This window comes from Acidobacteriota bacterium (genome assembly GCA_039028635.1).
Classification (GTDB): Bacteria; Acidobacteriota; Thermoanaerobaculia; order Multivoradales; family JBCCEF01; genus JBCCEF01.
This window is the reverse complement of record JBCCHV010000007.1, coordinates 54477-110846: the sequence shown is the minus strand read 5'-3', so window position 1 is coordinate 110846 and position 56370 is coordinate 54477. Positions and strand designations below refer to the sequence as shown.

At 68.0% G+C, this 56370-nt stretch carries 53 protein-coding genes and 2 tRNA genes (2 of these 55 running past the window's edge); 16 read left to right on the top strand and 39 right to left on the bottom strand.

What is annotated here, in order from left to right:
* On the bottom strand, window positions 1–1256 hold the 5' portion of the coding sequence (locus AAF604_05050; GenBank protein MEM7049001.1) for a DUF255 domain-containing protein. It extends 910 nt beyond the left edge of the window; only the first 1256 of its 2166 coding nucleotides appear in the window; the start codon lies at window positions 1254–1256; the stop codon falls past the left edge of the window.
* 140 nt (window positions 1257–1396) lie between these two features.
* Between AAF604_05050 and AAF604_05045 the strand changes: the two genes are divergently transcribed.
* The 3 genes from AAF604_05045 to AAF604_05035 are packed head-to-tail and all read left to right on the top strand — an operon-like array spanning window position 1397 to window position 3523.
* Window positions 1397–2158, top strand: a complete 762-nt coding sequence (locus AAF604_05045) for a hypothetical protein (GenBank protein ID MEM7049000.1) — start codon at window positions 1397–1399, stop codon at window positions 2156–2158.
* Between the two features lie 5 nt (window positions 2159–2163).
* Entirely contained in the window at window positions 2164–2604 is a 441-nt protein-coding gene (locus AAF604_05040) for an MOSC domain-containing protein (GenBank protein MEM7048999.1), read from the top strand.
* Between the two features lie 7 nt (window positions 2605–2611).
* Window positions 2612–3523 (top strand): cobalamin-binding protein, encoded by a 912-nt coding sequence (locus AAF604_05035; protein ID MEM7048998.1) that lies wholly within the window; start codon window positions 2612–2614, stop codon window positions 3521–3523.
* A 19-nt stretch (window positions 3524–3542) separates the two neighbouring features.
* Here the strand turns inward: AAF604_05035 and AAF604_05030 are convergent, their stop codons facing one another.
* The 4 genes from AAF604_05030 to AAF604_05015 all read right to left on the bottom strand — a co-directional run bounded on the left by AAF604_05030 (window position 3543) and on the right by AAF604_05015 (window position 9287).
* On the bottom strand, window positions 3543–3956 hold the full coding sequence (locus tag AAF604_05030) for a DoxX family protein (GenBank protein MEM7048997.1): 414 nt from the start codon (window positions 3954–3956) through the stop codon (window positions 3543–3545).
* Window positions 3953–4936: an alpha/beta fold hydrolase gene (locus tag AAF604_05025; GenBank protein MEM7048996.1), complete on the bottom strand. Its 984-nt coding sequence runs from the start codon at window positions 4934–4936 to the stop codon at window positions 3953–3955. Before AAF604_05025 ends, AAF604_05030 begins: the two co-directional genes overlap by 4 nt.
* Before the next feature lie 24 nt (window positions 4937–4960).
* Window positions 4961–7687 (bottom strand): M20/M25/M40 family metallo-hydrolase, encoded by a 2727-nt coding sequence (locus tag AAF604_05020; GenBank protein ID MEM7048995.1) that lies wholly within the window; start codon window positions 7685–7687, stop codon window positions 4961–4963.
* Window positions 7688–7793: 106 nt separating this feature from the next.
* Window positions 7794–9287 carry a peptide MFS transporter gene (locus AAF604_05015; GenBank protein ID MEM7048994.1) on the bottom strand — a complete coding sequence of 498 codons (1494 nt, stop codon included), beginning with the start codon at window positions 9285–9287 and terminating at the stop codon, window positions 7794–7796.
* Window positions 9288–9572: 285 nt separating this feature from the next.
* On the opposite strand from AAF604_05015, the gene AAF604_05010 reads away from it, so the two are divergent.
* From AAF604_05010 to AAF604_04995, 4 genes are all read left to right on the top strand, one after another.
* A tRNA-Pro gene (locus AAF604_05010) sits at window positions 9573–9649 on the top strand.
* Window positions 9650–9846: 197 nt separating this feature from the next.
* Window positions 9847–11559 (top strand): long-chain fatty acid--CoA ligase, encoded by a 1713-nt coding sequence (locus AAF604_05005; protein ID MEM7048993.1) that lies wholly within the window; start codon window positions 9847–9849, stop codon window positions 11557–11559.
* Window positions 11560–11564: 5 nt separating this feature from the next.
* Window positions 11565–13619 (top strand): enoyl-CoA hydratase-related protein, encoded by a 2055-nt coding sequence (locus AAF604_05000; protein MEM7048992.1) that lies wholly within the window; start codon window positions 11565–11567, stop codon window positions 13617–13619.
* Window positions 13616–14689 (top strand): VWA domain-containing protein, encoded by a 1074-nt coding sequence (locus AAF604_04995; protein ID MEM7048991.1) that lies wholly within the window; start codon window positions 13616–13618, stop codon window positions 14687–14689. Before AAF604_05000 ends, AAF604_04995 begins: the two co-directional genes overlap by 4 nt.
* A gap of 3 nt (window positions 14690–14692) precedes the next feature.
* Here the strand turns inward: AAF604_04995 and AAF604_04990 are convergent, their stop codons facing one another.
* The 5 genes from AAF604_04990 to AAF604_04970 form a co-directional block, all read right to left on the bottom strand.
* Window positions 14693–15451 carry a Stp1/IreP family PP2C-type Ser/Thr phosphatase gene (locus AAF604_04990; protein MEM7048990.1) on the bottom strand — a complete coding sequence of 253 codons (759 nt, stop codon included), beginning with the start codon at window positions 15449–15451 and terminating at the stop codon, window positions 14693–14695.
* Window positions 15451–16095, bottom strand: coding sequence for a DnaJ domain-containing protein (locus AAF604_04985; GenBank protein MEM7048989.1), 645 nt, complete (start codon window positions 16093–16095; stop codon window positions 15451–15453). The genes AAF604_04990 and AAF604_04985 overlap by 1 nt, the downstream gene beginning before the upstream one ends.
* Before the next feature lie 69 nt (window positions 16096–16164).
* Window positions 16165–17193, bottom strand: coding sequence for a hypothetical protein (locus tag AAF604_04980; protein ID MEM7048988.1), 1029 nt, complete (start codon window positions 17191–17193; stop codon window positions 16165–16167).
* Entirely contained in the window at window positions 17190–18119 is a 930-nt protein-coding gene (locus AAF604_04975; GenBank protein ID MEM7048987.1) for a helix-turn-helix domain-containing protein, read from the bottom strand. Before AAF604_04975 ends, AAF604_04980 begins: the two co-directional genes overlap by 4 nt.
* 96 nt (window positions 18120–18215) lie before the next feature.
* Complete coding sequence (locus AAF604_04970; GenBank protein ID MEM7048986.1) at window positions 18216–18950, bottom strand: hypothetical protein; 735 nt, start codon at window positions 18948–18950, stop codon at window positions 18216–18218.
* 56 nt (window positions 18951–19006) lie between these two features.
* Between AAF604_04970 and AAF604_04965 the strand changes: the two genes are divergently transcribed.
* From AAF604_04965 to AAF604_04945, 5 genes are all read left to right on the top strand, one after another.
* Complete coding sequence (locus AAF604_04965; protein MEM7048985.1) at window positions 19007–21076, top strand: GreA/GreB family elongation factor; 2070 nt, start codon at window positions 19007–19009, stop codon at window positions 21074–21076.
* Between the two features lie 100 nt (window positions 21077–21176).
* A complete protein-coding gene (locus tag AAF604_04960) occupies window positions 21177–21731 on the top strand; it encodes a sigma-70 family RNA polymerase sigma factor (GenBank protein MEM7048984.1) in 555 nt (184 codons plus the stop codon).
* Complete coding sequence (locus tag AAF604_04955; protein MEM7048983.1) at window positions 21731–22360, top strand: anti-sigma factor; 630 nt, start codon at window positions 21731–21733, stop codon at window positions 22358–22360. The genes AAF604_04960 and AAF604_04955 overlap by 1 nt, the downstream gene beginning before the upstream one ends.
* Window positions 22361–22461: 101 nt before the next feature.
* Window positions 22462–23835: a mannose-1-phosphate guanylyltransferase/mannose-6-phosphate isomerase gene (locus AAF604_04950; protein ID MEM7048982.1), complete on the top strand. Its 1374-nt coding sequence runs from the start codon at window positions 22462–22464 to the stop codon at window positions 23833–23835.
* 492 nt (window positions 23836–24327) lie between these two features.
* Window positions 24328–26022: a proprotein convertase P-domain-containing protein gene (locus AAF604_04945; GenBank protein MEM7048981.1), complete on the top strand. Its 1695-nt coding sequence runs from the start codon at window positions 24328–24330 to the stop codon at window positions 26020–26022.
* A gap of 117 nt (window positions 26023–26139) precedes the next feature.
* Here the strand turns inward: AAF604_04945 and AAF604_04940 are convergent, their stop codons facing one another.
* From AAF604_04940 to AAF604_04930, 3 genes are read right to left on the bottom strand one after another with little or no spacing between them, the layout of a single operon-like run.
* Window positions 26140–28563: a DUF87 domain-containing protein gene (locus AAF604_04940; GenBank protein MEM7048980.1), complete on the bottom strand. Its 2424-nt coding sequence runs from the start codon at window positions 28561–28563 to the stop codon at window positions 26140–26142.
* Window positions 28563–29759 carry an esterase-like activity of phytase family protein gene (locus AAF604_04935; GenBank protein MEM7048979.1) on the bottom strand — a complete coding sequence of 399 codons (1197 nt, stop codon included), beginning with the start codon at window positions 29757–29759 and terminating at the stop codon, window positions 28563–28565. Before AAF604_04935 ends, AAF604_04940 begins: the two co-directional genes overlap by 1 nt.
* Entirely contained in the window at window positions 29756–31171 is a 1416-nt protein-coding gene (locus AAF604_04930; GenBank protein ID MEM7048978.1) for a Glu/Leu/Phe/Val dehydrogenase, read from the bottom strand. Before AAF604_04930 ends, AAF604_04935 begins: the two co-directional genes overlap by 4 nt.
* Window positions 31172–31640: 469 nt before the next feature.
* Here AAF604_04930 and AAF604_04925 point away from each other — a divergent pair, with 469 nt between their 5' ends.
* Both AAF604_04925 and AAF604_04920 read left to right on the top strand, forming a co-directional pair.
* On the top strand, window positions 31641–32273 hold the full coding sequence (locus AAF604_04925; protein MEM7048977.1) for a hypothetical protein: 633 nt from the start codon (window positions 31641–31643) through the stop codon (window positions 32271–32273).
* A 115-nt stretch (window positions 32274–32388) separates the two neighbouring features.
* The gene (locus tag AAF604_04920; protein MEM7048976.1) at window positions 32389–33150 is read left to right on the top strand and encodes an RNA methyltransferase; all 762 of its coding nucleotides are present in this window, start codon (window positions 32389–32391) and stop codon (window positions 33148–33150) included.
* 294 nt (window positions 33151–33444) lie between these two features.
* Here the strand turns inward: AAF604_04920 and sucB are convergent, their stop codons facing one another.
* The 13 genes from sucB to AAF604_04855 all read right to left on the bottom strand — a co-directional run bounded on the left by sucB (window position 33445) and on the right by AAF604_04855 (window position 47553).
* On the bottom strand, window positions 33445–34839 hold the full coding sequence (sucB, locus tag AAF604_04915) for a 2-oxoglutarate dehydrogenase, E2 component, dihydrolipoamide succinyltransferase (protein MEM7048975.1): 1395 nt from the start codon (window positions 34837–34839) through the stop codon (window positions 33445–33447).
* A 28-nt stretch (window positions 34840–34867) separates the two neighbouring features.
* Window positions 34868–35842, bottom strand: coding sequence for an alpha-ketoacid dehydrogenase subunit beta (locus AAF604_04910; GenBank protein ID MEM7048974.1), 975 nt, complete (start codon window positions 35840–35842; stop codon window positions 34868–34870).
* The gene (locus tag AAF604_04905; protein ID MEM7048973.1) at window positions 35839–36864 is read right to left on the bottom strand and encodes a thiamine pyrophosphate-dependent dehydrogenase E1 component subunit alpha; all 1026 of its coding nucleotides are present in this window, start codon (window positions 36862–36864) and stop codon (window positions 35839–35841) included. Before AAF604_04905 ends, AAF604_04910 begins: the two co-directional genes overlap by 4 nt.
* 54 nt (window positions 36865–36918) lie before the next feature.
* Window positions 36919–38310: a dihydrolipoyl dehydrogenase gene (gene lpdA, locus AAF604_04900; GenBank protein ID MEM7048972.1), complete on the bottom strand. Its 1392-nt coding sequence runs from the start codon at window positions 38308–38310 to the stop codon at window positions 36919–36921.
* A 61-nt stretch (window positions 38311–38371) separates the two neighbouring features.
* Window positions 38372–39229 carry an MBL fold metallo-hydrolase gene (locus AAF604_04895; GenBank protein ID MEM7048971.1) on the bottom strand — a complete coding sequence of 286 codons (858 nt, stop codon included), beginning with the start codon at window positions 39227–39229 and terminating at the stop codon, window positions 38372–38374.
* A gap of 140 nt (window positions 39230–39369) precedes the next feature.
* Complete coding sequence (locus AAF604_04890; GenBank protein MEM7048970.1) at window positions 39370–40707, bottom strand: hypothetical protein; 1338 nt, start codon at window positions 40705–40707, stop codon at window positions 39370–39372.
* 188 nt (window positions 40708–40895) lie between these two features.
* Window positions 40896–42131 carry a pitrilysin family protein gene (locus AAF604_04885; GenBank protein MEM7048969.1) on the bottom strand — a complete coding sequence of 412 codons (1236 nt, stop codon included), beginning with the start codon at window positions 42129–42131 and terminating at the stop codon, window positions 40896–40898.
* A gap of 8 nt (window positions 42132–42139) precedes the next feature.
* Window positions 42140–43414 carry a pitrilysin family protein gene (locus AAF604_04880; GenBank protein MEM7048968.1) on the bottom strand — a complete coding sequence of 425 codons (1275 nt, stop codon included), beginning with the start codon at window positions 43412–43414 and terminating at the stop codon, window positions 42140–42142.
* The gene (locus tag AAF604_04875; GenBank protein ID MEM7048967.1) at window positions 43411–45732 is read right to left on the bottom strand and encodes a protein kinase; all 2322 of its coding nucleotides are present in this window, start codon (window positions 45730–45732) and stop codon (window positions 43411–43413) included. The genes AAF604_04880 and AAF604_04875 overlap by 4 nt, the downstream gene beginning before the upstream one ends.
* A complete protein-coding gene (locus AAF604_04870) occupies window positions 45729–46010 on the bottom strand; it encodes a hypothetical protein (protein ID MEM7048966.1) in 282 nt (93 codons plus the stop codon). Before AAF604_04870 ends, AAF604_04875 begins: the two co-directional genes overlap by 4 nt.
* 27 nt (window positions 46011–46037) lie before the next feature.
* Window positions 46038–46877, bottom strand: a complete 840-nt coding sequence (locus AAF604_04865) for a metallophosphoesterase family protein (protein MEM7048965.1) — start codon at window positions 46875–46877, stop codon at window positions 46038–46040.
* Window positions 46878–46972: 95 nt separating this feature from the next.
* Complete coding sequence (locus AAF604_04860) at window positions 46973–47185, bottom strand: hypothetical protein (protein ID MEM7048964.1); 213 nt, start codon at window positions 47183–47185, stop codon at window positions 46973–46975.
* 20 nt (window positions 47186–47205) lie between these two features.
* Window positions 47206–47553, bottom strand: coding sequence for a hypothetical protein (locus AAF604_04855; protein MEM7048963.1), 348 nt, complete (start codon window positions 47551–47553; stop codon window positions 47206–47208).
* A gap of 178 nt (window positions 47554–47731) precedes the next feature.
* On the opposite strand from AAF604_04855, the gene AAF604_04850 reads away from it, so the two are divergent.
* Window positions 47732–47807 (top strand) — tRNA-Ala (locus AAF604_04850).
* 517 nt (window positions 47808–48324) lie between these two features.
* A complete protein-coding gene (locus AAF604_04845; protein MEM7048962.1) occupies window positions 48325–49410 on the top strand; it encodes a hypothetical protein in 1086 nt (361 codons plus the stop codon).
* On the opposite strand, the gene AAF604_04840 is transcribed toward AAF604_04845, so the two are convergent.
* The 13 genes from AAF604_04840 to AAF604_04780 all read right to left on the bottom strand — a co-directional run.
* Window positions 49371–49514, bottom strand: a complete 144-nt coding sequence (locus tag AAF604_04840; protein MEM7048961.1) for a hypothetical protein — start codon at window positions 49512–49514, stop codon at window positions 49371–49373. The genes AAF604_04845 and AAF604_04840 overlap by 40 nt on opposite strands.
* On the bottom strand, window positions 49511–50194 hold the full coding sequence (locus AAF604_04835; protein ID MEM7048960.1) for a hypothetical protein: 684 nt from the start codon (window positions 50192–50194) through the stop codon (window positions 49511–49513). Before AAF604_04835 ends, AAF604_04840 begins: the two co-directional genes overlap by 4 nt.
* On the bottom strand, window positions 50191–50529 hold the full coding sequence (locus tag AAF604_04830; GenBank protein ID MEM7048959.1) for a hypothetical protein: 339 nt from the start codon (window positions 50527–50529) through the stop codon (window positions 50191–50193). Before AAF604_04830 ends, AAF604_04835 begins: the two co-directional genes overlap by 4 nt.
* The gene (locus AAF604_04825) at window positions 50526–51593 is read right to left on the bottom strand and encodes a DUF5131 family protein (GenBank protein MEM7048958.1); all 1068 of its coding nucleotides are present in this window, start codon (window positions 51591–51593) and stop codon (window positions 50526–50528) included. Before AAF604_04825 ends, AAF604_04830 begins: the two co-directional genes overlap by 4 nt.
* Window positions 51590–52042, bottom strand: coding sequence for a hypothetical protein (locus AAF604_04820; protein MEM7048957.1), 453 nt, complete (start codon window positions 52040–52042; stop codon window positions 51590–51592). The genes AAF604_04825 and AAF604_04820 overlap by 4 nt, the downstream gene beginning before the upstream one ends.
* A gap of 51 nt (window positions 52043–52093) precedes the next feature.
* Window positions 52094–53059: a DnaA N-terminal domain-containing protein gene (locus tag AAF604_04815; protein ID MEM7048956.1), complete on the bottom strand. Its 966-nt coding sequence runs from the start codon at window positions 53057–53059 to the stop codon at window positions 52094–52096.
* 167 nt (window positions 53060–53226) lie between these two features.
* On the bottom strand, window positions 53227–53454 hold the full coding sequence (locus AAF604_04810; protein MEM7048955.1) for a hypothetical protein: 228 nt from the start codon (window positions 53452–53454) through the stop codon (window positions 53227–53229).
* Window positions 53451–53708 carry a hypothetical protein gene (locus AAF604_04805; protein MEM7048954.1) on the bottom strand — a complete coding sequence of 86 codons (258 nt, stop codon included), beginning with the start codon at window positions 53706–53708 and terminating at the stop codon, window positions 53451–53453. Before AAF604_04805 ends, AAF604_04810 begins: the two co-directional genes overlap by 4 nt.
* Before the next feature lie 211 nt (window positions 53709–53919).
* Complete coding sequence (locus AAF604_04800) at window positions 53920–54294, bottom strand: hypothetical protein (GenBank protein MEM7048953.1); 375 nt, start codon at window positions 54292–54294, stop codon at window positions 53920–53922.
* Window positions 54291–54719, bottom strand: coding sequence for a hypothetical protein (locus AAF604_04795; protein MEM7048952.1), 429 nt, complete (start codon window positions 54717–54719; stop codon window positions 54291–54293). The genes AAF604_04800 and AAF604_04795 overlap by 4 nt, the downstream gene beginning before the upstream one ends.
* Entirely contained in the window at window positions 54716–55285 is a 570-nt protein-coding gene (locus tag AAF604_04790; protein ID MEM7048951.1) for a hypothetical protein, read from the bottom strand. Before AAF604_04790 ends, AAF604_04795 begins: the two co-directional genes overlap by 4 nt.
* On the bottom strand, window positions 55282–55689 hold the full coding sequence (locus AAF604_04785) for a hypothetical protein (protein ID MEM7048950.1): 408 nt from the start codon (window positions 55687–55689) through the stop codon (window positions 55282–55284). Before AAF604_04785 ends, AAF604_04790 begins: the two co-directional genes overlap by 4 nt.
* On the bottom strand, window positions 55686–56370 hold the 3' end of the coding sequence (locus tag AAF604_04780; GenBank protein MEM7048949.1) for an AAA family ATPase. 743 nt of this gene lie beyond the right edge of the window; the window shows 685 of its 1428 coding nt (coding positions 744–1428); its start codon lies off the right edge, out of view; its stop codon occupies window positions 55686–55688. Before AAF604_04780 ends, AAF604_04785 begins: the two co-directional genes overlap by 4 nt.

The window sequence follows — 56370 nt, the reverse complement described above, 5'->3', positions numbered from 1 at the left end:
TCGGTGAGCACCTTGTCGTCGGTCAGCGGTCGGGGTCGCTGCTCCCGCGCCTGCCACAGGCGCTCGACCAATGGCTCCATCTCGGCCCACAGCTCGGCGCGCTCCAGGCGCCGCTCGGCGGCGACCGCGTCGAGGGGCTCCGGCAGGTGCAGCACCCAATGCTCGTCCTCGAAGAAGGGTGATCCGGAAAAACCGAGGAGCGGGGCCAGGAAGTCGAACTCCTCACCGTCGAGTACCTCCCGGAGCTGGGCCTCGCTCCAGCCGTAGAAGGCCCCTTCGCGACCCTCCGTCTCGGCATCGAGGGCACTCCAGAAGCCGCCCTCCGGAGCGGTCATCTCGCGCCCCAGGAATGCCGCCGTCTGACGCATCAGAAAGGCCGCCTGAGGATCGTCCCGCTGCTCGCTCCAGCGGCCGTAGACCTCGAGCAGCAAGCCGTTGTCGTAGAGCATCTTCTCGAAGTGGGGAACTTTCCACTGGCGATCCGTCGCGTAGCGGTGGAAGCCACCGCCGAGGTGGTCGTAGATGCCGCCCCGCGCCATCCGGTCGAGGGTGGTGGCGAGGAGCGGTTCGGCGGCCGGCGAATGGGCCAGGCGATCGAGCAAGAAGAGTAGGTTCGACGGCGACGGGAACTTCGGGGCGTCGCCGAAGCCACCCCACTGCGGATCGAAGGACTCCTCGAGGGAGCGCTCGCACTGCTCCACCACCGCCAGGGCCGGCGGCGCGGCGCCGACACCGAAGCGGCCACCGAGAAACTTCGCCATCGCTTCGGCGACCTCTTCGGCCTGCATCTCGACATCCTTGCGCCGCTCTCGCCAGGCGCGCGCCAGGCCCTTCAGCAGGCTGCCGAAGCCGGGCCGCCCGTAGCGGTCCTCGGGCGGAAAGTAGGTGCCGGCATAGAAGGGCTTGAGGTCCGGCGTCAGAAAGACCGAGTTCGGCCACCCCCCTTGGCCGCTCAGGATCTGGGTCGCCGCCATGTAGACCTCGTCGAGATCGGGCCGCTCCTCGCGATCGAGCTTGATGTTGACGAAATCGCGATTCATCAGCGCCGCTAGCTGGGGGTTGGAGAACGACTCGCGCTCCATCACATGGCACCAATAGCAGGTCGAGTAGCCGACGGAGAGAAAGATCGGCTTCTCCTCGCGACGCGCCCGCGCCAGGGCTTCGTCGCCCCAGGGATACCAATCCACCGGATTGCTCTTGTGCAGCAGCAGATAGGGGCTGCTCTCGGCGGCCAGACGATTCTCACCAGGTGCCATCTCGCTCCTCCTCCTGGGCCCATCCCTCGCGGCCCCAATCGCTCCCAATGCGGCCCGCAAACTTTCACCACGGGCTGCTAGGATCCCAGGGTCTTGCCGCTCCGGCAACCGTCAATTCACGACCCGCAGGGAGACCCAACATGCGCCGGACCTTTCAGGCCACCCTCGGAGGCACCCTCGCCCTCCTGTTTTTGATCGTTCCCGCCTTCGTCGGCCCGGTCCACGCCGACGACGCCCGCGCCCACGAGATCGCCGATCGGGTGCTCGACGCCCTCGGCGGCGCCGAGGCCTGGGAGCAGACGCGCTACCTGACCTTCGACTTCGTCGGCCGCCGCAGCCACTCTTGGGACCGCTACGAGGGCCGCTACCGCCTCGAGGGCCAGAATCGCGAGGGCCAGCAGTACGTCGTCCTGATGGATCTCGACGACAAGCAGGGCCGCGCCTGGCAGGACGGCGAGGAGGTCCGCGGCGAGGCCCTCGACGAGATGCTCGAGAACGCCTGGGCCGCCTGGGTCAACGACACCTACTGGCTGCTCGCCCCCTACAAGCTGCGCGATCCCGGGGTCAATCTCTCCTGGGATGGTGAAGAGACCCTTGACGGCAAGACCTACGACAAGCTCCTGCTGACCTTTGGCGAAGTCGGTCTCACCCCCGGCGACCGCTATTGGATCTACGTCAATCGCGAGACTTCCATGGTGGACCGCTGGGCCTACGTTCTCGAGAGCCAGGATCCGGACACTGAGCCCACCGTCTGGCGCTGGGAGGGCTGGGACCAGTATGGCGCTATTCAGCTCGCCCCCGGACGCTTCCGGGTCGGCGACGACCGCGAGCTCAGCCTGGCGCCGATCGCCGCCCCGGCCACCCTCCCGGACGCGGTCTTCGAGACCGTCGAGGGCAAGTGACGGAGATGGCCGACGACGGCGTGCTGGCGAAGATCTGGATCAAGCGCGCCAAGCTCGGTCCGATGGACGAGCAGCCGACGGCGCGACTGGTCGCCGGCCGTGGCCTGGCCGACAATGCCGACCAGGGTGGCCGGCGCCAGGTCACCCTGCTCGACGACGCCGCCTGGCAGCGAGCGATCGACGAGCTCGGCGTCGAGGTCGACCCGCGGGCGCGCCGCGCCAACTTGCTGATCCGCGGCCTGACCCTCGCCGGACCGCGCTTTCGGGTGCTGCGCATTGGCGACTGTCGCCTACGGGTGCTCGGCGAGACCCGCCCGTGCGAGCGCATGGACGAGGCCTCTCCGGGGCTGCGGGCGGCGCTGTCGCCGGAGTGGCGCGGCGGCGTCTTCGCAGAGGTCCTCGACGACGGCGAGATTCGCCTCGGCGACGCGGTGCGCTGGGAGTAAGGGCACGGTGGCTGCCCGACGTATCGTGTCGCTGGTTCCGGGAGGCACCGAGATGGTCTTCGCCCTCGGTGCCCAGAGCGACCTCGTCGGGGTCAGCCACGAATGCGACCATCCGGCCGCGGCCCGCGACCTTCCGCAGCTCACCGGCGCCCTCCTCGAGGCCGGCCTGACGCCGGCGGAGATCGACCAGCGGGTCAAGGCGGCAGCCTCCGAAGGGGGCGAGCTGTCGCGCCTCGACACCGCCCTCTTGGCCCGCCTGCGTCCGGACCTGGTGATCACCCAGGATCTCTGCCCGGTGTGCGCCGTCGATTCGGCCCAGCTCGAGACGCAGATGCCATCGTGCCCGGAGCTGTTCTCCCTCCACGGACAGACCCTCGAAGGCGTCTTCGCCGACCTCGAACGGCTCGCCGCCGAGCTCGATCGGGTCGCAGCCGGCGCAAGCCTGGTGGCACACCTGCGCCGGCGCCTCGAAGCGGTGCGCCGGGGCGTCGCCGGCCGACGGAGGCCCCAGGTGGTGGCCCTCGAGTGGCTCGATCCGCCCTTCCTCGGCGGTCACTGGGTTCCCGAGATGATCGCCATCGCCGGCGGCTCCGATGCCCTCGCCGGACCTGGTGAGCCCTCCCGCGAAGCGGCATGGGAAGAGATCGTGCAAGCCGATCCGGACGTTCTTTTGTTGATGCCCTGCGGCTACGACGAGCTCGCGGCCCGGCGCCAGGCAGCGACCCTCAGCGACCGACCCGGCTGGACCGGCCTACGCGCCGTTCGCCAGCGCCAAGTCTTCGCCGTCGACGCTAACGGCCTCTTCTCTAGGCCGGGGCCGCGCCTGGTGGACGGCGCCGAGCGCCTCGCCGAGCTACTCCACGACTGGCGCCCGGAAAGCGACCGCCGAGACCAACCCCGGATCCGCCGGTCGAGCTGACTCGGCCAGCGGACGAGCGCTAACGTTGATCGACGCTGTGCTTGCCAGGGCCAACGAAGAGCAGCCCGAAGAACACCGCCCCCACCTCGATGGCGTGGGAAGCGGCCGCCAAGCCGTCACCGCTGCGCAGGTGCATGGTCGCCGCCACCGCCATCGTCAAGGTGAGCAGAAGGCAGGCGGGACGAAAGAACCAGCCGAGGATCAGGAGGGCTCCCCCGACGAGCTCGGCGAAGGCCGCCGCGAAGCCCCAGAACGCCGGCAGGAAGTCCACACCGACATACCCCATGGCCTTGCCGAGCCCCTGCCAGCTCTCGGGTCCACCGAGCATCTTGGGATAGCCGTGGAGGATGAACATCACCCCCAAGCCGAGGCGCGCCACCAGCAGACCGAAGTCCCGATGACGCTGCAGCTTCTCGAGCTTGAAGCGCTTCACGATCCGACCTCCGGTGGTGTTGCGACGACTTGCGGAGCGGCCTCGCTGGCGGAACGCTGGAGCCAACCCAGAAGCTGAGCGGCAAAGCCCTCCCCGGGCCAACCGAGGTCCGCCGAGCGAGGAAAGCCGAGGTGCCCTCCGGAGGCCAGACGCCGCACCTTCAAGGCCGCCGGCGCCGCCGCCAGCCGCTCGTCGAGGGCCGCGACCGGCACCATCGGGTCGTCCTCCGCCAGCACCAGCAGGGCTTGTCGCCGCAAGCCGCCGAGGCGTGGGCCGACGCTCGCCCGGGCGTAGTAGTCCGCCCCGTTCGCGAAGCCGTGGCGGGGCGCCACCACGCGGTCATCCCACTCGCGCAGGGAGCGGATGCGGCGCGCCTCGGCGAGCTCCAGGGGCACCGGCCGGCGGGTCGCCACGGCGCCGTAGATGTCCTTCAGTCCGTTGAGGAGATAGGTGCGGTAGACGATCGCCGAAGGCCGGTCGAGGAGGCGGGCGCAGGGTGCCAGATCGAGCGGCGCGCAGACCGCCGCCACCGAACGCCAGCGCTCGTCCGAGGCCTCGGTGGCGGCGCGCAGAGCGACGTGGCCGCCGAGAGAGAACCCCAGCACGTAGATCTGGTCATAGAACGCCAGCTCGCGAGAAGCCAGCACCTGGTGCAGATCGGTGGTCAAGCCGGCGTGGTAGAAATCCTCTCCCAGGCGATCCGAGCCGCGCAAATTGAGCCGCAGGCAGGCCACCCCGGAGGCCAGGATCTGCTGCGCCGCGCGGCGCGCGTAGTGACTCTCGGAGCATCCGCCGAGGCCATGGAGGATCACCACCAGAGACGACGAGTCGAGCTCGCTCAAGCGACCGGTCAACAGCACCGGCCCGAGGTCCGGATCCTCCACCGTCAGGCTCCAGGGCCGGGCCGGCGGTTCCGGCACCGGCGAGAAAAAGACCCGCAGACGCTCGCTGACGGTGTTCAGGTGCCCGGCGAGATTCATCGCGACAGCTCCAGCGCCGACGATTCAGCGCGAGCGCCGGCCAAAGGTCACCTCGAGCTCGACCCGTCGGCCGTCCCGAATCACCACCGCGGCGGCCTCCTGGCCGGGCTTCGAGTCGCGCAGAATGTAGACGAAGTCGTAGATGCTGGTGACGGCGCGACCGGCCAACGACACCAGCACGTCGCCGCGTTGAATGCCCGCCGTATCGGCCGGACTGCCGGGCCGTACACCGGCCAGCAGCACCCCGGGACCGCCGCCGGGCGGGCCGGCGTAGTCCGGAATCGTGCCGAGGGAAGCGCCGTAGCTTCTCGAATCACCGACCGGCAAGGGCTGCGGCCGCTGCTGATGGGTCAACGGCTGCTCGCGATTGGCCAGCGACTCCGCCAGAGTCGCCGCCAGCAGGGCGATCTGCGCGCCGCCGGCGGCGTTGAGGGTGGCGGTGTCGTCGCTCGGCTTGTGGTAGTCGTCGTGGGTCCCGGTGAAGAGATGGAGCACCGGAATGCCGGCGGCGTAGAAGGGCGTCTGATCGGAGGGGCCGTAGCCGTCGCCGCCCAAGCTGCAGCCGAGACCGACGCCGTCGCAGGCCGGTTCGACGACCTCGGCCCACTCCACCGCCGACTCCCCCCCGAGGACCGTCAGGCGGTTGTTGCGCAGCCGGCCCACCATGTCCATGTTGATCATCGCCACCAGCTCATCGAGGGCCAGGTCGCCGGGCGGCGAGCGGGTGAAGTGGGTCGATCCCAGGAGCCCCGCTTCCTCGGCCGAGAACGCCACCAGATAGACGTCCCGCGCCAGCTCATGGCGCCGTTCGCCCAGGATGCGAGCCGCCTCGATCAGCGCCGCCACCCCGGAGGCGTTGTCGTCGGCACCGTTGTGGGGCTCCTTCGCATCCGGGCTGAGGGAGCCACCGCCGCCCATCCCGAGATGGTCGTAGTGGGCTCCCAGCAGCACCGCACCGGCGTTGCCCTCGGCCGCTCCGGCGGAGATCTTGCCCACCACGTTGAAGGCCGTCTCGGAACGCCGAGCCAGCTCGATGTCGAGCTCCATGCGATGGCCCTCGCCTTCGAACAGGGCGGCACCCACGGAGCGTCGCAGGTGGATCACCGGCAGGCCGGCATCGCCCATCGAGTCCACCCGCAGGGTCGGGAAGGGCGCCTCCTCGGGCAGCTCGCCGTTCTCCCCCGGCGGCGGCAGATCGACGATCACCAGAGCGGCGGCACCGCGCTCGCGAGCCTGGAAGGCCTTGTAGCGCAGGTCGCTGTAGCGCCGCCGATCGTCGTCCTTGTCGAAACCCTCGTCGGGAACGAAGCGGCGCACCGCCACCACCTTGCCGGTGACGTCGAGACCGGCATAGTCGTCGATTGAGAGCTCTTCGGCGGTGATCCCGAAGCCTGCCGCCACCACCTCCCCGGCGATCTCTCCGGAGGTCGAGAAGGCGGCCGGACGAAACGCCTCCGCCGCCAGCGGCTCGCCGTTCAAGACCACCCCGGAGCCTTCCGCCAAGCGCACCTCGACCTCGACTTCGAAGGGCTGCCGCCAAAAGTCCGTTCCCGCCGGCTCGGCACCGTAGGCGAGCAAGCGCTCGGCGATCCACTCGCCGGAGGCAGCCAGCCCGGCGGTACCGATGCCGCGGCCTTCGCGGGCGTCGTCGGCGAGCCAGGCGACGCTCTCCAGGAAACGGTCCGGAGCCCGCTCGTCGAACTCGATCTCACCATCCCGCCAGGCGGCGACGAAGACGTTGGTCTCTCCCGGCTCACCCTGATTGCGGTTCGAGGCGAAGGCCAGGCGGCCACCGTCCGGCGAGAACATCGGGAAGCCATCGAAACCCGGCGAACGGGTGATGCGCTCGAGGCGCGTCCCCTGGACGTCGACGGCCCAGATCTCGAACTCGCGCGGGCTCTCGCTGCCGTAGTTGGTCGAGAACAGGATGCGCTCACCAGAGGGATGGAAGTAAGGGGCGAAGGTGCCCGAGCGCAGATAGGTGATCTGGCGCGCTTCACTGCCGTCGGCCTTGGCCACCCACAGCTCGAGCTCGCCGGGGCGGACCAGGCCGCGGGCCAGCAGCCCCTGGTAGTCCTCGAGCTCCTTCCCCGGCGCCGGCCGCGAGGCGCGCCAAACGATGTGCGAGCAGTCCGGTGAGAAGAAGGCGCCGCCGTCATAACCCGGCTCGTGGGTCAGGCGCTGGACGTTGCTGCCGTCGTAGTCCATGCGATAGAGGTCGAGATCGCCATCGCGGGTGGAGGTGAAGATGATCGAGCCATCGCGCGGACAGACGGTGGCCTCGGCATCGTAAGCCGGGCTGTCCGTCAGGCGCACGCGATCGCTGCCGTCGGGCCAGGCGACGAAGATGTCGTAGCTGTCGTAGATCGGCCAGACGTAGCCCTGCGATCGATCCGGCGGCGCCGGGCAGGCCGCATCGCCCAGGTCGGTGGCGGAGTAGATCACCCGTTCGCCGTCGGGATAGGTGAAGTAGCCACAGGTGGTGCGCCCCTTGCCGGTCGACACCAGGCGCGCCTCGGGAGCCTCCGCAGTCCCCAGCTCGGGAACCTCCATGGTGAAGATCTGATCGCAGCCGAAGGGCGGTCGAGTCGACTGGAAGATCAGCTCTTCACCATTCGGCGACCAGTAGGCCTCGGCATTCTCACCGCCGAAGGTGAGCTGTGTGATGTCGGCGAGATGGGGTTCGGCGGCCAAGCTCGGCAGCGCCATGAAGGCGATCGCCAGGCCGGCGGCAAGACGCGAAAGGAACATCGGGAATCCTCCACTCAACGGACGAAAAAGGCGGGATCCCCGAGGACCCCGCCTGACCAACTGCCCACGGCGGCGATCGCCGCCCGGCGACGAGAGAGCCGGCGCTCTACTTGATTCCGCCGGTGAGCTTTCGTATGACCGGCGTCAGCAGCAGGGCGACAGCGGCCGCGATGATGGTATTGCGACCGACCGCCGAAAACAACGGCTGAGGATCGAGATCCTCCAGGCGACCAGCGATCAAACCGGCGTAGACGTTGCCCAGCGCCGTACCGATGAACCAGACACCCATCATCTGGCCGACGCGATCCTTGGGCGCCAGCTTGGTGATCGCCGACAGACCGACGGGGCTGATACAGAGCTCGCCGACGGTATGGAAGAAGTAGGTCACCACCAACCAGTTCGGGCTCACCTTGCCACCCTCGACGGTGCCCGCCGCGCCCCAGGCGAGGACGAAGAAACCCACCGCCAGACCGACCAGACCGAGAAACGCCTTGAAGGGAATCGACGGGCTGCGGCTGCCGAGCTTGGTCCACAGGATGCCCATGATGGGGGCCAGGATGATGATGAAGAGGGGGTTGACGCTCTGCAGCCAGCTGGTCGGCATCTCCCAGGAGCCGATCATGCGATCGGTGTGGTCCTCGGCGAACAGATTCATCGACGACCCGGCCTGCTCGAAGCCGCTCCAGAAGACGGCCACCGCCAGGAACAGGAAGAAGATCACGCCGAGGCGCTTCTTCTCGATCCCCGACAGGCTCGGCTGCAGCAGGAGATAGGCGAAGAATGCCGCCACCAGGAGCAGGATGATGCCGGTCAAGCTCTCGGCGATCTGCGTCAGGGAGATGTTGAAAATGCCGCGCTCGACGGCATAGCCGAAGGCCACCAGCAAGATCAGCACTCCGCCCATCACGGCGAAGGCGACGTTGCGGCGCTGCGAGTACTCGGGAGTACCGAGGTCGCCGCCCGAGTAGTTACCGGCATCGCCCAGCCAGTTCTCGGAGATCTTGTACCAGATCAGCCCCAGCACCATGACGATGCCGGCGGCCGAAAACCCGAGGTGCCAGTTGACGTTCTCTCCCAAGTAGCCGCAGATCAGAGGTCCGGCGAAGGCACCGATGTTGATCCCCGAGTAGAAGACCGAGAACCCGGCGTCGCGCCGCCCGCCGCCTTCCGGGTAGAGCTCACCGACGATGGTCGACACGTTGGGCTTGAGGAGGCCGGTGCCGATGACGATCAGGATCAAGCCGAGGAAAAAGAAGAACTCCGAGTGGAAGGCCATCGAGAAATGGCCCAGGGCGATGATGCAGCCGCCCACGAAGACCGCCCGGCGCTGTCCCCAGAGCTTGTCCGCGATCCAGCCTCCAGGTAGCGCCAGCAGGTACACGAAGCCGGTGTAGAGACCGTAGATGGCGGCCGAGGTCTCGGTGCTGTAGCCCAAGCCTCCTTCCGACGCCGTCGCAACCATGAAGAGGATCAAGATGGCCCTCATGCCGTAGTAGCTGAGGCGCTCGCACATCTCCGTCCAGAAAACGCTCCACAGGCCGATCGGGTGGCCCAGGAACTGCCTTTGGCTCGGAGCGGTGGCAGTGGGGTGTTGACTCATGACGGACTCATCCTTTGCAAAGAAAGGTGGATACATTCCCGGAAGCAGGCTGCCCGCAAGGATAGGCGATCGTAGGAAGAAGCCGCAAGGGAAGGGCTGCCACGAGGCGACTCGCCGGGCCTTCGAGGGCGGTCCCGAAGGCGCCCCCGGAAGGGCCCGAATTGGCCCTTGACCGGCCGCCCCCTGCGGGGTTATCGTTCCCCGTCCGCGCGGGGCTCCCCGCGCGTGCTTCGCGGGTTGCCATCACCCGCTTCCCGTCTTCGCTGCCGCGGAGACGACCCGATTCGGGGCGTAGCTCAGCCTGGTAGAGCGCACGGTTCGGGACCGTGAGGCCGGAGGTTCAAATCCTCTCGCCCCGACCATCTTTCCCGCCTGCCGGCCACCGGTTTCCTACCGGAGGTTCCTCGGCCAGGAACGGCCGATTTTCCAATCGGTACTTCAAGCACTACAATTTTCGGGAGTCTTTTCATTCTCCCAAGGGGGCGCCGAACGCATGCCGATCCGGACCTTGTGCGACGTTTTTCGAGTCACATCCGGCTTCCACAAGAAGCAACACTTGATGCACAAGGTCGACGGCGAGTACCGGCCGGTGTCGACGGCCGAGCTCAGCGACCGGGTTTGTCGCCTCAGCAAGACGCTGATCGATCTCGGCATCGCGCCCGGAGACCGCGTCGCCCTGATGGCCGACAACGGCCCGCACTGGCCGATCATCGACTTCGCCACCCTGTGCAGCGGTGCCGCCACGGTGCCGGTCTACCCGACACTCTTGCCGGAGCAGGCGGCCTACGTGATCGCCGACAGCGGCGCCCGTATCGTCTTCGCCCACACCATGGCCCAGCTCTCGGAGCTGCTCGCACGGCGCGCCGATCTGCCCGCCGTCGAACGCTTCGTGCTGATCGAAGGCGAGGCCCCTCAGGAGGTCGCGACCTACGACGACCTGCTCGCCGCCGGCGGCGGCTACGACCGCAGCGCCTTCGACGAGCGCGCCGCGGCGGTAGCCCCGGACGATCTCGCCAGCCTGGTCTACACCAGCGGCACCACCGGTCTGCCGAAGGGGGTCATGCTCACCCACCACAACTTCGTCTCCAACGTCAGCGCCGGCCTCAGCCTGCAGGACATCCGCAGCGACCATGTCGCCCTGTCCTTCCTGCCCCTCTCCCACGTCTTCGAGCGCACCGTCGGCTACTGCTACTACTACCGCGGCGTGTCGATCGCTTTCGCCGAGTCGATTCACTCCGTCGGGCAGAATCTCCAGGAGATCAAGCCGCACGTCTTCGTCTCCGTGCCGCGGGTCTACGAGAAGGTGCTCGCCAAGGTGCGGGAGAGCGTCGCCGCCGGCTCCGGCATCAAGCAGAAGCTCTTCGCCTGGGCCGAGGATGTCGGTCGGCGCTCGCTGCCGTACCGTCTCACCGGGGACCATCCTTCGGGCTTCCTCGGCCTCCAGCTCGCCCTCGCCGATGGCCTGGTGTTCAGTGCCATCAAGGCGCGCCTCGGCGGCCGCTTCGAGTTCGCGGTCTCCGGCGGTGCCCCCCTGGCGCGCGACGTCGCTGAATTCTTCTGGAGCGCAGGGATCCCGATCTACGAGGGCTATGGCCTCACCGAAACCTCTCCGACCATCACCAGCAACTGTCCTGGCGCGGTCAAGCTCGGCACCGTCGGCAAGGTGATTCCGGAGGTCGAGATCAAGATCGCCGAAGACGGCGAGATCCTGGCCCGGGGCCCCAACATCATGAAGGGGTATTACAACAACCCCGAGGCCACCGCCGAGGTGATCGACGACGAGGGCTGGTTCCATACCGGCGACATCGGCGAGATCGACGACGAGGGTTTCCTGCGCATCACCGACCGCAAGAAGGAGCTGATCGTGAACGCCTATGGCAAGAACATCGCACCGGCGCCGATCGAAAACACCCTCAAGGCGAGCCGATTCGTCTCGCAGGCGATGGTGATCGGCGATCGGCAAAAGTTCCTCTCCGCGCTGCTGGTTCCCGATTTCGAGAACCTCGAGGTGTGGGCCCGCAACCAGGGACTGCCGAAGGACCCGCAGGACCTGGTCGCCGATCCCGCCGTCCGAGAGCTCTTCGAGAGCGAAGTCGCCGCCGCCAATCAGCAGCTCGCCCACTATGAGGAAATCGTCGCCTGGGATCTGCTCGACGCCGAGTGGACCGTCGAAGGCGGCGAGCTGACGCCGACCCAGAAACTCAAGCGGCGGGTCGTCAACGAGCGTTTCGCGGAACGCATCGCCGCCCTCTACGCCGGCACGGCCGCCTGAAGCTCATGCATCGCTTCCAGCTCGAAAGCTCTGCCGGCCCTCTCGCCACCCTCACCTTCGACACTCCGGGGCGATCTCAGAACGTCTTCGATCTCGCCACCTTCGAAGAGCTCCGGCACGTCATCGAACGACTCCACCGGCGGCGCGACATCGAATGCCTGGTGCTGCTGTCGGGCAAGCCGCGCGAGTTCATGGCCAGCGCCGATCCCGCGGCGCTGGCGGCGCTCGCCGATCCGGCCCTGGCGCGCGAGGGCGCACGCCTCGGCCAGCATCTCTTCGATCGCTGGGAGAGCCTGCCCTTCCCCACCATCGCCGCGATTCGGGGGCGCTGCCTAGGAGGCGGCTCGGAGCTCGCCATGGCCTCGACCTTCCGGGTGGTCTGCGATCACCCGTCGACCGAAATCTCCCTACCGGAAGTGGAGCAGGGCCTGCTCCCCGGGTGGGGCGGATGCACTCGACTACCGCGCTATCTGGGCCTCACCGATGCCCTCGAGATGATCCTCGAGGGACGCTGCCTCAGCGCCGCCGAAGCGGTGGAGCTGGGTTTCGCCGAAGCCCTCCTGCCGGCGGCCGGGTTCCTCGCCCAGGTGCGGAGCTTCGCCGAGCAGAAGCTGCAGCGGGCCCGCCGCCTGGGCGCCGAGCCGAGCCTCGGCGAGCGCCTCCTGGAGCACGACCCGGTGACCCGAAGGCGCCTGTTCGAAGAGGCGCGTCGGCGCATCCACGCCCGCAGCCGCGATCTGCTGCCGGCGCCCCTGCGGGCTCTCGAAGTGCTCAGGACAGCGGTCGAGCGCGGCGAGACCGCCGGCCTCGAAGCCGAGGCCGAGGCGATCGCCGATCTCGCCGTGACGCCCCAGGCCAAGAACCTGCTCTATGCCGAAGCTGTGATCCATCGCCTCGAAACCGCCGACGGCGAGACCACGGCTGACGACGGCGCCGCAACGAGCGAGCTCGGCGAGCCGAGCAGCGGCCAAGGCGTGATCCACTGCGAAGGCAACTCGCCTGCCCTCGAAGCCTTCGCCCAACGCAGTCTGCAGCGCCGGCAACGGCCGGTGCGCTTGATCGCGCCGGACGCCCAACAGCTCGGCGCGACGGTGGCGCGCCTCCATCAGGCGCTGCCATCGCTGGCCGAAGGCCACCACCAGCACCTGCATCCCAGCCTGACGCCGGTCGCCCCGCGACCGGAAGACCTGGTGATCGGAGACGGCTCCGTATCGTCCCTCCCGGCGGACGCCCCGCGCGCCCTTCTTCAACCGGCGAACGGCGACCCAGCGGCGATCGGCCTGCATTGGGCCGGCCCCTTCACCGCCTCCCGATTGGTCGAAATGGTGGTTCCTGAAGGCGCTCCGAAGCGCCACGTCGCCCGCCTCCGCCATTGGCTGCGCGAGCTCGACCTCGTGCCGCTGACGGTGGCGGCGCACTTGGTCGAGTCCATTCGCTGCGCCGCCCTCGCCTCGGCCTTCGCCGCCCTCGAAGCCGGCCATCGGCTCGAAGAGGTCGACGTGGCGAGCGTGTCCTGGGGCTTCGAGCTCGGGCCCTTCGCCCTCACCGATGCGGTCGGTCCGGCGCGTACCGCCGAGACTCTCGCCACCCTCGAGCTCGCGAACCTGCCGGCGGCGGCCGAGCGTTGGATCGCTCTGCAGCGCGCCTCGGCAGGCGCCTTCTTCCCGGCCCGCAAGCGCCGCGAGCCGGCGCCGGACTGGCTCCGCCAGCTCGGCATCGCGCCCTCTTCGGTGGCGGCGAATCCGCATCGTCTGGTGCAAGACCAACTGCGCGCCATGGCCAATGCCGCAGCCCGCTGCCTGGAGGCCGGCGTCGTCGCCCACGCCAGCGAAGTCGACGCTGCCCTGCTGCTCAGCCGAACCTTCCCAGCCCTCCATGGCGGCCTGTGCCGCTGGGCCGACGCCCAGGGAGACTCGTTGCTCGGCTCGCGCGAATCGCAGCCCTTCGCAGCGTCGGCCTTGCGTCGCACGGTGGCCGAAGGCGGTTTCATGGCACGCTTCCCCGATCCGCCGGAGGAGGCGCATCCTTCGACACCGGAGGTGCGTAGACTGAAGGCATGAAGAGACTCTTCCCCCTCCTCGTGCTCCTCACCTCCCCGCTGCTGGCGCAGAGCACCTTCGAAGAGCAGCTCGAGGTCCGAGAAGTGTTGCTCGACGTAGTGGTGACGGACAAGGCCGGCAATGCCGTCCTCGGCCTCGGTGTCGACGACTTCACCGTCCGTGAGGACGGCCGGCCGGTAGCCCTCACGGCCTCGACCTTTTACTCCAGCCGCGAGTTGCTCGAGGTTCCGGACGCGCTGCACGATCGCCTCGACACGGAACCGCGGGATCGATACTTCATTCTGCTGTTCGACGATCAGAAGAAGAATCAGACCAGCATCGACCTGGTCTCGCGGCAGTTGAGGGCCGCCCGCGACACGGTGCGCTGGGTGCATCAGGAGCTCGCCCCGGCGGACTGGGTGGCGGTGGTCGGCTACGACTTTCGCCTCAAGGTCTACGAGGACTTCACCCGCGATCGCCAGGCCCTGGCCCGTGCCCTGCGCAATGCCGCCACCGGCCGCGAGCCCAGCGGCAACTGGCCGTCCCGCCTCGGCGGTGAGCGCAGCGGCGAGGCCGGAGCGGTGCCGTCCCTGCGCCAGGGACTGCCCACCGGCCGCGACCTGAGCCGCGAGACGCCGCGCATCTACGATGCCTTCGAGCACCTGGCGCAGGCCGCCGGGGCGGTGCCCGGACGCAAGAACCTGATCTACTTCGGCCTCGGCTTCGGCGACGTCGACGACCGCGGCATCTACCGCCCCGACCAGCGCTACTACCCACCGATGGTCGAGACCCTCAACGATCACAACGTCGCCGTCTACAGCGTCGATATCAGCCCGAGCGATGTCCGCCACAGCCTGAGCGGCGCCCTCAGCCAGCTCGCCGAGGACACCGGCGGCCGCTACTTCGAGCGCTTTACCAACTTCGCCTCGCCGCTCAAGCAGATCAGCCGCGAAAACGGCGGCTACTACCTGCTGAGCTACCGCAGCGGCCATCCGCCGGGCGAGTCAGGCTTCCAGAAAGTCGAAGTGGAGTTGGCGGATCGCAGCCTGCGAGTGCGAGCCCGCGGCGGCTACCGCTACGGCAACGATTGAGGCCTACTCGATGCCGAGGGCGATGACGGTGACGTTGTCGTGGCCACCGCGGGAGTTGGCGGCATCGACCAGGTTGCGGCAGATCTCGGCAAGGCTGGCGGAGGATTCGGCCCCGGCCTGAATCTCGGCATCGCTCAACATGGTGGTGAGGCCGTCCGAGCACAGAATGTAGAGGTCGCCGCGCTGCACCTGCTCCTCGCGCACGTCGACGGCGATGTCCTTCTCGCCGCCGAGGGCGCGAGTGACGACGTTCTTGAGCGGATGCACCCGCGCCTGGTCGAGGGAGAGGAAACCCGCCACCACCTGCTCGTTGACCCAGGTGTGGTCCTGGGTCAGCAGCTCGAGCTGGCCGTCGCGCAGCCGGTAGGCGCGACTGTCGCCGACGTGGGCGATGGCCGCTTGATCGTCATCGAGCAGAAAGCCGACCACCGTCGTCCCCATGCCGAAGAGGCGCCGGTCCTCGCGAATGGCGTACATCACCCGATCGTGAGCCAGACGCACCGCCATCTTGAGCACGTTGGTCTGGCGCCGCAGGCGCGGCTCCGGCACGAAGGGCCAGGTCGCATCCTGGTGCGACGTCTTGTCGACGAAGTCCTTGATCGTGCGCACGGCGAGCTGCGAGGCGACTTCGCCGTGCCGGTGGCCGCCCATGCCATCGGCCACCAGGTAGAGGTTTTGACTCGAGTCGATCTCGAAATAGTCTTCGTTGTGAGACCGAGTGAGCCCTCGGTCGGTCAGACCGTAAGCCTTCACGGAGACCATCAGCTCCCCCTCCCGAAGAGACCGGAGCGCGGTCGTTTGGAGCTCCGCACCTCGTCGAGCTGACGGCGAATGGTCTCGTCCTCACCGCCCCAGGTGAGGGCCTGCTCGTAGTATTTCTCGGCTTGCGTCAGACGCCCCCCGCGGGCGTGCAATCGTCCCGCGGTCTTGAGGTAGGTGACGTTCATGGGGGCGAGCTCGCAGGCCTTGGCGATCGCCGTCAGAGAGCGCGACATCCAGCGCTGCTGATGACTGCAGGCGAGAGCCAAATTGTACCAGCCGAGGGCGTTCTCGGGCTCGGCCTTGGTGGCTCGATCGAAGTTGTCGGCCGCCTGGAGATAATTTTTTTCGCGGTAGGACTTGACGCCGCGCTGCAGGTAAACCCGCGCCAGCTGCGCCGAATCGACCCCCTGCTGGTCCGCCTCCGGATTGGCCAGCTCGAGATCGTGCTGGCGCCGGCGCTCGGCGTTGAGGAGGACGTTGAAGGCCTCCGTCAGATCTTGGAAAGCGACCTCGGCATCGGCCTTTTCGGCCCCCTGGAAGCGATCCGGATGGCGCTCACGGGCCATCGCCTTGAAGCGCTCCCGGATCTGGGCGTCGGTCGCATTCTGGCCGAGGCCCAGGATGTCGTAGTAATTCTTGGCCACTCTGATCGATCCCGAGGGTAAAGGCGAAATGCCTGGATCCTGATCTCCGCGGAGCGCACGCGGCCGGATCTATCGACGCTTTATTCTATACAAACGTCCTGCAGTCGCGCGAACCGGTTCCGCCACATTGCGGTCTCGACTCAAGCTCCGCAGATCCCTGACCGACAATCTCGGCACCATGCGCACCGCTGCGCCGACCGGAGTGCGGGGATTATGCACCAAGGCGGAGGCAATCTTGTATTTACTGACCCAACGACGCGATCGCAGGATGTGCTCGAGAACCTCCTCGACCACCAGCCGACTGTAGGAAATCTGCTCGATCTCCTGCTCGGTGACGGCATTGAACTTGAGTACCGCGACCGCGACATAAGGATTCGGATCCCGCACCAGGATGGCGCGCAGGCTGTGGCGAGCGCCGCGGGTCAAGCGCATGCGAGCCGGCACCGGAAGCATCCGGATCTGGGATTCCGTCAGCCCGGTGAGCTCGTCCGCCGGCTCCTCGCCCTCCTCCGGCGGTAGCTCGTCTTGCACTTGGGCGATGGCCGCCTCGAGCTCCTCGTCCGTCGCCTCGTACTCGGGATGATCCGGTTCCAGATCATCGCGCCGCGGCCGCGGCAAGAGGTGCTCCCGGTACTCGCGAATGCGCCGCCGGGAGTAGCTGCTGACCTGAGGATTGCCCTCCAACGCATCGAGGACCGCCGGCTCCTCGACCACGACATCTTGGCGCAGCAGCAAAAGCTCCTGGAAGTCCGGCTCGAGATTGCCGGCGAGCTCCACCAGTAGCTCGCGGGAAACGTCGCGCCGCGCCAGGATGGTTTCCATGATCAGCGGATGGCGCACCGAGCGGGCGAAGAAGGCGATCTCCGCCTGACTCGCCTGGCGCTCGAGAAAATGACTCACCATCTCGGGCTCGAGGCGGCGCAGAGCGGCATCGGCCTCGAGGGCGAGCTGGGGATCCTCGCCCGCCGAAAGGGCGACCTGAACCGGGATCAGATCGGCCGGCTCGACCGGCAGCAGTCCCTGGGCCGCCAGCGACTTGAGCTGGCGATTGTCTCCCGTGACGACTTGTTGGAGAAGATCGTCGGAGCGAGCGGTCACACCGCCGGAGCCTCGGTCTGGAGGCCCTCCACTACTTCGAGGTCGATACGCACATCCCGAACCACCTGGCCGGCCGAGCCATCGAGCGGGAAGGGCCGACCGTTGACGTGCACTTCGACGCCGGCGGCATTGCCGATCTTGCGCAACAGGACCTCGGACTCCGCCGTCAACGACAGGGACTCTCCCTGCACGTGCAGCTCGCTGAGACGCTGACGGCCGTCGATCAGCGCCTCGACCCAGCACTCGGCGGTGAAGTCGAGGGTCACCTCGAGGGGTGCCCTCGGCACCGCTGCAGCAGCCGCCTCGGGGCTTGGCGCCATCGTGGCCGGCAGGGCGGCAGGGGCGGCGCCGCGCAACACCGGAGCCGCATCCTCCGGCGGCGACGGCACCGCCGCCGCGGGCGCCTCTTCGGCGGGCGCGGCGGAGCGGCGATTCTCGAGATAGAAGGCGACGTAAACCGCCAGTGCCACCATCAGCGCGACGGCCAGGGCGAGCAGCAATCCGTGACGCAGGACGGAGCTGCGGTGACGCGGCGTGACCGTCCCCTCGTCGTCGAGAGCCTCCATCTCCTCGTGAGCCGAGAGGTAGAAATTGACCACTTCGTCGGGACTCAGTCCGACGTAGCGTGCATACTCGCGCAGGAAGCCACGGGCGAACACCGGCGCCGGCAGTAGATCGAAGCGATCCTGCTCCATCGCCTTGAGGTAACGGAGGCTGATCTTGGTGCGGTCGGCGATCTCTCGCAGGTCGATCTCACGCACCTCCCGCTGGCGCCGCAGCCAGCGCCCGAAGGACGCCTCGTCAGCGCTCGATCCTTCCTTTTGCCATGGCGGTTTACGCCCCTCGTCGGACGAACCGAGGGCGTCGTCCGAAGGGGACCGCGGGGTCCGCTGGCGCGGCATCGGTGAGATCTGCGGCTCTCCCATCTCTAAACTTAAGATTGTACCAGACTTAACCATATCAAGCCCATGCCCCGGAAGGGCACCACGGGCGCCTCCGGCCGGCACTCGTCCCCACCGGCCTCAACCACCGGCGAGCAGCTTGGCTCGGCGCCGCACCGGCGGCGCCGCCCGGCGGTCCCGGGCGAGGGCCCGCTGGTCCGCCTTCTTGAGCAGCGGCAGGAGCGCCAAGGCGGTGGCGAGGGGCGTCCGGCGATTGCTGCACAGGGCCCGCCGGATGCCGTAGCGCTGGCCCCAGCGGCGGCTGCGGGCGATCACCTCGAGCACCGCCGGATTGACGTCCTCGCGCTGCAGCAGCGGCGCCAGCAGGCCCTCCGTCAGCCGCGGATTGTCGAGCAGTGCCGCGATCACCGCCGGACTGGGGTCGCTGCGCGCATGGCTCATCAGAACCGGCCCGGCGCGCTTGGCGAGGGCGATTTTCTCGCCCAAGGAGAGGCCGGTGAAGCGGCGGATGAGATGACGGTCAGCGGCCCGCCGCAGGGTGGGTCGGACCCGCATCTCGGTCCCGAGGGCCGCCAGATCGCGCCAGAAGAGCGTCGGCAGCAGCTCGAGGGCCCGGGCCTCCGGCGTCTGCGGATGAAAGGCGATGTCCCGGCGCAGCTCGTAGACGTGACGCAGGGCCGGCCGGCGAAGCAGAGCGACGATCACCTCGGAGCCGGCGAAGGGGTTGCGCAACGCCTGCCTCGCGGCGGCGCCCCGTAGCTGTTCGTCGGGCAGCTCGCGAACCAAGCGCAGGAGCTCTTCCGCCTCCACCTGGCGTAGGCGGCTGGCGAGGTCGGCAGCGGCGGACTCGTCCATGGCGAAATGGTATCGATACCGGCTCCCGTTGTGTGCTATGTTGCGCTTTCTTCACGATGGCTGTTTCAAGAGACACCCGAGGCCAGATCGAGAAGGGCAACTTCGATGCCCTCGAGGATGACTGGCTGGCGCGAATCGACCAGGACGCGACGGATCTGGACTACTTCGTCGGGACGGCGCGAGCCCTCGTCGGCAGCGGCGAGCAGGATCGTGCCCGCACCCTTCTGGGAGTGCTCGACGAGCAGCTCCAGGAGCGCAAGTTCTGGGGCCTGCGGCTGGCTCTCCTCGAGCTCGCCGGACCGCTGCTCGCCGGCGACGACCTGCACGCCGCCATTCTCGAGACCCTGCGTCAGATCTACAGCGGGCGCCAGGCCCTCGAAGGGATGATCGAGACGGTCAATCTGCACCTCGCCCCCAAGGACCTCAAGAAGGTCTGGGAGAAGGTCGACCGGCTGCGCTCCCTGATGCAGTTCGAGCGCGGCTCGGTGGTACTGATGGACGGCAAGGGCGCCGGCCGCATCGTCGACACCAACTTCGCGCTCAAAGCCTTCAAGGTCGACTTCGACCGCATCTCCGGCATGAACGTCGGCTTCCGGGCCGCCGCCAAGCTGCTGACGCCTCTGCCCGAAGGGCACATCCTGCGGCGCAAGCTGGAGGACCCGGAAGGCCTCAAGAAGGCCGCTCAGGGAGATCCGTCGGAAGTGCTCCGAGCGCTGCTCGAAAGTTACGACCGCCCCCTGAAGGCAGGCGATATCAAGTCGGCCTTGCACGGCGTGGTCACCAGCTCCAAGTGGACTTCCTGGTGGGCCGCCGCCCGCAAGCATCCGCAGGTGCTCGCCGGCCCCAAGCAAACCTACACCTGGGCGGAATCGAGTGGCGACGCCGTCGAGTCGGTGTGGATCGCCTTCCGCAAAGCCCCGGTGCGTCAGCGCATGAGCATGCTGCGCCGCGATGGCTCGCGGGACGAAGACTTGCGCGCTCAGATGGGCGCCGAGCTCGCCAAGACGGCGGTGGAATCGCTGGTCACCGAGCCCGGCCTGGCTTTCGAGATCTGGTACGCCCTGCAGCGCGCCGGCCTACCGACGGAAGACCTGCCCTGGTCGCCGGCTGCCCTGATCGGCGAGACCTCCAATCTCAAAAAGCTGTTCGGCGGCATCGAGGATCGCTCTCTGCGCGAAGAGGCCTACCGCCTGGTCTTCGAAGAGCGCGACGACCACCTGGGCGTCTTCCTCGACCGCATCGCCCACGAGCCGGACACCCGCGCCGTCGAGGTACTGGCCCGCAGCCTCCAAGGCAGCAAGGGCTTCGAGCGTTTCCTCGACGCCACCCTCACCCAGCCCCACCGCGCCCCGGGCGCCTTCGTGTGGTTCGCCGAGGGTGCTTCCGAGGACGAAAGCCTGCGCCAGCGCAACCCACTGCGTCTGCTACAGCAGATTCTGGTCTACCTCGGTCGCGACGAGCTCGCCCCCTACCGCCTGCGCCTAAAGAAGCTGTTCGAGTCCGGCAACACGGTGCCGCGACTGCTCTCGGCTCTGACTGCCGAGCAGGCCTCCGCCGCGGTCGATGCCATCGACCGAGCCGGCATGCTCGAAACCTACGAGCGCGAAGAGCTGATCACCGCCCTCGAGCTGCGCTTCCCGGAGCTGCGCGGCGATGGGGAGGTCAGCGACATCCTCTACGCCACCGAGGAGTCGATCAGCGCCAAGCGTGCTGAGTTCGAGAACTTGGTGTCGGTGGAGATTCCGGCCAATCGCAAGGCGATCGAAGAAGCCCGCGCCCTCGGCGACCTGCGCGAGAACTTCGAGTACAAGTCGGCCCGCCAGCGCCACGAGTACCTGTCGTCGCTGATCGCCAGCCTCAACCACGATCTCAGCCGGGTTCAGCCCATCCGCTTCGAGCAGATCGACCCCTCGCAGGTGCGAGTCGGCACCCGGGTCCGCCTGACCGGGGGAGCGAAGGACACCGTGCTGACGATTCTCGGACCGTGGGAAAGCGACCCCGACAACGGCATCGTCTCCTATGAGTCGGAGCTCGCCGCCGGCCTGCTCGGCAAGGCCCCCGGCGAGACCGCCGAAGTCGCCGGCCAGAGCCTCACCGTCGAGGCCATCGAGCTCGCCCGCTCCTGACCCTTCGGGGAACTTTCTCCGCTCGGCGCGGGTCTCTATCGAGGAAGGCTCTCTCACCGGATGGCCGGTGCAGAGCTCGACGCTTTCCGAGAGACCGATCGTGACCGCCGCTTCTCAAGCCCGCGACCTACAGATCGTCGAACGTCATCGCTATGGCGACGACAGCGCCTTCGAAGAGGTCTACGCCCACCACGCCGAGATGGTGTTCAACCTCTCCTGGCGGCTGAGCGGCAACCGCGATCAAGCCTCTGACCTCACCCAGGAAGTGTTCTTGCGGGTGTTTCGCCACTTGGCGAAGTTCCGCGGCGGGGCCAGCCTCAAGACCTGGATCTACCGCATCGCCCTCAACCACTGCCGGAGTGAGCTGGGGCGCACCCGCTTGCCGGCGGTTTCGGACGATGAAGAGACCCTCGGCCGCCTGCCCGATCCCCGCCGGAGCCCCGAGGAACGGGCCGCCGCCGAGGACGCCGGCCGCCAGGTCGCGAAGGCCCTCGGCGGTTTGCCGCGGCGCTTCCGCGAGGCGGTGGTGCTGCGCGACCTGGAAGGCCTGACCTACCTCGAGATCGCCGAGGTCACCGGCGTGCGGGTCGGCACCGTGCGCTCCCGCCTGGCCCGCGGCCGGGAGCGCCTACGGCGTATTTTGGAGAACACCTGATGAGCGGACACGCCTCCCTCGAGCTACTCTCCGCCTACCTCGACGGCGAGCTCCCGGCGAACACCCGCCGGCGGGTCGAGCGCCACGTGGCGGACTGCCCCAGCTGTCGCACCGAGCTCGCCTCGCTGCGCCGAGTGGTCGGTCGCCTACAGCACCTCGAGCGCGCCGCGCCGCCACCGATCCTGGCGCAGCACGTCCAGCGTCGAATCGCCCTCGAAGGGCCCCGTCAGGGCTTCATCGAGAGCCTCGAAGATCGCTTGCGCAACGTCGGTCGCGACATGTCGGTCTTCTCCCTCTTCGGGGTCATCATCGCCCTGCTGCTCTTCGCCTACCTCTTCTCTGTCGCCCTCGAGCGCGCCGAGCGCAGCGGCTCGGAGGTCATCGTCGGACCAACCGTCGACTGGGCGGAGCCGGAAATGCAGCAGGTCCAGATCGCGGAACGCACCTTCGAGTGGCACGGGGACGGCTGGCGCCAGCGCGGCCTGAGCGCCGAGGCCGAGGGGCAAGAGCTGTCCTGGAGCGACGGACTCCGCCGCTACCCGTGGATCTCCGAGCTGGAGGATCCGGCCGGGGCGGTGACGCTGCGCGACGGCGACACCGTGGTGACGATTCGTCCACCACGCCCCTGAAGTCCTCGGCCGCAGCGATATCGCGGCGCGGCGACGCCTCGAAAACGATATGATCCGCCCGTTCGCGGAGAGGATCGCGAACCGTTTTCGAGAGAGATCCCATGATTCCAGCCGTTCTTTCGGGGGGGTCCGGCACCCGCCTCTGGCCTGTCTCCCGCGCCTCCTTCCCGAAGCAATTCAACCTCCTGCTCGATGAGTCCCTGCTCCTCAAGACGCTGCGGCGGCTGCAGCCCCTCGGGGAGCCGCGGGTGATCGCCGTGCGCGGTAGCGAGCATCTCACCGGGACAACTCTGGAGCAGGCTGGCATCGCGCCGGACCGCGCCCTCTACGAGCCCTCTGCGCGCAACACCGCGCCGGCCGTCGCTCTGCTCTGCCGCCAGCTCGAGCTCGAGGGCCGCCGCGACGAAATCGTGGGGATCTTCCCGGCGGACCACCTGATCGCCGACCAGGCGGCCTTCGAAGCCGCCGTCGAGATCGCCGCCCGCTGTGCCTCCGAGGGGCCGGTGGTGACCCTCGGCATTCGCCCCACGGAGCCCGCCACCGGCTATGGCTACATCGAGGTCTCCGACCAGCTCCTGGTCGGAGAGCCCCCCCTGGCCGCCTACCGCTCCCTCGGCTTCCGCGAAAAGCCCGACCGCCAGACGGCGGAAGACTTCCTCGCCGCCGGCCGGTTCTTCTGGAATGCCGGCATGTTCGTCTTCCGAGCCGACACCATGATCGCCGCCTTCGAACGCTTCATGCCCGAACTCTGGTCGGGCCTCCGTCGCTTGCGGTCGGACCTCGGCAACCTCGCCGAGGTCTATGGCGACCTTCCCAGCGAAAGTCTCGACTACGGGATCATGGAAAAACTCGAAGAGCTCGCCACGGTGCCTTGCGGCATCGGTTGGAGTGACCTCGGGAGCTGGGACGAAGTCGCCCGCGTCCGGTCTTCCGGCGAGAACGTCGTCGAGGTCGAGGGCGAGGGCAACTTCGTCTTCCCTCACGGCTCGCGGGTCTACGGATTGGCGGGGGTCTCGGACCTGCGCATCGTCGATACCGCCGACGCCCTGTTGATCACCCGCCGGGGCGCCACCCAAGGCGTCAAGGAAGTGGTCCGGCAGCTCGCCGCCGCGGGGCGTTCCGAGGCCCATCAACACGCCTTCGAGGAGCGCCCGTGGGGGTCCTTCGAGATCCTCCGGGACAGCGACCGGTTCAAGTCGAAAATCCTGCGCGTCGCGCCCGGCCAGCGACTCTCCTACCAGTCCCACCGACACCGCAGTGAACACTGGGTAATCGTCCAGGGCACCCCCCGCATCGTGCTCGACGGCGAGATCTTGGCGCCCAGCGCTGGCGAAGCGGTCTTCATCCCCCAAGGCGCCAAGCACCGCATCGAAAACCCCGGTGCGGAGGTCGTCGAGATCGTCGAGGTTCAGATCGGCAGCTACTTCGGCGAGGACGACATCGTGCGCTACGAAGACGACTACGACCGCGATTAGCAGGCTGCTGAAAAAGTCCGCTTCGCGACTTTCCCAACGCTGCTAGCTGTTTGCTCCCGGGGCGCCCGGCCCGAAAAAGTTCGATTGTCGGCGGCCCGCGTAGGGGCTCACCCCGTCCAGGGCGGCCCCGTCTCACGGCTTCGCCGCCGGGCCGGGGGCGCCCAGCCCTCTCGGGCCCGGTCGCAGGCTGCCGACGACTTTCTCAGCAGCCTGCTAGGCGCGAGGCGGTAGTACCGTCGAGCCAACCCTCCAGGCGCAAAGTAGTGCTGCGAGCCAAACGGCCCGCGCGCTCGCCCAGACGGCCCCTCCCATGGGCTGTCGACATTTGACCGTTTTCCCTCAAGTCCATAGGATTGCGCTCGTTACAAGAGTTTTAGTGCGGGCCTACCTCCTCCCGGAGGGGCTCCAGTGTGTCGATCGGGAGCGGCGAGCTCCCGTCCAGGGGCTGATCGAAAACACCGAGTCCATCGGTATCCAAGAGGAGGGTTGTAGATGAAGCTCAACCAGAGCCAACCGGGCTGGATCGTCATCGGCGTGGTCGCCGTCCTGATGATCGCCAGCGCCCTGCCGGCCGTCGCCGGTGCCAAAGAAGACATGCATGCCGAGATGATCACCATCTCGGACGAGCTCGCCACCATCAAGGGCAATCCCGCCGAGGCGGCGCGCGCCCGCCAGCTACTCGATCGCTACGCTCGCCTGAGCGACGCCCTCGGCGGCGATGATCCCGGCAGCGTGCTCGACGCCCGCATCGGACCGGGGACTCAGAACGTTGTGCCGACCCTGCCGCCGGCCTGCGTCACCGCCGCCCCCGGCACCGGCAGCAGCTCGCCCGGCGCCCCGGTCGACGATGTGACGCCGGTCATGGACACCATCGCCATCGCCGGCGCCGGTCTGTTCATTATCGACGTCGACGTCACCATCGACATCACCCACACCTTCGCCGGCGATCTCGAGTTCTTTCTGACCTCGCCGGCGGGAACCATCGTCACTCTGTCGACCGACAACGGCGGCGGCAATGACGACATCTTCGCTGGCACCCTGTTCGATGATCAGGCCGGCATCGCCAACCCGCCAGGGCCGGTCGACGACACGACCTACACCGATGGAGTCGCCGCAACGACGGTGGCCCCGGAAGAGCCCCTGGGAGCCTTGCTCGGCGAAGATCCGAACGGTACTTGGACCCTCGACGTCATGGACGATGCCGGCGGTGACTCCGGAACCGTCAATAGCTGGTCCCTGGCGATCACCACTCTGCCGGGTCCGCCGATCTTCGATCCCGTGGCCTCCGGTTCGAACAGCCCGGGGACGCCTTTCGACGACGTCACCCCGGTTTCCGACACGATCGTCATCTCCGGCGCCATCAACGCAATCTGTGGCCTCAATCTCAACACCGACATCACTCACACCTTCGCCTCCGACATCGAGATGTTCTTGACCTCGCCGGCGGGCACGGTCCTCACCATCTCGACGGACAACGGCGGCGGCAACGACGATGTCTTCGCCGGCACCACCTGGGGTGACGGCGCTGGCTCGGTGGCACCTCCGGGCAGCGCCGACGACTTCTCCTACACCGACGGGGTTGCAGCGACGGCGCTGGCTCCGGAGGAAGCCTTCAGCAACCTGATCGGCGAGGATCCCAATGGCACCTGGACCCTCGACGTGATGGACGATGCCGGCGGCGACTCGGGCACCTTGAACAGCTGGGGCATCGACTTCACCACCTGCTCCTGCACCATTCCCGAGGCAGACCTGAGCCTGGTGAAGACCGGCGCCGCCGTCGGCAGCGACATCATCTGGACCCTCGAAGTCACCAACAACGGTCCCGATGACGCCACCGACGTGGTGGTGACGGACATGCTCGATGCCTGCACCACCTACGTCAGCGACGACTGCGGTGCCCTCAATGTGCCGCCCTGGACCTGGAACGTCGGACCGCTGGCCAATGGAGCCTCGGCGACCTGCAACATCACCGTTGACGCCTCCGGGTGCCCGCCGGGCGATGTCCTCAACTCGGCCACGGCGACCGCCCTCGACGGCGACCCGGTGACCGCCAACAACGACTCGAGCGCCACCGTCGGCATTGGTAGCGTGCTCGAGATTCCGACCCTCGGTGGAATCGGGTTGGTGGTTTTGATCGGCCTTCTGGCCCTCGGCGCCATGACCCTCCTGCGCCGGCGCAGCGTCTAACCCACTGCCAAGGTTCGCAGGCCGAACCGAAGTCACGAGAAACGCCGGAGCGCAACGCTCCGGCGTTTTCTTTTGGGACCGTGGCCTGGCGGAGCCGCCCCCAGCGAGAAGAAAAAGCTACCAGGCCGGTTGGCCCGCGACCGTCGGCACCCAGGCGAGGGCCACCAGGCGCACCTCGATGTCGGTGCGCCGCGGCTTGACCTCGACCGTGTCGAGCTCTAGGAGCTGGGGATCGTAGCGCTCCTTGAGGGCGTCGATCTCGGCCTCGAGATCGGCCTGGAGCTCCGCCATCTGGCGTTCGTAGGACGCCACGTTCTCCTGCGCCCGTCCGACATCCTGGCCTTGCTTGTAGCTCCGGCCGACGCCGCGAACGGCGGTGCTCAGGCTGCGCTTGCGGCCGCCGAAGAGCGCCCCCAGCAGGCTGCTCCCCAGGGCCACCGCGGTCTGCAGCTTGGCATCGCGGGCCTGATCGCGCTCGCGCTCGACCGCCTGCTCTGCCTTGCGCTTGCGCTCGGCGAGGGTGTCGAGCTTCTTTTCGGCCTTGTCGCGCAGCTTGTCGACCGCCTGGTCTCGCGCCTCGCGCGCCTGATCTCCCAGCCGAATGCGGAAGTCGCGTTCGCTCTCGCCCGCCGCCGACACCATCTTCAGGCTCGGGCAGCGATGCAGGGTGAGGCGGCGCTCGCGATAGAGGGCATCGGAGAAGGCTCTCTTCCAAGAGGTGTAGCTGCGCTGCGAGCCGGCGGCGGCGGACAGCTCGGCGAAGGCCGCCGTCGGGATTGCCGGTTCATCCTCGAGATCTTCGAGGCGCAGCTCCGTCTGCCGCGCCTCGTACCAGTCGACGGCGGCCACGTCCGCCGGCAGCTCGGCGAGCAGCGCCACCTCCTCGCTCTCGTCGACCTCCTTGCGGCTATCGACGAAGTGCACCCGGCCGAGGCCGAGGAGGGCCGGCTGGTAGGTGAGGTCCGAGCCCGGTCGGCCCCGCAGGGCGAGAAAACGCTGCTCGATCGCCGCCGGCAGAACCGGCCGCGGTGGCGGCGCGGTGGCCGGGGGGGCGGGTGCTGGAATCGCTTCCGGTGCCGGCGCCGCGGTCACCGCAGCCGCCGGGGCCGTCGCCGGAGGTGCCTCCTCGGGCGTCAGGCGATCGATCTGGGAGCGCGTCAGCGGCCCCCTCAAGTAGGACATCGCCCAGCGCGTCTGGAAGATCTCGGGGCCGTCCTCGTGGACGTTGTGGAGCAGAAAGACGCGCTTGCCGAGGCCCGCCAGAATCTCCTCCATCGCCTGGCGATCGAAGCCCGCCGCGCTCGCCGCCGCTCCTTCGAGGCCATCGAGCACTCGTGCCTTGTCGCGCTCCGTCTGCAGGCGGCCGAGAAACCAGGTGCCGATGTTCGACAGGGCCTTGTAATCGAGGTCGACCGGGTTCTGGGTCGCCAGCACCAACCCGAGGCCGAAGGCGCGGGCCTGTTTGAGCATGGTGAGGAGCGGCTGCTTCGAGGGCGGATTGGCCACCGGCGGCAGGTAGCCGAAGACCTCGTCCATGTAGAGCAGGGCGCGCAGGCTCGAGGTCCCCGGCCGGCTGCGCATCCAGCCGAGGGTCTGGTTGAGCAGCAGGGTGACGAAGAACATGCGCTCCGCGTCGCCGAGATGGGCGATCGAGAAGATCGCCACCCGCGGCTTGCCCTCGGGGTTGTAGAGCAGACGGTCGACGTCCAGGGGCTCGCCCGACATCCAGGTCGAGAAACCCGGCGAGGCGAGCAGGTTGTTGAGCGCCATGGCGAGGCCGAAGCGATCCTTCTGCGGGAAGAAGGAGTCGATCGGCAGCACGCCGACCTTCTGCATCGGCGGGTTCTGCACCTGATGGATGAGCTGACCGAGATCGAGGTCGAGGCCGCTGCGCCAGGCCCGCTCGAAGAGATTGGCGAGCAGGATGTGCTCGCGGCTCTGCACCGGATCGGCATCGATTCCGATCAGCCCGAGGAGCCCTTGAACCGTCACCGCGACCCGTTCGCGCAGCAAATCGGCCTCCGCCACCAGCTCCGGCGGCGGTGCAGAAAAGGAGGAAAGGACCGACACTGGACGCCCGGCATCACTCCCCGGCGTGTAGATGGCGAAGTCGGCCTTCTCGCGCAGCCGCCGAATGCGCTCACCGGTCTGCCCCCACTGGCCGAGCCCGTTGCGCCACAGCTCCGCCTGGGCCGCCGCGAACTCCTCCGGCGTCTTACCCGCCCGCCGGGCGGCATCCTCGTCGACCCAAGGACGGAACTCCTCCGGCGACAGGTCCGGAAAGGTCAGCAGGAGATTGCCCAAGTCGCCCTTGGGGTCGATGATCAAGGCCGGCACACCATCCATCGCCGCCTCTTCGAGCAGACAGACGCACAGACCGGTCTTGCCGCTGCCGGTCATGCCGACACAGACGGCGTGGGTCAAGAGATCCTTCGAGTCGTAGAGCAGCGCTTCGTCCTGTCCCTCGCCGGTCTTCAGGTCGTAGGGCCGGCCGAGGTAGAACGCTCCCAGCTTTTCGTAGATGTCCGCCTGCAAGCTCATCACCACTCCTCGAGGACGCGCCGGTCGAGCGCGAAGGCCATGATCAGCGTCCGCTGCTCGGCCGAAAAGTTGTTGTCGGAGATCACCACCATCAGGTCTCGCCCATCGGCCAGCGGCGGCCCCAGGGCGATGCCTTCGAGATTATCCATCGGCACGCCGAAATCCCCCAGATCGAGGACCAGCGTCTTCACCGGCACCGCCGCGCCGACGAGGCCGTCGTCGCGCACGTCGACGGCAGCGGCGAGATCGAACAGATAGCAGCGCACCGTCGTGCCGACCCCGACCGAAAAGGAGCGCTCGAGGGCCAGGAAGCGATGCCCTTCGAGGGCCACCAGCTCGACCAAGCCGGCGGTGCGCAGGGCATCCGCGGGAACCGCCGCAGCGACCACCGGCTCAGTGCGATAGGCGTGCTCGACGGGATCCCCGCCGGCGGCGAGGTCGTAGCCCAGCAGGCGCACCCGGCTCGGCCGACCGACATCCGCTGCCGGGCCGTCCTGCACCAAGGCGTTCTCGGTGCCGACCCACAGCCAGTCCGTCTCCGCCTGATAGGTCAAAGCCTCGAAACCGAGGTTGAAGCGTATCCCCCGCTCACCGGTCCCATCGGGTAGGAACTTGGTCGGCACCGGCAGCGCTTCCTGCTCCTCGCCGGCACGCGAGAAGAGCCGCACGAAGGGGGCGACGCCGGCCCGCGTGTCGCCTTCCGACGAGACGTAGAGACCGCGTCCCGGAACCCAAGCCAGCCCCTCCGGATCGATGCTGTCGCGAGGAAATGGCTGGCCATCCGAGCGCAGCGTGGTGACGCCGTTGACCTCGACGTCCCCAGCGTCCAGGCGGCCGTCCGAGAGATCGATCGCCAGGCTGTAGAAGCGTGCCGGGGCGTACTCGCTGCGGTCGTCCGAGAGGGCGAGGTAGATGCCCTCCTCGGGGAGGTAGACCAGCGCCGAGAGGCCCCCGATCTCGGTGTCGCCGTAGCGTGTGCCGGTCGCGATCTCGGCGAAACCCAGGAACTCGAAAGGAGCCGGCGGCTGGGTCGTCGCCGGATCGCTCGGGCGCTCGACCATCGGCAAGGTCCCGCCGCAAGCCCAGGAGAGCAGCAGCAGAAGACAAACCAGCCCTCGCAGCACCAGCAATTCCCGCCGATGGCGCCGGCTCCAGCCCCCGGCCCGTCCTGGGGCGAGGGCGAGCCGCCGATTCACGGAAAGATCCCCATCGCGTTGTAGGCCACCGCCACCTTGTCGATGGCGCTGACGAAAGCGGCCGTCCGCAGGTCGGCCTTGGCGCCGCAGCGCTCGCGCACTTCGCGAATCTCACCATAGGCTTCGATCATGGTCTCCTCGAGACCGGAATCGACGATGTCCGCTTCCGAGGCACCATGGGCCACCTGGGCATAGATCGACTGGTCGAAGGCCTTGCCGGTGAGCTCTTCGACGGCCGACAGGATGCGGGCGTTGGCGGCCTGCTCGAAGCGCCGGTTGAGGCGCCCGAAGCGCACGTGCGAGAGATTGCGCAGCCACTCGAAGTAGGACACCGTCACGCCGCCGGCATTGAGGTAGACATCCGGTAGCACCAGCACGCCGCGCTCCCGCAGCAGGTCGTCGGCGGCGGCGGTCAGTGGTCCGTTGGCGGCCTCGGCGATCACCCGGGCCTGCACCCGCGGCGCGTTGTCGCGGGTGATCTGTCCCTCGAGGGCCGCCGGCACCAGGATGTCGCAGTCGAGCTCGAGGGCGTCGAGGGACTGCGGCAGGTCGCGGGCCCCGGGAAAACCGAGGATCGAGCCGGTGGCCTGGCGATGCTCGATCACGTCGTCGACATCGAGACCGGCCTCACAGTGGATGGCGCCCTCGTACTCGGCGAGACCCACCAACCGAGCGCCGCCCTGCTGCAGAAAGCGCGCCGCATGGGAGCCGACGTTGCCGAGCCCTTGCACCACCACCCGCTTGCCTTCGAGGCCCGTCGCCAGCCCGAGGGCCGCCATATCGGGGGCGTTCTCGCAGGCTTCCCGAATGCCGAAGAAGACGCCTCGGCCGGTGGCCTCCGAGCGGCCGCGGATGCCGCCCTGCCCCACCGGCTTGCCGGTGACGCAGGCGAGAGCATCGAGGGGCTCCGTGGTCAGCGAGCTGAAGGTGTCGAGAATCCAGGACATCTCGGTGCCGCCGGTACCGTAGTCCGGCGCCGGCACATCGACGCCGGGCCCGATGAACCCCTTGCTGTAGAGCTCGAAGGTGTAGCGCCGGGTGACGCGCTCGATCTCCTCGTCGGAGAACCGCCCGCGCTCGATGCGGACGCCACCCTTGGCGCCCCCGAAGGGCACGTTGACGACGGCACACTTGTAGGTCATAAGAGCGGCCAGCGCCTGGACCTCCTCCTCGTCGACGTTGGGGGCATAGCGAATGCCGCCTTTGACCGGCAGCTTGTGGTGGCTGTGCTCGGCTCGCCAGGCTCGGACCACCTCGATCGAGCCGTCGTCCCGCTTGAGCGGGAACTCCATGCTGTAGGTGCGATTACAGATCTTGATCTGGGCCAACAAACCGGCCGGATGGTCGGTGAGGGCAGCAGCCCGATCGAAGACCCGGTTGACCTGCTCGAGAAAGGCGCGACCGCTCGTCATCGATGACCCTCCCTCCGTTGAAAAACGTCGGGCCGAGGAGCCCGCCCGCAGAGGTGCGATCCGAAGAGCTCGAGAACCACTCCCGAGGTTCCCCCGATAGCTGGAGAGAATACCGGAAGATCTACCCACAACCGACCTCGCAGCGAGCGCCGGTCAAGTTCCCGAGATCCAGGTTTGACGCTAGTTTATCCCTCTCCCGGAAGAACTTCTTCACCTTGCTTCGAGCGGTCGCCCTACGCTATCCTCTCGGCGTAGCTCTCCATGATTGCTGAATTTCAATGCGCAGCGCCGACACCGGTTCGGACAACCGCGGCGGTCGATTAATGTCTTTGAATCAGCGCAGAGTCGTAATCGTCGTCGCCAGTCCAGGAGAATTGAAATCGAGCGCTTCCGCGGATCTGCGGGTCACGGCCTCGGCCGTCCCCGGAAGCGTCGTTCGTCGAGCAGTACCTTGAGGAGGAAAACCGCAATGTTCGCAAAGCAGCGTTACTTCGCACCACTCGTCATCGCGCTGACGCTGGCCGTGAGCTTCGGCGGCGCCGCCCTGGCGGATGATTCCCACGGCGACGGGTATCAGAAAGAGGGACGGGATCTGCAGCTCGGGCTGGGCCTCGGCCTCGCCGACCCCGATGACATCGATTCCGCCGAGATCTACTACTCGGCCGCCCTGCGCTTCCGCATCGGTCGGCAGTACGACGAGCCCGTCTGGGATGGCGACAGCTATCGCGGCCGGCCGCCGGCGGATACCGGCATCCGCGGCTACCTCGAGCCCGAGATCTCCTACTGGTCGAGCTCCGACGACGGCGTCGACGAGTCCGATCTGCTGGTCGGCGTCAACCTGATCGGCGTCGTGCCGACGCGCAGCGCCGACTACTTCCTGGGAGTCGGTTTCGGGGTCCATTTCCTCGATGCCGAGGTCGATGACGGCACCGTCGACATCGACGACAGCGACGAGGCCATCGGTGGCAACCTGCAGGTCGGCGTCGACGTCAACATCAGCGAGAACGCCGCCCTCTTCGGCACCGGTCGCATCGACCTGCTGGAGGGCGATCGCAACGAGCGCCAGACGAAGATCTACGTCGGCGTGCGTTTCAAGCTCTAGCCCGACCTTCAACGTCGTCGTTGCAACGAGGCCCGGGACCGCGAAGCGGCCCGGGTCTCGTCGTTTCCGGCCCTCGTCTTCATTCTGAGCGATATCGACCGCACCCCGCCGCGCCATGACCGACTCTCCCGTCATCATCCTGGTGCAGCCGCAGCTCGGCGAGAACATCGGTTTCGTCGCCCGAGCGATGCGCAACTGTGGCTTGACCGAGCTGCGCCTGGTCCGCCCGCGACAGGCGTGGCCCAACCCCAAAGCGGTCGCCGCCGCCTCCGGTGCCGATGAAGTCCTCGAGCGGGCGCAGCTCTTCGAGAGCACCGCCGAGGCGGTCGCCGACCTCGAGCATCTCTACGCCACCACGGCGCGCCGCCGCGACATGGTCAAGGCCGTCGTCACTCCGCGCCAGGCGGCGGGAGAGCTGCGTCAACGGGTGGCTCAGGGATCGCCCTGCGGAGTCCTCTTCGGACCCGAGCGCACCGGCCTCGACAACGACGACGTGACGCGCTGCGACAAGATCGTCGAGGTGCCGCTCAATCCCGAGTTCAGCTCCCTCAATCTCGGTCAGGCGGTGCTGTTGGTCGCCTACGAGTGGTTTCAGACCGCTGCACCGGCGGGCGAGGAGATCCTCCCCCTCGGCGAAAGCCGGCCGGCGACCCGCGGTGAGGTGGAGAACTTTTTCGACCACCTCGAGCAAGCCCTCGACGCCAGCGGGTTCCTGCGGGTGCTCGAAAAACGGCCGGTGATGGTGCGCAATCTGCGCAATTTCTTCCTCCGCGCCCAGCCCACGGAGAAGGAGATTCGCTCGCTCCACGGTGTCGTCAAATACCTGTCCGGACACCGCTTCCGCACAAAAAAGGACCGGGAAGGCGCTGACATCTGACCTCCCCGGTCTGGTCTCAGGAGGTACGGCAGGCCAGGCCTTGGCCTGGCCTGCCGTCTCGCTTGGCCACCTTCCACCGCCGCTCGGCGATCCTCTGCCGAATGGAAGGTGCCCTCCTAGATAGAAAAGCGAGCTTGGGGTGCGAATCCAATAGTCGCCGCGTGAATTCCTCGTGAACAGCCCTCGGCCCGGACGCGAGCTCACCCCGAGAGCGACCGAAGGGCAACAAAAAGGCCCGGCGAATCGCCGGGCCTTCGGGTCGACACTGGGCTCCGCGAGGAGCCCGCGAGACGCTTACGAACGGTAGGCGTCGAGCTCCGACCAGGGGTCCTCTTCGATCACCTTCTTGACGTCGTTCATGAAGTGATCGGCATCGGCACCGTCGACCAGACGGTGATCGTAGGTGATCCCGAAGTAGGACATGGTACGGATCGCCAGCGTGTCGGCACCGTCGGCATCGGTACGCACCATCGGCCGCTTCTCGATCGCCCCGATTCCCAGGATGGCGACCTGCGGCTGGTTGATGATCGGCGTTCCGAAAAGGCTGCCGAAAACACCGGGATTGGTGATCGTGAAGGTGCCGCCGGCGGCCTCGTCGGGCTTGAGCTTCTTGTTGCGGGCACGATCCGCGAGATCGTTGGCGGTCTTCGCCAACCCCACCAGGTTGAGCTCGTCGGCATCCTTGATCACCGGCACGATCAGGCCGCGATCGAGGGCCACCGCCATACCGAGGTGGATGCGCTTCTTGTAAACGATGTTGGTGCCGTCGATCGCCGCGTTGAGCTTGCGGTGCTTCTTCAAGCCGGTGGTCACCGCCTTGAAGATGAACGGCATGTAGGTCAGCTTGGTGCCGTTGGCGGCCATGAAGCCGGCCTTGGCCTGCCGACGGATGCGATCGACGCGAGTGAAATCGAAATGAAAGACCGTCGTGACGTGCGCCGAAGTGTCCTTCGAGTAGCGCATGTGAGCCGACGTGATCTGCCGAATCTTCGACATCGGCTCGATCTCGACCTCTTCCCTCGGACCGTAGGCGGGCACCGAGAAACCGCTCGCCGCCTTGGCGGGAGCGGGCGCAGGAGCCGAGGGCGCCGGGGTCGGCGGAGCCGCCGCCGGGGCCGGAGCCGGAGCTGCCGGAGCCGGAGCCGCCGCTGCCGGGGCCGGAGCCGCCGCTGGAGCAGGCGCCGCGCCACGGTTCTCGAGATAGGCCATGATGTCGGCCTTGGTGACGCGACCCTTGACGCCGGTACCGGTCACCAGGGAGAGGTCGACCCCTTCTTCCTTGGCGATGCGCCGCACCAGCGGGCTGGCGAAGGGACGCTCGCCATCGCTGGCCGGGGCCGGAGCCGCCGCCGCTTCCTCGACCGGAGCCGGAGCCGGAGCCGCCGCCGCCGGAGCCGCTTCCTCAGCCGCCGGAGCCGCGGCCTCGGCCGGAGCCGCGGCGGCCGTCTCGCCAGCCTCGCCGATCAGCGCCACCACTGCGTCCACCGGCACGGTGTCGCCTTCCTGAGCCTTGATCTCGATCAGCGTCCCCGCCACCGGGCTGGGGATCTCGGCGTCGACCTTGTCGGTGGAGATCTCGAACAACGGCTGATCCCGGTCGACCTTGTCGCCCGGCTGCACCAGCCATCGGGTGATCGTGCCCTCGGCGATCGACTCGCCCATCTGGGGCATAACAACTTCCGTAGCCATAGACCTCTCCCTCGAGCCTGCTCGTTCTTTAGTAGCTTGAGAGCTGGCGCACCTGGGCGACCAGCTTTTCGACATTCGGCAAATAAAAGGCTTCCATCGGTGGACTGTAGGGTACCGGCGTATCGAGACAAGTCATGCGCTGCACCGGCGCGTCCAACCAGTCGAAGGCGGATTCGGAGATTCTCGCCGCCACCTCGCCGGCGAGGGAGCCGGTACGGGGCTCTTCACTGAGCACCAGCACGCGGCTCGTCTTGCGCACGGTGGCGAGAATGGCTTCGTCGTCGAGGGGTTTGAGGGTGCGCAGGTCGAGCACTTCGAGCTCGATCCCGTCACCGCTCAGGATCTCCGCCGCCTCCAGCGCGACGTGGAGCATAGCACCGTAGGTGATGATCGAGAGGTCGCGGCCCTCGCGGGCCAGGCGGGCCTTGCCGATCTCCACCGGCGCCGGATTTTCGGGCAGCTCGGCCTTGATCCGCCGGTAGAGGAACTTGTGCTCGAAGAAGAGCACCGGGTTGGGATCCTGGATCGCCGCCTGGATCAGTCCGTAGGCGTCTTCGACGGTCGCCGGGGCCAGGATCTTGAGGCCGGGCGCGCGGTGGAAGAATCCCTCCGGGTTCTGCGAGTGGAAAGCCGAACCGTGGACGTTGCCGCCGCACGGTCCCCGCACCACCATCGGCACCGCCGGTCCCCAGCGATAGTGATTGGGGGCGGCGAAATTGACGATCTGATTGAAGGCGCAGGCGATGAAGTCGATGAACTGCATCTCGACCACCGGCCGCATGCCCATCATGGCGGCACCGATGGCGGCACCGACGATCGCCGACTCGCTGATCGGCGTGTCGATGACGCGCTCCTCGCCGAAGCGCTCGAGAAAGCCCTGGGTGACCCGGAAGGCACCGCCGTAGATGCCGATGTCCTCACCGATCATGAACACCCGCTCGTCCTGCTCCATGGCGTCCCACATGCCGCGGCGGATCGCCTCGAGGTAGGTGGTCTCGCTCATTCGTACACCCCCTCGAGGGCCCGCTCCGGCGGCGGGAAGGGCGATTCGAGGGCGAAGTCGACCTCGGCGTCGAGGCCGGTCTCGATCTCCGCCGTGATCGCGGCGAGCTCCTCCTCCGTCGCCAGCTCCTGGCCCAACAGGTGGCGCTCGAAGCGCTCGATGGGATCCTTCTCGGCCCACTCTTCGAACAGCTCCGGCGGTACGTAGCCGGCATCGTCGTGCTCCGCATGGCCCTTCATGCGGAAAGTCTTGGCCTCGATCAAGGTCGGACCGCCACCGCCGCGGGCGCGCTCGACGGCCCGTCGGGTGGCCTCGTAGACGGCCAGCACGTCGTTGCCGTCGATGATTTCCCCGGCGATGCCATAGCCCACCGCCTTGGCGGCGATGTTGTCGACCTTCATCTGCTTCGACGTCGGCGTCGAGTAGGCATAACCGTTGTGCTCGGCGATCACCACCAACGGCAGGTCCTGCACCGCGGCGAAGTTCAGCCCCTCGTGGAAATCGCCGGTCGAGGTACCGCCATCGCCGATATAGGTGAGGGCGACGAGATCTTTGCCCTGCATGCGACCCGCGAGAGCCACCCCGGCCATCACCGGAATCAGCGCCCCGAGCATCGAGATCGGCGCCACCAGGCCGCGCTCGAGGTCGCCGAAATGGGTGTTGCCGTCCTTGCCACCGGTGGGGCTGGTGCCGCGAGCCATGTACTGGGTCATGACCTCGCGCGGCTGGACGCCGCGCACCAGCATGCTGCCGAGGTTGCGAATGATCGGCCCCATGAAGTCCTGCGGGCCGAGGGCGAAGGCGCTGCCGACGGAGGTCGCCTCCTGGCCGTGGCCGGAGTAGAGCCCGCCCACCACCTTGCCCTGGCGGTACAGGTTGCTCAGCCGGGCTTCCACCCGGCGAGTGAGCTTCATGAAGTGGTAGAGCCGCTTCTGCTCCTCGGCGCCGAGCTCGGTGCGAGCCAGACGCTCGCCGGCCGGCTCCTGCGCCCCGGGGTGCAGCGGTCCGAATCCCTGACTCATCGGACGCCCCCTCTCCTCAGACCCCCTGGTTGGCCGATCGACACGCCCACTCCCCTAGAAGTGAATCGCCGCGCCGTGGGAAGCGTGGGCGGCCTCCATCACGGACTCGGCGAGGGTCGGGTGCGCGTGAACGGTGCGGAACAGCTCCTCCGTGGTGGCCTCGACGGACATCGCCACGCAGGCCTCGGCGATCAGGTCGGTAGCGTGGGGACCGATGATGTGGACTCCCAGGATTTCGTCGTACTTCTGGTCCCGCACCACCTTGACGAAGCCGGCGGTCTTGCCCTCGATGGCGGCCTTGCCGGAGGCGCTGAAGGGGAACTTGCCGACCGCCACGTCGTAGCCCTGCTCCTTGGCCGCCGCCTCGCTCAGGCCGACGCTCCCGACCTCCGGGTCGGTGTAGACCACCGACGGCACCTTGCCGTAGTCGAGCGGACGGGCATCGTGCCCCGCCATGTGCTCCACCGCCAGGATGCCCTCGGCCGAGGCCTTGTGAGCCAGCCACGGGCCGGCGGTGACGACGTCGCCGATGGCGTAGATGTTGTCGATGGCGGTCTGCATGGTGCCGTTGGTCGACAGGTAGCCGCGCTCGGTGGTCAAGCCCACCGACTCGAGGCCGAGATTCTCGGTCACCGGACCGCGGCCGACGGCCACCAGCAGCACCTCCGCTTCGAGGGCGTCGCGACCTTCGAGCTCGAGCTTGACGCCGCCGTCGGTCTTGTCGACGGACAGCAGCTTGGTGCCGGTCAAGGAACGAATCTTGCGCTTGCGGAAGGCCTTCTCGAGCTCCGCCGACACCTCTTCGTCCTCGAGCGGCAGCAGCCGCGGCATCATCTCGAGGATGGTCACCTCGGTGCCGAAGGAAGTGAAGATGGAGGCGAACTCGGTACCCACTGCACCGGCGCCGAGCACCGCCATGGTTTTCGGCACATGGTCGATCTTCAACATGTGATCGGAGTTGATGACGCGCTCGCCATCGACCGGCGCGAAGGGCAGGTCGCGCGGCACCGAGCCGGTGGCGATGAGGATGTTCTTGGTGGTGTAGACGGCCTTGCCCTTGCCGTTGTCGACCTCCACCTGGTTCGGCGCGACGATGCGGCCGAAGCCATGGATGCCTTTGACGTTGTTCTTCTTGAACAGGAACTGCACGCCACCGGCGTTCTTGTCGACCACCTTCTGCTTGCGCTGGTGGGCCTTGGCGAGATCGAGCTGCGGCGCCGCCACCTCGATGCCGAGGCCGGAGGCGTGACGGATTTCGTCGAGCACCGCCGCCGTGTGCAGCAAAGCCTTGGTCGGGATACAGCCGCGGTGCAGGCAGGTGCCCCCGAACTTCGGGTCCTTCTCCACCACCGCCACCTTCATGCCCAACTGCCCGGCACGGATGCCGGCGACGTAGCCGCCGGGACCGCTGCCGATGATGATCAGATCGTATTCATGCTCGGCCATCGCATCTCCCACTCGTGCGACCGCACGGGTCGTTGCTGGAAAACTCGTCGAAACTCTCTATTTATGAAGCGGCTTCCGCCACCAGCGGCTCGGCCCGGTAGCGTCCCGGCCGATCGGGCACCAGGCGCGCCAAGGGCACTTCCGGATCGTGCTCGAAGATCACCAACCAACCCTCTTCCGCCGCCCGCGGCAGCCAGCGCTGCTTGTTCTCGATCGTGGTGACGGGAAACAGATCGTATCCCATCACCCAGGGGTACGGAACGTGGGCCGCGGTCGGCACCAGATCGGCCAGAAACAGCGCCTGGTACTCGCCACCGCCGTCGATCCGAACCACGCACATGTCGGCATTGTGTCCGGGCGCCTTGATCGCCCGGATTCCCGCCACCGGCTCGGCCTCGTCGTCGAACAGCTCGACCTGGCCGGCCTCGAAGAGCGGCTCCCAGTTGCGTGGGTCATAGCTCGCGCCGTCGCGCACGTTGGGGGCGCGGGCGTGCTCCACCTCGCCGCGGTTGAGCCAGTAGCGAGCGTTGGGGAAGGTCGGTTCGAGACGCCCGCCGACCTGGCGCGTGTTCCAGCCGCAGTGGTCGAAATGCAAATGGGTATTGATGACGTGGGTGACGTCGCCGAGCTCGTAACCAGCAGCGGCGATCGCCGCCGGCAGGCGCACCGCGTCCTCGGCCATGCCGAACAAGCGCCGAAAGCGCTCATCGTTCTTGTCGCCGATGCCGGTGTCGATCAGTACCAGGTCGTCACCGCGCCGCAGCAGCGGGCAGTTGGTGACCATGGTGATGCGGTTGTCCTCGTCGGGCGCCTTGCGGCGCGCCCAGAGGACCTTCGGCACGGTGCCGAACATCGCCCCGCCATCAAGGCGAAAAAGGCCGTCATCGACCAGCTCGAGATCGAATTCTCCCCACTCCATCACCGGCGGAGCATAGCAGGGGAAAGGGCCTCCGAGGCGGGCCGCCGGACGGTGTCACGAGATCCCGCAATGGGTCCACGAAATCCTGGCCCGGCGGCCTGGAGCTGCCTCCAGTGGGACTGCCTCCAGTGGGGCTGCCTTCAGTGCACCCGCACGACGAAGTCGCGATAGGTGTAGCCGAAGGGCGGGACGTGGGTGCCGTCCTTCGACGCCTTGGCCTGGCCGACCACCAGCACCAGCCCTTCGGTGATGCGCAGCGGCGTCTCCATCCCGGCCGGCGCCACTTCGTCGGCATCGAGGTCACGATAGGCCAGGGCCCCGCTCGCGAAATCCCAACGGAAGCGCAGCCGATGCTCGCTGCCCGGCCGCCAGCGGCGGCGTTTGCCGCGCCACTGCTCGCCCTCGCTCTCACCGAGCGGAGCGCCGAGGTTGAGCCAGGCGCGATCCTTGCCGTTGGTGCCGTTGATCTGGAGCTGCCAGAGCGTGATCTCACGGTTCGGGCGATTCGGATGGGGAGCCCGCAGTGCGATCACCCCGGCGAAGCGCCCCGGAAGCTGATCCGGCACGGTCACCGTGAGATCGACCTCGAGGGCGTCACGATTCGCTGGCACGGCGAGCGGGAAGCGGATCGCCGAGTTGCCCTGGGAAGCGGTCCACGGACCGCCGTGCTGCACCAGCACCTGGGGCGCGGCCGGGCTTGGGTCCGGGGTCGGCTCGGCCGGTGGCGCCTGCTGGGGCGGATCTGACTGCGGCGGATCTGGCTGCGGCGGATCTGGCTGGGGCGGCGCCGAAGGAGGCGCCGGCTCGGCGGGATCTTCCGTCGCCGTCGGCAGACAGGCCGGCGTGACGTTGCAGCGCCAGCGCACGAAATCGCGCCGGCAGCCGGCGAAGTCGGGATCCTCGAAGGTGCGGTTGTTGCGCCGGCAGCGGGCCAAGATCTCGTCGACCTCGAGGCAACCCGGCTGGCCGTCGCAGGGCCGCAGATTGGGGTCACACTCCCAGCCGTCGGGACAGTCTCCGCCGCGCGGTGCTCGCCAATCGAAACCGGCACCGCAGGTCGCGATCAGATCCTCCGTCTCGCGAGCATCGGGCGGTCGGCCATGGCGCTGCTCGAAGGCCCGGCGAATCAGCTGCGAGCGCTCGTCGGCACAGCGGAAGCGCCAGGCGGTATCGGCTGCCGGCCGCCCGAAACGCTCGCGATAGGCCTCGGCGACCCGCGGATCGGAGCGATCGAGGAGCGTCGTCGGTGGCGTCCCGGACTCGCGCCAGGGATCGCGCTGACAGTTCATGTTGTACTTCAAGATCGCCCGTCGACCATCCGGTGCACGGTCCGTGCGCTGCAGCCGCCCGTAGCGCAGCAGAGCCCGGCCAGAACCGTTGTCGCAGGCATCGTAGAGAGTTTCGGCGGCGGCGGAGAGAGCCCCTCCGGCCGCCATCACGGCGATAGCGAAAAGGGCGTTGCGAGCCCGTGAATTCATGAATCCTCCTCAGCCCGACCGCTCGCGGAAAGGGTCGGGCACCTGTCGGCGATAGCCGACGGTTCAGAATGTCTGAATTCAACAGTCTCGGGAAAAGAAGAAACGTCACACCCGAGGGGCGTTTTCGATCGCCTTCACCCGGGCGGCGGCCTCCTTTGGAGTAGAAGGCGCCGCTTCGAGCGGAGGTCTCAGCCCGCCGGCAGCCCGACGGTGACGCGCAGGGCCTGGGGATCGAGATGACGCCGTGCCGCCGCCTCGACGGCGCCGCGGTCGAGTCCTTCGAGACGCTGTTCGCGCCAACCGGGGCGATCGAGGGGCAGATCGTAAAGCACCGCCGTCGCCAACAGGTCGGCCCACTGGCGGGCCGTCTCACGGGCAAAGGGCAGGCGTCCGAGCAAGTACGAGCGGGCGCTTTCGAGCTCGTCGTCGCGAATGCCGTCGGCCAACACCTTTTCGAGCTCCTCGCGCACGCCGCGCTCCGCCTGCTCGACGGTGGCCACGGAGGTGCCGACATAGGCCGTCAACCGGCCGGCATCGATGCCCGCCCCCAGGGCGGCGTGGGCACTGGCGGTGTAGGCCAGCCCCTCCTGCTCGCGGATGCGGTCGGGAATGCGGCCGGTCAGGCCGGAGCCGGAGCCGAGCACCACCGACAGCAGGTCGAGGGCATCGAAGTCGTCGTGGTGCCGCGGCACCGTAAGGTGGCCGAGGAAGAGGTGGGCCTGCTCACCGGATCCGGCGGCCTCGAAACGCACCTCGCGGCGAGCCGCGGCGGAGCCGTCCGGCGCCGGCGTCGAGTCCAGCGCTCCGCCCTCGCCACGCGCCGGCGGAAAGAGCTGCTCCAGGCGGCTCTGGACTGCCGACTCGTCGATCTCGCCGGCGACGGTGATCACCAGCGGCGCCGCCGCCAGGGTGGCGCGATGGAACTCGGCGCACTGCTGCGCCGTCAGCGCCGCCAGGTCGGCCGACGTGCCCTGCACCGGCAGCCGCCGACGATGGGGCCGGTAGAGCTGCTCGCTGAAGCCCCAGGAAGTCTTCACCTGGGGCTGATCGGCGAGGCTGTCGAGCTCGGCCGCCGCCTGACGGGTCAGCCAGCGGCAGCGATCCTCCGGGAAGCTCGCCCGGTAGATGAGATCGGCGGCCTGGTCGAGGGCCCACTCCCAGTCCGCCGCCAGGCCATCGAGGGAGAGGCCGTGAAGCTCGTAGCTGCCGAAGCTCGACAGCGCAAAGCCGCGCGCCTCGATGGCGGCGGCGATCTCGCTCCAGGAGCGCTCGGCGGTGCCCTCGCTGAGCAGCCGGCCGGCGATCAAGGCGGCCCCGGGAGGGCCTTCCCGGCGCGCTCCGCCGGCAACCCAAACGCGCACCGCCACCACCGGCGCACCGGTGACCCGCCGCACCCGCAGCCGGGGCGCGGCTCCTTCGGCCATGGCCGCCATCAGGCGGCAGCCCCGTTGGGTAGGGAAAGCCCCAGCACGGCACCGTTTTCCGGCACCAGATAGCGCTCCGCCACCCGCCGCAGGCGATCGCCATCGTTGGCCAGTAGGCGCGTCATCTGGCGATCGAGATGACCGCGCTCGAAGTTGGCGAGCTCGAAACCCGCCGCCAGCGCCTGCTGGTGGACGCGCTCGTGGGCGAACACCCAGTCGGAGCTCACCACTCGCCGCAGCCGATCGAGCTCTTCCTCCGGCGGAACCTCCCGGCGGAGACGCTCGAGCTCGGCCAAGAGCACCTCCTCGACGCGCTCCACCTCGACCCCCGGCAAGACCTCCGCCGAGATCAGGAAAGGGCCCGTATCGAGGGTTTCGCCAAGGCCGACGCTGATACCGCCGCAGAGCTGACCGTCATCGACCAGGGCGCGCTGCAAACGGCTCGCCCGACCGGTGCCGAGGAGCGCCGCCAGCAACCGCAACGCCGGATGGTCGCGGTGGTTCGCCGCCGGCACCCGGAAGGCGAGTTGCAGGCGCGCCAGCTCGCCGTGGTGGCGCTCGACCCTCACCAGTTCCTCGAGGGGCTCAGGGGCCGCGAGCTCGGGCCGTGACTTCGCCCCCGCGGCAACCTCCGCGAAGGCCTCCCCCACCGCCGCCAGGGCATCCTCCGGCAAATCCCCGGCGAGCACCAAAACGGCGTTGTCCGGGCGATAGAAATCGCCATGGAACCCGCCCAGCTCGTCCGCCCCCATGACCTCGAGCTCGGGCCGGGTGCCGAGCACCGGCAGGCCATAGGGATGGCCCCGGAAGAGCTCCCCTTCGATGGCCCGCCCGAGGGCGTCCCAAGGATCGTCCTCGTACATCGCCACCTCTTCGAGAATCACCTGGCGCTCGCTCGCCACCTCGTCCGGATCGAGCCGCAGGCCGGCCATGCGATCGGCCTCGATGGCGAGGGCTTCGCGCCAGCGGTCGCGTGCGAAATTGAAGTAGTAGGCCGTGCTGTCGTGGCTGGTGAAGGCGTTGTTCGCTCCGCCGAGGGCTTGGGTGCGACGGTCGATCTCGCCAGGGCCGTAGTGACGCGAGCCCTTGAACATCATGTGCTCGAGAAAGTGGGCCGCTCCACCGCGACCGGGCGCTTCATCGCGGGTGCCGACGCGGTACCAGAGGGCGGAGGTGACGATGGGGGCTTGACGATTGACCAGCAGGCCGACGGTGAGGCCGTTGGGCAGGCGCTCGACCTGGGTTTCGGCCGGCAGTGATGCCGGCACCAGGGGCTGACTCAAGGAGTGCTTCCTCCACCGCCCCCGAGGGGCAGCAGTTGAACGGTGATTTTCTGGCGGCGATCGTTCGCCCCCGAGCCGACGTCGACGGCGAAGTCGACCCGGCGGTGTCCCGGCGCCACCAGCGACACCCGGTGCATGCCGCGCGACAGCTCCAGCCAGCGCCGCTTGCCGACGCCGCCGTTGTAGCGCTGCGCCAAGCCCACCGGCTCCCCGTCCACCAGCACCCGCGCCGTCTTCGGGAACACCTTGAAGGCGATCGCCTCGCGCACCCGGTAGATCTGCAGGTCGGACAGCTCGAGGTCGCTCGCCGCCCGCGGCTCGAGGCGCACCACCACCGGGGTCACGCCGCTGCCGCCGGCCTGCGCCACCACTCGCAGGCGGTAGTCCTTCATGCCGGCACGGCGCAGGGTGAGGATGTAGGTACCGGGATCCGGCAGGGTGTAGGGATTGCCGCTGGCGGAGCTCCACTGACTGGCACGTCCGATGACCACGCCATCGAGCAGGGCGAAGGCATCTTGCGGCTGGACCCGGAAGCTCAAGCGCAAGCCGCTGCGGATCTCGCGATCGGCGGCCTGCGCCGCCGCCGGCAGATCTTCGGCTTCTGCCGCGCCGGGTTCGATCTCCGGAGCCGTCGACGGCGGCGGCTGGCGCGGAACCTGCGCCGGCGGAGTCTCCGTCTGCCGCCCCGGTTGCTGGCCGCCGGCTGGCGGCGATGAATCCGGATCCGGCGCTCGGGTCGGCTGGCGCGTCGGCGGAGTGGCTCCCGGTGCAGGCAAGTCTCGCTCCGAAGCAGCTCCGGCCGGCGGCCGAGCCTCGAGCGGCGCCTCCTCGGTGGCTTCGCCCTCCGGCACCCAACCTCCGTTGGGATCGTTCTGGAAGTCGTCCGGCGAAGCCGAGACCCCGAGACCGAGAGGATCGTCGAGACCGCCGACGGTCTCGCCTTCACCCCCTTCGGTGTCGGCCGCCTCGATGTCGGCTGATTCGGATCCAGCCACCGAAGGCGCGCCCTCGGCGGCCGTCCCGGCAGGGCTCTCCCCGCCCGCTTCGTCCGTGGCGCCGACTGCCTGCTCGGCGAGGCGAGTCCCCGACACCAGGAGATTGCGCACCACCGCCGCGCCGACGATCAATCCCAAGATCATCACCACCGTCACCGCTGCGATGATCATCCAGAGCTTCACCGATCGACGGGGTGCGCCAGGGGCCGGACCGGCCGGTGTCGCCGCTGGAGGCGTCGACATCTCCATCGGCTGGGTCGGCGGGATCTGGGTCGGCGGAATCTGCGCCGGCGGGCTCGGGGGCACGGGAGACTGCGTCGACGGCGCCGAGCCCGGCACGGGCGGCGGCGGTGGGGGCGGAACCGATGACGCCGGCCGGGTTTCGGCCGAGCCGGAAACCACCTCCATCGAGCCGGTCTCGAGGCGCTGCGTCGGCTCGAGCTCCCAATCGCCGGCGGCCACCGAGCTCAGCGGTCCGGTCCCGAGGTCTCCCTGCACTTCGGTGAGGGCATCGGCGGCCTCGCGGGCGGTGCGGAAGCGGTCTTCCCGATTCTTTGCGATCAGCATGCGCAGCACCCGCTGCAGCGCCGGCGGCAGGTCCGGCCGCAGCTCGTCGAGGGGCCGCGGCTCGGTCTGCAGAATTTGGTAGACCAGCGTGCTGATGCTCTCGCCGGCGAAGGGCTTCTCCCGGCTCAGCATCTCGTAGAGCACGACGCCGAGAGCGAACAGGTCGCAGCGGCCATCGAGCTCCTCGCCGCGAATCTGCTCCGGCGACAGGTAATGGGGGCTGCCCATCACCGAGCCGGTGACCGTCAGCTCGGTGTTCTGACCCACCATCTTGGCGATGCCGAAGTCGCTGATCTTCACCTGCCCTTCGGCATCGAGCAGGATGTTGCTCGGCTTGATGTCGCGGTGGATCACGCCGTGGCGATGGGCGTGATCGAGGCCCTCGCAGGTCTGGGTGGCAATGATCAGGGCCTCGCCCAGAGTCAAGGGCGGCTCACTGCGCAACCGGTCGGCGAGGTCGGAGCCGGGCACGTACTCGAAGGCGAGAAAGAAAAAGCCATCGTCCTCGCCGGCATCGAACAGCGTCACCAGGCGCGGATGATTGAGACTGCCGGCGGTCCGCGCCTCCTGCATGAAGCGCTTCTGGCGCTCGTCGAGCTCCTCCGGCCGCACCCCGATGAAGCGCAGCGTCTTGATCGCCAGGCGGCGCCCGATCTGCGGGTCCTCGGCCAGATACACCTCGCCCATCGAACCACTCCCGAGCAGCCGCTCGATGCGGTAGCGGCCGAGGGTCGAGCCCGGGGCGAAGGTGCTCATGGTGACTCGTCCGGCTCCTGTTCGTCATCTTCGAAGGGCGTCTTCTCCAGCACTTCGAGGTCGGCCTCGGCCTGCGCCAGCAGACGCTTCGCCTCCTCGACGTGCTCTGGGGGGACCCGCAGGCGCACGTCACCGAGGGCGCCGAAGGTCACCGGCTCCTGGCGGAAGAGGCGCGAGTCGACCTCCACCGGCAAGTCCCGAGAGCGCAGAAACCCCGCCACCAGGGCAGCTTCTTCTTCCGTTCCGAAGGTTTTGACGACCGGCCACTCTTGATGCATGGAACTCCTCGCGGATCGCGCCGCATCTTATCCCGCGGCTCGCCCTGACCCCACCGCCCGCGGCGGACGCCGGGGCACCCGCTGGCGACCATAGGCCTCGAACCGCCCGCTCTCGCCCTGCCAGCGTAGCGGCGTCACCTCGATCGCCTGCCCTTCGCACTCGATCCAGTGGCAACTCTGCACCCCGCGCTCGCCGCCCCGACCGCGCGACGACGACGTCGTCCCCGAATGGACGATCCACACCGGCTCGCGACCGAAGGCGTAGTACTGCTCGGTGCTTCCCAGGTAGGCCTGATGAAGGTGCCCGGAGAGCACCAGATCGACCCGCTGGCGCGAGCAGAGGTCCGCCATCTCCCAGGCGTTGCGCAACACCCGCTGGGTGCCGAAGCGCGGCGCCGGAATCAGCTCGTGGTGCGCCACCACCACCCGCAGGTGATCTTGCGGAATCGCCGCCAGCCTCTCTTCTAGGCGTCTGAGCTGGCGTGTCGTGACTCGTCCGTGCTTGGTCGTCCAGCCGAAGGCCGTGTTGACCCCCACGGCGGTCATCCCGGGCAACGTCATCACCGGCTCGAGATCGTCGGCGAAGAAGCTGCGATAGGGCCCATAGGGATTGAACATCCGGAGAGTGAAAAACCGGCGGTAGAGGGGCACGTCGTGATTGCCCGGCACCACCAGGGTGGGCGCCTCGAGGCGATCGACGAAGGCCCGCGCCTGGCGGAACTGCTCCTCCTTCGCCCGCTGGGTGAGATCGCCGGAGAGGATGACCGCCTCCGGTCGCCGCTCGGCCACCAGGCGCAGCACCCCCTCCGCCACCTCCGGGAGGTGCTTCGGACCGAAATGGACATCGGAAATGTGCAGCAGGCGCAACCCCAGGCTCCTCAGCGCCTAAGGAAGAAAGAGCGCCGACGCAAGAAGGAGCGTCCGGCGCCGCCGCGCCGCCGGCGAAAACCCAACAACCAGCCTCAGGCGTCGGGGCCGAGGAACTGGTGGATGCTGTCGCTCGCCTGGCGGGTGGCGAAGTCGGTCAGCGCCGCGATCAGCTCCGAGCCGCGATGGCGGCCGAGGATAAACCCCCCCGCCGCCGCCAGGGCCAGACAGGGCAGCGGATAACGCCGCACCAGGCGCTCCCAATCCACCGACTCGGGCACCAGCTCGTCCACCAGGCGATCGGGCATCGGCCGATCCTGCACCGCTCTCACTCGCCGCGTCCCCGGAACAGCAGGCCGATCAAAAAGCCCGCCGCCGCCGCCACCGCCACCGAGCGGCCCGGGTTCTCCTTCACGAAGGCGTGAAGGTCCTCCGACAGGGTCTTCGCCTGGCCGGCCGCGCGCTCATAGCCCTGGCGCACATTGCGCTTCGCCGACTCCGCCCCCTGGCGCGCCTCGCGGCGCAGCTCCTCGGTGGCACGGCTGGCGCCGCGCCGGACATCGTCGGACACTTCCTGGTAGCGCTCCGAAACACTCTCGGCCGCCTTCTGAAACCGCTCCCGAGCCTCCTCGAGACGCGAGCTTCCCTTCTTCTCCGTCGACTGCTCGTCTGCCATCGCACATCCTCCGCGGCGCCCCGGGACGGGTTCACCGCGTCCTCAGAAAATCCCTGGGAACGGCCCTCGGCCGCCTCCCGCCGATCATACCCCGCGCCGCCCCCAAGCGCCTCCGCCCGCCATCACAAACCAGTTGCCACCCCCCTCCGGCGGGAGTACAATACGCGCTCCCACTCGTGGGGCAGTAGCTCAGCTGGGAGAGCACCACGTTCGCAACGTGGGGGTCGAGGGTTCAAGTCCCTTCTGCTCCACCATTCCCCCCCTTTTCGGGAAATCGGCCGCAAACCACTGATCCTGCGCATCTTGCGCGGTTCTAAGTGCGTCAGCGTCTCTCATGGTGGATTTTCCCAGAATTTTCCACATCTGATTGAAAAGTATACCACTTGCGGCGGTTCTAAGTCCGCTCTCTTTGCGGTAGCTCAGACCCTCCGGGAAGAGCAGAGCCTGGAACCGAACCTGTAGCCCGAGGCTCATCCGCGACCAACTCCGGTCGGGTTGCCCGAGCAGGTTGCGGGCGAAGGTCATGAGCTCCGAGAGGTCGATCTCTCGATCGTCGTGGGCGAGGTCCGCAAGGCGGGACTCGACGTCGTAGATCTCGCGCTCGAGGCCGCGGTTGAGGCGCTGGAAATCGGACTCCGTGAGGACTTCCGAGAGGGCGAACTTGTCGACTAGGCCCTTGCGCTTGTCGCGGAGGCGCTCGAGCTGCTTGCGGAATCGAGCCTCGGCCTCGCGGACGACGGCCGTGCGGTCTCGCCACTGGAGGCGGAGGGCGTGCTCTACCTCCTCGAGGAATGCCTGAGAGGGGACCACGTCGCGGACCAGGTCGCCGAAGAGCTCGTGAAGGCGCGACCGGCGCACGCGGACCTTGTTGCACTTCCAACACCAGTAGTAGCCGTAACGGGCAGAGCGGCCCTTCGAGAAGCCGCCGGTGAGGCCGGCGCCGCAGGCGCCGCAGAGGCAGAAGCGGCGAAGTGGGAACTCTGGTCGGTCGACGCGCTTGGTGCGCGGCTGACGGTTGCGCTGGTCGAGGACTCGCTGGGCCCGGGCAAAGGTGGCGTCGTCGACGAGGGCCTGGAAGTCGCCTTGGAGGTCGATGCCCCACTTGGGGACGACGATGCGGCCCCGATAGATCGGGTTGCGCAGAAGCTTGGCCCAGGACTGGCGGCGGATGGGGCCGCCGCGGGCGGCGCGGAGGCCTTGGTCGTGGGCCCATCGGAGGAGGTCCGCTGGGGCGTGGGCGCCCGTGGCGAGGCGCTCGAAGACACGGCGCATGATGGGGCCGGACTCGGGGCAGGGCGCGATCGACTTGACCTTGCCCTCCTGGATGTTCTTGTAGCCGAGGGGGGCGAGCCAGACCCAGCGGCCGTGCTCGGCGGCAAAGCGCATACCGGCCTCGGTACGGGCGGAGCGCTTGCGGTTGTCGTACTGCCCGAAGCTGACGCCGAGGGTCTCAAGAAGCTCGCCCTCGGGAGAGTCGTCGAATGCCTGGGTGGCCGACCGGATCGAGATCCCCCAGGAGGCCAGCTTGTCCTTGAGGGGGTAGTAGTCCGAAACCTCGCGGGAGAAGCGATCGACGCTGTAGACGACAACGCACGAGACCTGTGCTTGGTGCTGGAAGCAGTAGTCCAGGAGGCGCCGCAACTCCGGGCGATCGGCCGACTTGGCGCTCTGGGCCTCGTCGACGAACACCTCCCCCACCTCGAGCCCCTGGCGCTGAGCCCAGGCGAGACAAGCCTCCCGCTGCGTCGGGATGGACATGTTGTCCACCTGGTGGCGCGAGGAGATGCGGAGGTAGAGGACGGCGAGCATTGGTCTTGTCAGGCGGCCTTGCGGTCGGACTTACTCTCCTCGAGGTAGTGCTCGAGGATGATCTGAGCCACGGCGACAGCGGCGGCCTGGAGCTGATTCGACTGCGGGCGCTCCTCCACCGTAGCAGGACTTTTCGTCGATTTCGAAGTCATGCTGTGGCCTCCTGTCGGTTGGCGGGGTTGTCTTCGCAGTACGAGATGTGAGCCCGCTCAGCCCTCTGGCTGGCGAACTCCTTGCCGCATCTGTGGCGGCAGGGCACGGGCTCGCCGGTCGGCGCCTGCACGGCTCGCAGCGCCCGCGGTGCGGCCTGCAGCTCCTCAAGATGGCGGCGCAGACGATCGCGCTCGCGAGCAACCTCGAGCAGCTCTTCCTCGGTGCCTTGTCCGTGCTCCCGCTGCCGCGCAAGGAGCATCTGCCCCGCAACAGCACCACCAGCCACTACCTCGGGGGCGAGGACCGCCACCAGCGCCCAAGCCCAGGGCATCCACGCTGCCGAGCTGAGCACCTCCTGGAGTCCTGCCCGGAGGATGCCGGAGACCAGCACCGGAGCAAGGAGCACCACCGCGCTACCAAGCACCAGCAGCCAGCACCAGAGCACTGCTCGCCGGAGCATGCTCGACTGCTCTGCTCGGGTGCTCGCGAGCACGTACACCAGATAGCAGCCGCCCAGCGTGAGGACCACGCCGGTGCTGACGGCAGAGGCGGTCAAGAGAGGGCGGACGAGCTCGCCGGCCAGGCCCTCGCCTTCGGCCTCGAGATAGGCGAGGACGAAGCGCGGTCCGTTGACGACGAACGCGGCGGCGGCGAGCCAGAAACCGAGGCGGCGGGTCATGCCGCAGCCCCCTGCCACTTGCCGACCTGTCGCATCACCTGGGTGATGTCGTGAGCCTTCCAGGCCGAGCGGTAGCACTCACCGCGGACAAGGCGGCCAGAGCTCGGCCACCACTGGGCGATGACCTCCTTGCTGCGCAGGATGCGCCAGTGCGAGCCTTCTCCGGTGACGCGCAGGTCGAGGCCGGCACCCTGGCACCACGCCGAGAGCTCTGCCTCGCGGTCGGCTGCCGCCGCCTCCCGACGGACGTGACGGTCCTGGGCGGCCTCGCCCTCGATGTAGGGCACCGAGGACGAGCGGCCGAGGCGATGCATCGAGTTGCGACTCCGGCTCATGCTGCGACCTCCGGGAACTGCCGCACCTGGAGATCCTCGGGCCACTCCTCGGGGTCGCCGCCCTTGGGGTGGCGGAGATCGAGAGGTCTGCCAGGGACATTGCTCCAATGCGGTCGAGCCAGGCCACCAGGAATGGCATGCGGGCGAGTCACCGGACGAGCTCCAAGCTGTTTTACAAACGCCGGAATCCCGACGCCGGCGCACTGCTCGACCGCGAGCCTGATCCACCCGAGGTCGCACTCCCGAGCGCTGTCGCCGCCAACAATGACCCAGTCGATCGCCTCGACCTCTTCGCGCCTCCGTTCCTCTTCGTCGGCATCACCGATGGCGGGCCACCAAGAGCAACCCAGTGCGTTGAGCTGGCCAACAACACCACCGCGCTGAACGATTAGCGCTTCGAAGTCGACGGGGCCAAGCGCTGGCTCATAGCTGACGAATCGCAGGGCCGCCGGGCACTCGAGAAGCAAGGGGATCCGCTCTTCCGCCGTCGCCTGGTCCTCGACGCTGACGCCGAGCCAGACGTTTGGGAGAGGCCAGGGTTGACTGTAGGCCTCGAGCAGGTTCGGGCCCGCGGTCTGCTCCGCGAAGATCGCGCAAGCGGAGGCCGCGGCGCCGACCCCTTCGGGCTTATCTCCCACCGCGGCCTCGAGCTCCTCGCCCTGATCGGCGATCCACTCGAACCACTCGAGCGCCCGTGCCGGCCGTTTGGTGAGCACCTGAAAGGTGTGCCGCTGCGCCGCCGCCATTACGCCGAAGACGGCGGCGATCTCCTCGAAGGCGAGCGACTCGTGAAAGAGGTCGCTCATCGAGTTGACAAACACCTTCGAAGGCTCCCGCCAACCGAGGGGCTCGGCCAGTTTGTGCGGGAACAGCTTGGCGACACCGGTCCAGCGAGGACCGCCCGGGGTGGACTTCGCGAGGTCCTCGTAGGGGCGGCCGGGGCCAGCATGTCGAACGGCGGTGCGCTCGGCGTAGCAGTTTCGGCAGCCCTCCGAGACACGGGTGCAGCCGCGGACGGGATTCCAGGTGCGGTCCGTCCACTCGATTTTGGTGGCGTCGCTCACGCCGCATCCTCGAAGAGATTGCCCTGCGCCCGCCGGCCGTCGACATAGGCGAACGCGTGCAGCTCGAGAGTTGCGAGCCTGGCCTCCATCTCGTCGCTCATGCCGGGATCACCGGTGACCGATAGATAGGGCGTGTTCAGGACCAATGGGGAGTTGGCGGTCCCGAGCGTCTTGAGGGCCGTGATGGTCGCGCCGAGATCGCCATCGTCACCGGCGTACGAGCAGGAGACCCCAGCGACCTTCAGCCCGGAGCGATAGCCGTCCGGAAGCCGGCACACCGCCAGCACATCAACGACCAGGTCGTGGAGAGCGTCTCCGAGCTCAGGGAGGGGCTTCTCCCAGCAGGTGAAGGCGTATTCGTCCCACAGCCCGGTTGCCTCGCTGAGCTGCTCGAAGAGGATGGTCACCTTGCCATCCTTCACCTTGAGCTTTCTGAGTCGTCGTTCCATCCCTCTACTCCTTTCCCCGCCGGCTCTCGCCGGCGAGCACATCAATCAGTACTAGCGACCCTCGAGATGCCCCGTCACGAGGCGGACGGAGGGACCATCGAAAGCGCGGTTGATCTGGTCTGCGTAGGTTTCGCTGAGGGTGTGGAGGAATCCGGGACTCGGGGCCCAGATCGCCACGTCGTCGGCAGTCTCCCCGACTGAGACGAGCGGACGAATCCAAGTCCTCCACTCATCCGGGTCGAGCACCGAGCGGAGGACTTCGCGGGCCTCAAGCCAGCGCTCGGACCTGATCGGGGCAAATGTCGGCAGCTCTGACTCGGGACCGCCGGGTTCGAGCGGGCGAGGCGGATAGTCGCCTCCGTTCCACTTACGCTCGAGCCAGGCACCGAGGAACGTGGTCATGCCACCTGGGGTCTTTCGCTTCCTGGGATTGTCGCGGAGCCATTGCCGAGCCCTTCGAAGGAGCTGGACCACGTCCATGGCCTCGAAGGTGTCCTCCCACTCGGCGAGCTTCTCTTTCGTCAGCTCCCAAGGAGAGTCTTCGCCGATTACCGGGAAAGTCATTACGACCCCCTGTTGAGACTCAACACGTCCGGCAGCCCGCGAGGGCTCCGGACTTGTAGGTTCTCCCCTCTCCTTCTCTCCAGTCTCTTCTCTCCTCTCTCCACTCTCCTCAAGAGACTTGATGCCATCGACTTCTGGAGAAATTTCGATCGACTCGGAATCGACTTCGGAAGTTCTTCGAATCGACTTCGGAAGTACTTCGAAAAGGGGTGCCCATCCAGTCCGGTAGTGGGCTATGAAGTTATTGATAAGAGGGCAGTTACCTAGAGCCTCGATCATGCCCGGCAAGCGATTCTTGAGCCCCTTCACCTTCTTGTCATTGGGGTTCGGAGCGGAACCCCATTCGTGCCGGGCGTGCTCAATCACCCACACGACCTTTGCCTCCTCGTCGTACTGGCAATATCCCCATTCGATGAGCTTTCGAAGTCGATCGGAAGTCGTTTTGATCGACATCCCAAGGTCTTCGGATGCGTAGGAGACCGGCATTCGATAGAGCCCAATTTCATTCGAATGGGGCCCACAGGCCAGGTAGGGAGCGAGGGCCAGGGCGCCCTCGTCGCCCTTCATGGATCGGCCCAGGCTGCCGGTCCAAAGCCGCGGAGAAAGCCTGCCGTACCGCCTCAACTTGAAGCGCCCTCCTCGAGGCCGGCGATCTGCCGGCAGTTGGTGCAGTCCCTGGGGTGGCGGGCCGAGAAGTCCGGCCCGTGCTGGACCCAGTCCGTGTCGAGGCCGCAGAGCGGCCTTTGGTGCGCCGCAGGCCTGCCGGGCCGGTCAGGGTCCGGAGCAAGCTCGGCGACGGCGTGGGGGCGCTGGGAGTGCCCCACGACCCAGGGGTAGATGGTGGTCACGCGCTCGCCTCGAAGCGCTTGATCGCGTAGGACAGCCGGCGACGCGCGAGGCATGCCTCATGCTGATACTCGGCACGCCGTGCACAAGGGCTGCAGAAGCCACTCTTGTAGGCCACGATGTCTTGACACGTTTGATGAGGGGCACCCGCGTACCGGCGGAGGCATCGGTTGCGCAGCGGCACCTGCTGGCGGCGGCGGTGCCAGTCCAGCGCGGCCACGCCGATGCGGCGGTGGAGCTCGTCGACGCCCGTCACGCCACCCTCCCGCCCTGCTGGTGGTCCAGCAAGCTGGGGATGTCAGCGGACGCCGGGCGAGGCCCTGGGCAGTTGTGGGCGCCGCGAACGACAGCCCGGCAATCCGGGCAATCGACCCAGGGATATTCCCCATCCCTCGACTCGAGCCAGTTGTCGAGGGAGACGTGCGCGGGAGGGCTGATCGAGCGCCAGAGGCGGCGAAGGAAACGAGTCATGCCGCGGCCTCCTGCTCGGCGCGGAACTCGGCGATCCGGCGGCGGCATTCGGCGTCGACATCCTCCAGTCGGTCGGCGCAAAAGGTCAACCGCTTGCAGGAGTCGTAAATCCAGTCACCAGACGGACAGCGCTCAATGGCAGCCCTCACGCGCACGATAATGCGCGATTCCTTGCGGTGGCCAAGGACGTCCCAGCAGGCGCCCTCTGGCGGAAGTTCCCAGATATATCCGGCCGCCTCAAATCCATCGGGGCCGTTGGTAAGAATCTCGGACACAGCCAGCGATGAGGTCCCAGTCCCGGTGCGGCAGGCCCCCAGGGGAACGAGGTAGTCGATCACCGCCCCTAGATCCTCGTCGTGCCAACTGATCATGCAACCTCCTCGAGATAGGCCAAAGGCCCGGAAGTGACCATCTGGCGGGCGACCTCAGCGAGGTCGACCCGGTGATTGCGGGCGAAGGTCTCCCGCCCGCGATCGTGGAACTCGTCGTGATGGCGGGAGCAGAGGGGGACCAAGTGGCGCCAGTTGCCGCCGGCTCCCCGGGTGATGTAGTGGTGGGCGTGGATCGGGCGCCACCAGCAGCCCGGAACGCAGCAGTCATGCTCGCGGACGAAGGCACCCTGTACGCCACCAGGGCCATAGGCGGCCTCCTTGCGAAGCTTCATCCGCTCAGGGTTGCGCGCCCGGAGGCGGACATGGCGGACCAGGGCCTTGGTACCGCGCTTGATCCAGCCGGAGCGCTTGGGAGGCCTTCCCTGGCGGAGCGGGGTGCGGCGAGCCAATCCGGGGCGCTTCACTGGCGCACCTCCGCGACGCGGAAGCGGATCGCCCAGACCCAGGGATCGCCGGCCCAGGACTCTGGACCGTGCTGGCCGTGGATCTCGTCCCAGGCGCCAGCGAAGGCACCGAGCTCGTCGAAGCCCTCGGCGTGTAGGTCGGCCTGGGTGATCTTCTGGAGACGCTCCGGGCACACCTCAAGCACCTCCAGGGTGATTCTGGATACCCATCGAGGCATGTGGAAGGCACGGCGCCAGCGTCCGGAGCCGGCGCCGTCCGCCCTGTAGTGGACCGGGGCCTGGCGCCCGATCGATCGAGGCGGCAATGGGTCGAGTACCGAGATGGTGCCCCACTCCTCGCGGACCCACAGGCGATTGCCGGAAGCGCCGTAAGGGCATTGAATTGGGTGGTACTCGCCCCAGCCGATCTGACGCAGCGGAAGCGGGGTCCCATCAGGAAGCTCGTCCATGAGCCATTCGGCCCCCGCCGGAGCCTTGATCAGCCGCCGCGTCTGGGTCTTCGAGCCATCGAGGATGGCCCGGACCATCGGGGCGCTGAACAGGATCGGGAGGTCGCGGGCCGTCATGCTGCCTGCCCTCGCGCAAACTCGATCTCAGTGCGTACCGCTGTGGCGACGGACTGCATCGCCGAGAGCTGCGCGCGGCGGGCGCGCACCGCCTCCCGGGCCGCGTCGAGCATCTTGTCGGCCAGGTGAGCCTCGACCCGCTCCTTCTCCGTCTGCAGGTCCACCCAGGCGCGTTGTTGGTCGACGGTGGGCCGGTCCCAGCCCTTGGCCTTCTGGAGCTCATCCACGGCCTCGAGCTGCGCCGCGGCGCGGGCGAGGCGATAGGCGTTTTCGGACTCAGCCCAGCGCTCCGCCCGGGATCGTTGAAAGCGCAGCGCCTCATCGAGCTCTTCCGAGAGGCGGCCCAACTCCTCGACGAGGTCGGGGATGCCGGGCAGGTCAGCGTGAGGGGCGCGCCGCCTCATGCGATGTGCTCCTCTCGGATGCCCGGCTCGTCCGCCGGAGCTTCGGTCAAGAGGTAGGCGCCGCGCTCGGCGGCAGCCGTGGCGATCTCGCGCTGACGTTCTGGCTGCAAGGCCGCCCAGAAGCCGGGGTCCAGCGGAAGGACGTCGCCATCGCCGGCAGCCAGGGCGACCTCGAGAGCCAGGCGAGTCCGCTGGCCGAGGGAAAGCTCGTCGAAGGCCACCATTTCGCCCGTGCCGGGCTTGACGTAGCAGAGGGCTCCATCGTCGATCAGGAGGCCTTCCGGAAGGTCGGTCGAGGACTCCAACGCGTCAGCGATGCGGGCCCAGACGCTTTGCGCGATCGAGCGAAGGGCGGCGGCCCGCTCCGCGGAGGCCTCTTTGCCCTTCTCCGCCTCCTCGATCTCGAAGCGGAGACCCTGGATCTCGGACGCCTCCCGGGCGACCTGCACGTCTTCTTCCGCTTGCCGCGCCGCCTCCTCGGCGGCCTCGACGTCTTCGGCGGTGGTGCCTTCGATCGGGGCGTCGAGCACCTTCTTCCGCTCGGTCCATTCGAGGAGCTGCTTGTGCAGCTCATTGCCGGCAGCGAGCAGCCGGGCCTCCTCGATCTCCGCCTGGCGGAGCTCTTCCTTGAGCGCAGCGACGAGCGCCTTCTGCTCCTTGTAGAGCTCCCGCACTGGCTCG

What these genes read in the sequence shown, in the direction of transcription:
- AAF604_05045 (MEM7049000.1), top strand. Translation starts at nt 1,397, where the DNA reads ATGCGCCGGACCTTTCAGGCCACCCTCGGAGGCACCCTCGCCCTCCTG.
- AAF604_05040 (MEM7048999.1), top strand. Translation starts at nt 2,164, where the DNA reads ATGGCCGACGACGGCGTGCTGGCGAAGATCTGGATCAAGCGCGCCAAG.
- AAF604_05025 (MEM7048996.1), bottom strand. Translation starts at nt 4,936, where the DNA reads ATGAATCTCGCCGGGCACCTGAACACCGTCAGCGAGCGTCTGCGGGTC.
- AAF604_05020 (MEM7048995.1), bottom strand. Translation starts at nt 7,687, where the DNA reads ATGTTCCTTTCGCGTCTTGCCGCCGGCCTGGCGATCGCCTTCATGGCG.
- AAF604_05015 (MEM7048994.1), bottom strand. Translation starts at nt 9,287, where the DNA reads ATGAGTCAACACCCCACTGCCACCGCTCCGAGCCAAAGGCAGTTCCTG.
- AAF604_05005 (MEM7048993.1), top strand. Translation starts at nt 9,847, where the DNA reads ATGCACAAGGTCGACGGCGAGTACCGGCCGGTGTCGACGGCCGAGCTC.
- AAF604_05000 (MEM7048992.1), top strand. Translation starts at nt 11,565, where the DNA reads ATGCATCGCTTCCAGCTCGAAAGCTCTGCCGGCCCTCTCGCCACCCTC.
- AAF604_04995 (MEM7048991.1), top strand. Translation starts at nt 13,616, where the DNA reads ATGAAGAGACTCTTCCCCCTCCTCGTGCTCCTCACCTCCCCGCTGCTG.
- AAF604_04990 (MEM7048990.1), bottom strand. Translation starts at nt 15,451, where the DNA reads ATGGTCTCCGTGAAGGCTTACGGTCTGACCGACCGAGGGCTCACTCGG.
- AAF604_04975 (MEM7048987.1), bottom strand. Translation starts at nt 18,119, where the DNA reads ATGGGAGAGCCGCAGATCTCACCGATGCCGCGCCAGCGGACCCCGCGG.
- AAF604_04970 (MEM7048986.1), bottom strand. Translation starts at nt 18,950, where the DNA reads ATGGACGAGTCCGCCGCTGCCGACCTCGCCAGCCGCCTACGCCAGGTG.
- AAF604_04965 (MEM7048985.1), top strand. Translation starts at nt 19,007, where the DNA reads ATGGCTGTTTCAAGAGACACCCGAGGCCAGATCGAGAAGGGCAACTTC.
- AAF604_04955 (MEM7048983.1), top strand. Translation starts at nt 21,731, where the DNA reads ATGAGCGGACACGCCTCCCTCGAGCTACTCTCCGCCTACCTCGACGGC.
- AAF604_04950 (MEM7048982.1), top strand. Translation starts at nt 22,462, where the DNA reads ATGATTCCAGCCGTTCTTTCGGGGGGGTCCGGCACCCGCCTCTGGCCT.
- AAF604_04945 (MEM7048981.1), top strand. Translation starts at nt 24,328, where the DNA reads ATGAAGCTCAACCAGAGCCAACCGGGCTGGATCGTCATCGGCGTGGTC.
- AAF604_04940 (MEM7048980.1), bottom strand. Translation starts at nt 28,563, where the DNA reads ATGAGCTTGCAGGCGGACATCTACGAAAAGCTGGGAGCGTTCTACCTC.
- AAF604_04930 (MEM7048978.1), bottom strand. Translation starts at nt 31,171, where the DNA reads ATGACGAGCGGTCGCGCCTTTCTCGAGCAGGTCAACCGGGTCTTCGAT.
- AAF604_04925 (MEM7048977.1), top strand. Translation starts at nt 31,641, where the DNA reads ATGTTCGCAAAGCAGCGTTACTTCGCACCACTCGTCATCGCGCTGACG.
- AAF604_04920 (MEM7048976.1), top strand. Translation starts at nt 32,389, where the DNA reads ATGACCGACTCTCCCGTCATCATCCTGGTGCAGCCGCAGCTCGGCGAG.
- sucB (MEM7048975.1), bottom strand. Translation starts at nt 34,839, where the DNA reads ATGGCTACGGAAGTTGTTATGCCCCAGATGGGCGAGTCGATCGCCGAG.
- AAF604_04910 (MEM7048974.1), bottom strand. Translation starts at nt 35,842, where the DNA reads ATGAGCGAGACCACCTACCTCGAGGCGATCCGCCGCGGCATGTGGGAC.
- AAF604_04905 (MEM7048973.1), bottom strand. Translation starts at nt 36,864, where the DNA reads ATGAGTCAGGGATTCGGACCGCTGCACCCCGGGGCGCAGGAGCCGGCC.
- lpdA (MEM7048972.1), bottom strand. Translation starts at nt 38,310, where the DNA reads ATGGCCGAGCATGAATACGATCTGATCATCATCGGCAGCGGTCCCGGC.
- AAF604_04895 (MEM7048971.1), bottom strand. Translation starts at nt 39,229, where the DNA reads ATGGAGTGGGGAGAATTCGATCTCGAGCTGGTCGATGACGGCCTTTTT.
- AAF604_04890 (MEM7048970.1), bottom strand. Translation starts at nt 40,707, where the DNA reads ATGAATTCACGGGCTCGCAACGCCCTTTTCGCTATCGCCGTGATGGCG.
- AAF604_04885 (MEM7048969.1), bottom strand. Translation starts at nt 42,131, where the DNA reads ATGGCCGAAGGAGCCGCGCCCCGGCTGCGGGTGCGGCGGGTCACCGGT.
- AAF604_04875 (MEM7048967.1), bottom strand. Translation starts at nt 45,732, where the DNA reads ATGAGCACCTTCGCCCCGGGCTCGACCCTCGGCCGCTACCGCATCGAG.
- AAF604_04870 (MEM7048966.1), bottom strand. Translation starts at nt 46,010, where the DNA reads ATGCATCAAGAGTGGCCGGTCGTCAAAACCTTCGGAACGGAAGAAGAA.
- AAF604_04860 (MEM7048964.1), bottom strand. Translation starts at nt 47,185, where the DNA reads ATGCCCGATCGCCTGGTGGACGAGCTGGTGCCCGAGTCGGTGGATTGG.
- AAF604_04855 (MEM7048963.1), bottom strand. Translation starts at nt 47,553, where the DNA reads ATGGCAGACGAGCAGTCGACGGAGAAGAAGGGAAGCTCGCGTCTCGAG.
- AAF604_04840 (MEM7048961.1), bottom strand. Translation starts at nt 49,514, where the DNA reads ATGACTTCGAAATCGACGAAAAGTCCTGCTACGGTGGAGGAGCGCCCG.
- AAF604_04835 (MEM7048960.1), bottom strand. Translation starts at nt 50,194, where the DNA reads ATGACCCGCCGCCTCGGTTTCTGGCTCGCCGCCGCCGCGTTCGTCGTC.
- AAF604_04830 (MEM7048959.1), bottom strand. Translation starts at nt 50,529, where the DNA reads ATGAGCCGGAGTCGCAACTCGATGCATCGCCTCGGCCGCTCGTCCTCG.
- AAF604_04820 (MEM7048957.1), bottom strand. Translation starts at nt 52,042, where the DNA reads ATGGAACGACGACTCAGAAAGCTCAAGGTGAAGGATGGCAAGGTGACC.
- AAF604_04815 (MEM7048956.1), bottom strand. Translation starts at nt 53,059, where the DNA reads ATGTCGATCAAAACGACTTCCGATCGACTTCGAAAGCTCATCGAATGG.
- AAF604_04800 (MEM7048953.1), bottom strand. Translation starts at nt 54,294, where the DNA reads ATGATCAGTTGGCACGACGAGGATCTAGGGGCGGTGATCGACTACCTC.
- AAF604_04790 (MEM7048951.1), bottom strand. Translation starts at nt 55,285, where the DNA reads ATGACGGCCCGCGACCTCCCGATCCTGTTCAGCGCCCCGATGGTCCGG.
- AAF604_04785 (MEM7048950.1), bottom strand. Translation starts at nt 55,689, where the DNA reads ATGAGGCGGCGCGCCCCTCACGCTGACCTGCCCGGCATCCCCGACCTC.